Raw genomic sequence first — 57,671 nt, 5'->3', positions numbered from 1 at the left:
ATAGTAAACTGGCCGCTGGATGAGAACTTGGTCTCCCGGATGAGTGAAAGTCTGAACTGCTAATCTAATCGCTGTTACCACGCCCGGTGTGTGCAAGATCCACTCTTCTTTGAGCTCCCAATTAAATCGGCGTTTCGCCCAGCCCATGTAAGCAATTTCGGGTTCATTAGAACTGCTGTAGCCGTAAATGCCATGATTTGCTCTTTTTTCAACTGCATCAATTACCATTGGTGGACAAAGAAAGTCCATATCGGCAACCCAGCAAGGGTATTTGATGTTAGGTTCGTTAAATTTTTCTTTGTATGCTTCAAGGGACCACTTGGAAGAATTTGTATGATGGCGATCCACTATTTGGTCGAAATTATATTTTTTGCTCATTTTTTACACTCCTTAGCTCTATTATCTGCAAATAGGCCAAGTAAGTCTATTTTTTCTTTAAATCTCCAAAACTAATTAGTTCAATATCATGATCTATAATCCATCCTTTAAGTTCTTCTGAGCATAATGTTTCATTATCACGCACTCGCGGCAGTGTTAAAGTTGAATGGTCCAAAATATACTGATCAACAAAACCTGGATGAAAATGTAATTCTGTTATTAAACCATTATTCTCATTTTTTAAGATTCCAAATCGATCATTGAAGAAATCTTCCGGCTGAACACCTCGATCTAAAATGGACATATAATCTTCGTTGACTGGAGATTCTACTTGTTCATAAAGTTCTGGACTTGGCTGAACGTATTCTCCCTTTAAAGGAACTGCCGTGTGAATTTTATATTCTTTTGCACAATCAATTAAGGCTTGAGCTGAATTATCATCCATAGCAGAATGTGGCTCTATATGTGTCGGATAGAAGCCAAACATTTCACGAAACCTATTAATTTGAGCTTTAGTCTCTTTCAAAGCATCTTTATAAGAAAACAATTTTTTATGAGTTTTAAAATCTTTCGAACCAATAAAACTACCATCAGGCTTAACCAAACTTGGAATCTCTTTAGGATCAGAAACGGGATTCCCGGTTGTTAAATTAACATGTAGTCCTACGTATAAATCTGGAGCTTCTTTTAGTAAAGAAATGCCATGAGAAGCAGCTTCTTGATTAATCATAATAGAAGTTGACGAAACAATTCCCTCACGAAATGCTTTAATTACCCCATAATTAAAAGCTTCGGACATGCCAAAGTCATCAGCGTTAACAATTATTTTTTTTGTCATTTCAAACCTCCTTAAAAGACACCTAAAAATGCCCCAATAATTCCTAAAATAATGACACCAAATAATAGATAAATTACTTTAACTTTTTTTCTGAGTAATATAAAAATTGTAAGCGTTAAAACTAACGGTAATAAACCTGGCATGATACTGTTAAAAATATCCTGTAATTTTAAAGGAGTACCTGCCATATTCCATTTAAGAGCAGTTTTAATTGTCACAGAACTAGCTGTCATTGCCCCGACCATGATTAGCCCCACAATCGTCGCGCAATTCGTGATCAATTCAAACAATCCTGAATGAAATGCATTACTAATGAATTTTTCTCCTGAAGTGTAACCCACTTGCAGTAATTTGTATCGTGTAAAAATTGAAGGTATATGGTAAATAAGTAAGAATAAAATCGGTCCTAAAATATTACCTTTCATTGCTAGAGGAATTCCAATTCCTGCTGCAATTAATCTAATTGTTCCCCAAAAAATAGAATCACCAATTCCAGATAATGGCCCCATTAACGCAGCTTTAATCGCATTAATTGATTCTGGATCAAAAGATGGATTACGAGAATTCTCTTTTTCCATTGCTGCATTTAGGCCCATAATAAACGGAGCTGTTTCATAAGTGCAATTGAAAAAGCTAGAATGACGTTCAATAGCAGCTCGTTTACCCTCAGGATCATTTTTATAGTATTCATCAATCGCTGGCAGCATGCTGTACTCATAACCGTAACCCTGCATCTTTACCATATTAAAAGAGCTAAAAAGAAACCAGGAATGTTGAAACATTTTATTAATAATTTTTTTATCTTGCTGTTTTTCGGATACATCTTTCGTCATGATAAAAAGTCCTCCTCTTCAGTCCTTTTACTGCTTAACTTTTGAACATTGCCATTATTTACATCGCTATTTGATGATGAATTCTTATTGGCCATAAATTTTTGTTCAATATCATAGATCATTAGAGCAATAACTATTGCAATAATCGCAACACCTAAATTTGGTAATTTAAGATAAACGACCAACGCAAACCCTAAGAAAAAGTAACCAAATAATTTTCCTTTAAATAACATATTAAGCAGCATTGCAAATCCAACCGCTGGCAGCATTGCTCCGGCTGCAGTAAAACCATCCTGCACAAACTTTGGAATTATTTTCAGTAAATCACCAACTGCATTTACACCAAGAAAAATTGAGAAAAAGATAACAATAGTATTTAAAATTGGATAAACAAAAGACATTATAAAATTGTATCTAATAACCCCTTTTTCATCTCCTCTTTTAGCTAAAATATCTAATTTAGGAATAAAAAGTGCCATATACGCATAAGTTATTTGCATTAAGATTACCCCTAAAGCAGAAACCGGAACGGCAACAGCTAAAGCTTTTGCTCCTGATACATGAGTCAAAATTGCCACAGCTGTTCCCATTAAAGAACCAATTGTCGCATCGGCAGGTACTGCTCCTCCAACTGCAATAACACCTAAAAATACCGATTCAAATGTTGCTCCTAGAACTATACCTGTATGTAAATCACCTAAGAGTAAGCCAACCAATGGACCGACAATAATGGGACGTGAAAAATGGAAAACTCCTCCCATATTACCAACCCAAAGCACTACATAGTAAAGGATCGCAATTCCTAAAGCCTTTAAGAACATTGCTAGTCACCTCCATAAATCTTTTTAAAATTCTTGTCTTGTGCATCTGGAGTTAGTTGTGCCTTAAATTCAGGCTTTAACTTTGCGATAGCTTTAATATCAATTAAATCATCTTCATCCACTTGAACTGCTGCAGCTATTTTTTTCTGTGACTTATCATGCTGATTTACCGGCAGTAATCCATAATTACCTACATTAATCAAATCAATTTGGTCTTCTAATTTTTCAGCAATTTCTCTTGCATCTTTAAAATTTTGAACAACTACAAACATTTCCAATTTAGAAGCACGAGGATCTGACAAAATACTAAGTGAATCTTTTATATTTCGACAAATAAACTTAATATTATCTGGGACTGCCATTTTCATTGTCATTTGCTGGGTCTCATTATTCATAACAGCATCATTAGCAACTAAAATATGACTAATTTTTAGAACTTTTGACCAAACAACAGCAACTTGACCGTGTATCAATCGTTCATCAATACGCAACATTTTAATCATTATCTTCTCCTTTTAAGATAAAAATTCATCATCTGATAAAAAATCTTCATTATTTTGCTCCAAGTTAAAATCTATAATTTTTACTGGAGTAGAATCGATTATTTCTTGTAAATGTACTTGTGTAACTGGTTCTGTGTCTAGAATAACTGCTAATACCGTTGGCAAATTAACAGAACTGATTAATACAATATTGTTTTTATCCTTAACTTGAATCATCACCTCGCGGTTAACACTTCCGCCAATTAAATCCGTGAAAATAATCCCTACATCGTCAGCCCCCAGTTCTCTTATAAACTCTTTAACCTTCTGCTCAACATCAACCGGCTCTTCTTCTAAATAAGCATCAATAGCGATAATATCTGTTTTACCGGTTAAAACTTTAATTGAATTTTTCAATCCACTAGCAAATCTGCCGTGACTCGCTATAAGATATTTTTTCAAAATAAATGCTCCTTTTAGATAATTTAAGTTTTACTAGATTTTAAAAAAGTTATCGCTTACAATGCACATGTTAAGCGCTATCCATAAAAAAAGCACTAAAATTTAGTGCTTAATTAATCAATATAGTGTTTAAAAAGGAGCGACTATTGAAATCGATTGATAAAATATACAACATTTTCATTAATAACTTTCATGATCAAAAAGTTACAACAATTGAAGTAGCTAAAGCTGCTGGATTATCAAGAGGTGTAGTAAGTTCCTATCTTTCTTCTCTATACTCACAAGGAAAAGTTACAAAAACTCATTCGCGCCCTGTTTTTTGGCAGATCGTAAAGCCTAAAAGTAGTTTTGATGAATTGATTGGAGCAAAAGGAAGTTTAGCTGATGTAATTATTCATTGCAAAGAATCATTAAGTTATCCAGATAATGACTTGCCTCTTATAATTACTGGAAATAATGGCACTGGAAAAAAATTATTAGCTCAAAAAATGTACGAAGAAGCTCTAACGCGTAAAGTAATTACTAAAACTGATCCTTTTATCAAAATTAATGCTTCAGATTATGTATCCAACCAACGTAATTTTATTAAATTATTTCAAAAATCAAAAAAGTGCTCAAAATTTGACAATATTTTAAGCACTAAATCTCTCTTTCCCAATAACAAAGGTATTTTATTTATTCATGAAGCTCAAAAATTATCTCAAAACAACCAACAACTTCTTTTAAATTTAATAAAATCAGCAATAAGAGACATCAAGTGTCAAGTTCGGTTTATTATTTCAATTACCGGATTTGAAGATTGCCTGCTTCTAAATAAAAAAATAGGCTTACAGATTAAGCTGCCCGATTTTTTAGATCGTTATTTTTTTGAACGACTATCATTAGTTTTAAACTTTTTTTATTTAGAAGCACAAAAAATTAAACATCCAATTATCATAAACACGAAGATTGTCAAACAATTAACTATGTACGATCATCCAGATAATATTGCAGCCCTTGAAAACAAAATTAAACTTTTACTTGCTAAATCTTATGTCAACTTATTACCAAAAGAAGAGATTTATATCGGTCTACCTAACAAATTAAATATAAAAATATCTTCCTCCCAAAATGATTTAAATATTGAACTGTCAAATTTAATTAATAGTTTTATGCAATTAAAACCCTCTGTTTCAAGAATAATGGATGATTTAATTCATTCAATTAAATTAGATCAACAATTAAGTGAACAAAATTTCATTGTGATGAAATTACTACATTTAATTAATATCTCTGAAAGTCCTAAAACCCTTGATTTGATTAACGATCATTTAAAAATTAAAATCCAAACTGAATTAACTGAAAAATATGGTTTATCATTGCCCGAAAATAAAGATTTTTGGAATCGATGTTCACTTTGCACTGCTTTCATTGTTATTTACAACAAAAGCTCAATCTTTCGAGAAAACAATACTATTAAAAACACATTACAAAATAAATATCCAAGAAGTATTTATTTATTCGAAAAAATATTTGAAGATTTATTTAAAACAAGCAAACTAAATGATTGTCACTTCTTACTTTTCTTTATATTAATGACACCAATTGTAAATAAGATTGAAGGAATAAAATATAACTGTATTTTATTAGCCCATGGTCAAGGCATTGCCTCAAATATTCAAAAAGTCGTTAATTCATTATGCGGTAACTACATATTCGAATCCTTTGATATGCAATTAGATACTTCAATAAAACAAATTAGTTCTTCCGTAAAGCAATATCTAGAAAAGCAAAATAATTATGTGAAAGGAACAATCATCCTTTTCGATATGGGATCATTAAGTCAAATTTTTAACGAAATCAAAAAATATTCACACAAACGGTTAATCGTTATTAATAATTTAACTACCGCCATGGCATTAGATACAGGACTCCGTGTTCAAAGAAATGATTCATTTAAAGAGATTGCTTTAGAAAGTCAGCATTATGGTGAAACAACTGGTTCGCAATATTATGAAGGACTGGCAGATCATCCACATATTATTATTTCATGCATGTCAGGGATCGGTCTATCAACTGAAATAAAAGATGTTTTTAAAAGTACCCTATCTGATCAATTAGAAATTATTACAATCGATTATAAAGAATTAATAAATATATTAAAAAACAATAACCAGAGCTTCTTTGCAAATACAATTTTAATTTTAACAACCACAAATATTAACTCGGATTTATCTTTGAACATTATGAACATTTATGATGTCTTTGATCGAGACGCGTCAATTAAACTTAAAAAGATTTTAAAAGAATCGGGCGAAACTCAAAAAAACGTCAAGCTCTTAATTGAACAATTACTACACTTGTTTTCAGTGGAGGGGATTAAGACCCGGCTGCAATTTTTAAATCCTGATATTATTATTGAAGAAGCCCAAAACGCTGTTGCTCATTATGAGAGTTATTATAATTTAAGTTTAAATTCCAAATTAAAATTAAACCTCTATATGCACATATCTCTAATGGTTGAAAGAATGATCCTTAGAAAAGGCCGTTATGATGATCCTTCGTATACCATTGACAATGATTCGAAAACAAAAGAATTCTTTTCAATTTCGAAAGATATCTTTAAATCAATTCAAGATAAGTTTAATGTTAAAATTACTAATTTTGAAATTTCTCTTATCTATCAGCTTCTAAAAGACTGTTTGAATTAATTAGTAGTTCTCTATCCTTTAGTACAACCGGCCGAAAATTAAAAGTAAAACCACCATAACACAGGCAATTACACCTGAAAGTCTTCGAATGATCATGACCTTTTTTACCAAATCTGAAGGAACCGATACAAATTTTAAAGTATTATCCGGATGTTCATCTAAATACTTCTGAACAAATTCTTGCTGATCTTGATAGTTAGGCAAGTAGAATAGCACGACCCCAAAAACTAAAATCAGCAGAACTAAAAGAACCGTGTTTAACAGATAATAATATCCTGTGATCAAAAGTCCTACTGCGATGCCGATCAAAAAAATTGCCGCAATTAGAATAAACTCGAAAACTCGACTCTTTTTACCATATAAATGAGCCAAAGTATATGCTCTGATTGATAACTTGCGGCTGCGTAATTCCTCTGGTGTTAAATCTGGATACTTCTGTTTAACCAATTCTCGTTCTTGTTTTTTAATTTTAGAAATTTGAACCAAAAGATATACTTCAGCGAGTAAAACAATCGTCATTGAAATATACCAAATATTTAAAGCCATCGTGTTCCTGCCTGATTTTTAATTAGTTTTAGTTTATCACTTTAATTGTGATTGGGATTAACCTCAAATACTGCACATAAAATTATTAATAATACTTTTTGTGAGAATTCATTTGTTCTAATCTTTATCAACATTGCAGCTACTAATTGTATTTTGACGGGTTCAAATACGCAAATTCCTCGATTTTAAAAATTAGAATAAAAATAGAACTCGGTATGTTGCTCCGAATCCTACTTTAAACGTTTAGAGAATTATGAAATTTAAATTTTTTAGTATGATTTGTAACTTACGTATTCACCTTGGATCCACTGGCTTTTTCCAACCTTATAGAAGCCATTTTGCTTGCTACTTACTTTCCAACGGCTGCCGTGCATTAACTTTCTGCCTGGATAATAGCCATTTGTCGTACTGGCATTCTTCCATAAGTTAACGCCATAACCTTTTCTGTAGATAATTTTAACTTCTCCTCTTAGTGGAATTTCTGTGTTGATCGGACTAAATGAGATATACTTCCCATCAATCCATTGGTTACTTCCTACTTGGTAGTATGTATCTCCCTTCGTGTTCACTGCCTTCTGACTAATCTTCCACGAAGTTCCATGTCCTAGTCTCAGACCTGTACTTGTGCCTGCAGGGGCATTGAACACCATAATGCCATAGCCAGGTACATAGTTAATATGTCCTACTGACTTATATGACGTTATTTTCCAATCACTTGGATCTGGTGTTGTAGTGCTTTCGTTACTTCTCGGCAATACTGTAATATTTCTTATTAGAGTCGTTGTTGCTCCACTCGTACTTACTGCTTTATACGTTAATTGATAAATACCTGGAGTACTTGTATTAACTTTTCCTGTTACCGTTACTTGAGGACTACCATCTGTATTCTTACTAATCCCTTCGTAGTCAGGCAGTTTAGAGTAGTCTCCGCCATAGTTGTTGAAGATTGCCCATGAACCTACTACTTTATAATCGCCTTCATTAAAACTATCGCCGACGTTAATTGTTGCATCTGTACTTCCCTGAAAAGCAAACACTGGAGCTGAAGCATTACTTACTGTTACAGGTACGGTTATGCTAGCTGCTTTTTTGGAACCACTTGGATTTGTATATGTATATACTACTGGGTAAGTACCAGCCTTTGTTACATCTAACTTGCTCACATCTGCAGTTAATGCTGAGAATGGAATTCCTTTAATTGTACTCTTACCATCTGCTGTCTTCAGATCTGATCCACCACGGTAGAAGTCTTCTGAGAATCTGTTAACTGCGTTGTTGTAATCTCCTGTGCCATCAACATAACCTTTAGGCCATTGAGCGTATGAATTTTTGGTATCTGAGTTACTGATTCCAAAACCACCATACATGTAAAGTGGTGAATTTACACCAGCACCCGTGTCAGTCTGCTTAAAACTGTCATCATTTTGCTGCCAACTTTCTAAAAATGAACTAATCAGGATCTGTTGTAATTTGTTGCTTGAAACTTTTCCGGTAGAGTCAACTAAATCTGGATTACCGGCTACTAATGTCTTAGTTAATAAGTTCTTGAAGCTTTGTGGAACGTTAGCACTTGTTAATACTGCACCATCATCATAAGTTGTCGTGTATGGACGAAGACTGACATTAAAAGGATCATTACCGCCAGATACATTTGTTGTTGAGAATGACGGTTTTGTGTCTTCTTTAGTTGGAGCAGGAACCGCTTCTTTGTCATAAACAACGACATTAATCCGAGCCTTACCTGCATTCCTTTCATACTGAGGCAATGAAGCTTTAAGGAACTTACCATCAGAAATCCCATACATTTTTTTCATTGCTTCTGTAATACCTGTATAAGCAGTTCCTGATTTGTCTAAATCTTTAAGGTTAACCATCTTGTAATTAGGATTGCTTCCTTCACTATGGTCATCCTCAACTTTCTTAGTATTTCCATAAATTCGATTACGTTTGGCTGTGGAATCAACAACATCCTCCGGTGTTGTCTTAGTGCGATCAATATTTCCATCTTCGTCAAATCCAACATAATCAGGATTATCTTTTCCGTAATCGTTTGGTGAAACTGAGCTTACCGAAGCAGGTCCAATTGAATAATCCTGAGAAACATAACCATCTTCTGGTTTGTTGTTATTGTAATTCCCATGCGGATTATATAAATTAGAGTCAAAATATGCTACTTTACTAGCTCTTGTCTGACTGATAGTTTCACCAAATGTCATCTTGATTAAAGGTACTCCATTTGCATGCGTAACAGTGTATGGACCAGCTCCTAATGGAGCAGTTAAGGTCCCATCTTTGGTTATTTCAGAGTATGCATTAATAGAAGGAGTAATTTTATCTCCTACTTGGATTATTCCCGCAGAAGTTCCATTAGATAAATGAAAATTATCTTTATATTTTAAAACCGAAAAAATTCCACTAAATTTATACATGGATGCGAAATTAGGAACATTCAAGCCACCCGCATTCTCTTTTGAATACTCATTCTTTCCCCCAAGTTTTGCTTCTTTTCGTGGAAGATTAGATTGTCCGTCAAATGTACCATTTGTGTTAAATGTTTCAATAAAGTTTAAATGGTTATCAGCAACTTTAATTAGAGGTTTACTATCGAGATCACTAGTTTCACTGTATAGTGGATTATAGACACCCCAAAATTTTGAGTGTGTTAAAAAGCGGCTGACACCTTCTCCATCAATCAGTAAGCCACTAGGATTTCCAAATTCATTAGCTATGTTTACATATAGTTGGTTAACCCCAATTGCTCCTTGGCGAGCCCATGTAGTAACCTTTTTTGGTATTTTTATAGTATGAGTTTCTCCATCAGCAGTAAAATTTATTTTCGCTTCAGGTCCGTTAAACTCAGTACTTCCTGAACCATCTGTATTTCCTATTTGTAGATCATCGAATTTAAAAGGAATACTACTACTTGTATCAATTAAATTACTTATAGTTATAACTGAATTACCAGATGAGTTAACATTAGATTGGTTTGTTAAGGCTATATCTCCCGTCCATTTATTATCTTTAATTGGAACTGCCGTAACTTCAGTCTGGGTATCTGTTACAAGATTACCTTCTGACCATTTATATTTTAATCCTCCACGCCACTGTCCTTCAGCTTTTTTGGGGTCAGAACCATCTAATACGCCAGACTTGTCATCAAATTCTGCAACCATTGGCGCTTTCGCTCCCTCAGAAGACATTACCGTAGAATAGGGATTATTCCATGACTTAAAAACCCATGCATTTACTGGAGCTTCATAAGTGAAGCTCTTTTTTACTTGGGCTAAAGGATCTGATACCGATTGGAAACTTCCATTTTCACTAATCTTTTTAGCTAAACTATCAATTTTCTCGTCCGTGTCAGCCCCATTTGAAATTTCACTTATTTCTGGTAAAGCATAGGCATAATGCTGTGCATCCCAAGATTCTCTCAACATCGATTTACCATTAGCATCCACATCGTTTACTGGATTAAACAAATGTGTCACCTTACCAATATTAGATTTAGGCTGATTTTTTGGAGAATCTTCTTTACCTTCTACTGTATTCTCAAAAGAAGGTATTCCCTCCGAAGCTTCAAAATCTGGAATTTCAAAAGCAGAAGTTTTAGGATTATAAGTTGTAGATGGATATTTATTGGTATCCAAACTGTTATTAAACCAGCTTTGTGCTGTAACTTTTCCTTTGTATATACCACTATTTCCCTGGGTTCCTATAGCAAATTCATTATTTGCCTCTTTTCTATTATTATCAGCCACACCTATAAACCAATTATCACCGTTCGGCAATTTATTTGTTTCATTAGGTCCTGGATTAGAATTTTTTATAAATTTATGGTTATAGGACTCACCATCCCCAGTTGCATTAAAGTTAGAAGATGAGTGCCATGGTGCTCCTTTACCCTTTTGGTAATTACCTTGAATAGCTTTCATCGGCGCAACATTTTCCATTTTATAATTTGTATCTACTTTTGAATCCAGAATCATTTTAGCAATTTGTTTGGCAGTGGTGCCTCTTGGAACTACGATCGTGCCTTTGCCATTTTCATTAACCCAAAAAGTAGGACTATTACTACGGTTCCCGTTATTAACCCAGGTTTGTGCGTTTGCTACCATCGACCCATTAACCTTATAATTAGGATCTCTTTGTTTAATTCCACCATCAATATTGTTATTTAAAATTGAACCAGAAAGTTGTTCTGGCATCGTTTTATTATTTAGCTTAAAAATCGCTGTCGCTTTATTACCGGTAATCTTGCTTTGAGCAACAATCGTAATACTACTCGTTGCTTCACGGATAATATTTGCTTCGTTTTGCGCTACATTATCATAACCATTGATATAAATTTGAGCATATGCGTCGTCAGCATTGTCAAAGAAGGCTGTACCCAAAACATCAGAAATATTATGACCTAAAGCTTTACCGCTTGGATCATTAAGTAGTGCTCCCTTGATGACACTCTTTCCTTCATCATCTGATGAATCGTAATCCCCAGCAACTGCGGCTTGTTCCAACTTAGAACCAACCCCACTTTTAGTATTATTGAAATCTAAAATCTGAGCTATAAAACCTAAAGCAACACTATATTTGTTATAAGTATCTCTATAAGTAGCGTTAGTATTATTACCATTAGTGTCGTTAAAAAGAACTTTACGGGCATTTGAGTTAGAATCATTTGTTGCGATTGAAAGTTCAATTAATTGCTTAACTAGCTTTTGTCCTGTCGGATAATTACTAAGTGTATCTTTAGCTGGGTACCAATCCACCATCCCGTCGCTAGGTCCCGCATTTTGCAGAAGTTGATCATAATACCCTAGTCCAGGATTATCGACATCGTAATCCCAATTATTATCGGCCTGAACTGGTGCAGCTTTCTCTACTGCCGTCATTGCATTTGCAACAGGTGATAGCAGTAATATCGCTGTACCAACTAAACCAGTGAGTTTTAATTTCATAAATTCCTCCTCATCTAAAGCTCTTCGATTAAACTATAAAATGTTATCGTATTTTCCTTTCCTTTTTTTCTTATTATCGTTATTTTTTATAAGAAAAGTTACAAATCAAAGTTCGCTGCTCATAAAAAAATGCCTCACAATCGTTAGTATTTGTCTAACAATTATGAGGCTTTCGCATATTGGTAATTTAAGGAATATCACTAACTAACGTAAAAGTAATTTGCCCCGTATAATGACCAGCCTGCGGAATATCTTTTGGTATAGCTTTAAAGCCAAGTGTCCAAGGAATTACAATATTATCTTCAAAATTGATTGTCGGAGTACCAGAATAAATTGTTTGGGCTACCGTATGAAAATTAATCTCACTGCCAGTATTTGAATTTTTAAACCAAAGCGGGTCGCCGGCAATTGTTGTCGAGGAATCGGTATCCAATTGCATCGGCTTAGATTCCGCCGCTTCGATGTGCCAGGTTTTACCAAGTCGTCCGCTTCTAGTATCAGTCTCAGTTAAGGTTTGGGGACTACTTTCAAAAATTTGATTATTAAATGCTGGTTCGTGCACACCTAAATCAATACCTGTGGCTGCAATTAAGCCTTGCTCTCCTGATTGATCCCAGACATAAGTTCGCTTATCCGTTCTAGTTTGAGAATCGGTAATAATCGAATCGGCCAAAATATTAGGTCCTGCTGGATTATGAGAATCTCCTGAACCAACTTCGACCCAGCGAGAATGAGTTGAAAAATAAAAATTATTAAGACTCTCTAAATCAATAATCTGGGTTCTAATTACTGGATCCTTAAGGCCTACTTCCAAATATAGAGAATTAAGTTTAGAATTCGGACCAAGAGTCAGCTTCCATAATGAAGATGTCCCTTCAAGCATCCTCTGTTCACCGCTGTAAAAATCTACTTCATTTCTATCACGATAGATAATACTACTAGTATCAAAATTACTTAAATCAAGCGTGGTTAGTGATTTGCAATTAAGAAACATGCCAAACATGTTCGTAACATTACTAGTATCAAAGCTGCTAATATTAACCGACATTAACTTGTAATCCCAGGAAAACATATAAGTCATGTCTTTAACCTTTGAAGTATTAAAATGGCTAAGGTCCAAAGAAATTAAAGATTCGCAACCACTAAACATTGAATAAGCATTTTCGTTGTTTTCCAACGCCCACTGACCAAGATCTAAATTCACTAGGCTACGGCAAGAAACAAACATGTCCTGAGTTGTTTTTACTTGCGAGACATCCCAATTATTAATTTTTAAATCTTTCAAACCATAACAAAGGGTGAACATAGCTCTCAATGTTGTAACATGGCTAGTGTCAAAGTTGTTAAGATCCAAAGAAGTTAATGATTGACAATACCAAAACATAGACGATAGGTCTTGCACCGAACTAGTATTCCATTGACTGAAATCCAAACTTTTTAACGACAGACACGAATTAAACATCGCACTCATATCTGTAACATTTGTCGTGTCCATATGAGTAATGTCAATATTTTCCAATGAACTACAAAAATGAAACATCTGACTCATACTAGTCACTTGTGTGGTGTTTAAATTATTCATCCCCTCAATCGATGTAAGAGACTGTAAACCATAAAATAGTCTATAAAGCGATCCTCTACCCGTCACTCCTGGCTCAATTACCACTTTTTCAATTTCATCAGCACGGGAATACCATGGCCATTCAAAATCATGACCATAACTTCCAACAAAATCAAAATTATCTGTATCCCAATTCAGCTCATGTTGATGAATCGTTAATGTTTTGGACACACTATCTAAAGACCACCAAAGAGAATCTCCTAACCTCACAGTTTTAACATCTGAAACATTATTGTTGTTATCTACCGCAACAGTATGGAGATATTTATTATAATCAGTATTTCGATTTAAAGTTAAAGAGCCTGTGACCCCATCTGCGCCAGGATTTAAATTAATATTTGTGACTTTCCCTGTAGCTGGATCTTTTGTAACCGTCGGAGTTCCAGTTGGTTTTTCATCCATTGTATAAACATAGCCTTTTATCCCACTCACAACAGGTTGTTTAATATTATTTGATGATGAATTACCCGCATAATAATCTGTTGGATTATCGTTTGAAGTAATGCTAAAAACAAGATTGTCAGTTGAACTTTTTGGGGCAGAAACTTTTGGGGTGCTTGGTGCTGTAATATCTGCTTCTACCGATTTTGGTTTTATTGACTTTACATCTGTTAATTTTCTAATCGGGTTGGTATTTTTGTTTTTAGTTAGTGAATTAGTCTGAAAATAAGCAGCTTTGTCTTTATTATTTGGTCTAATTGAAAGAAATAAAATTAAGACACCAATAAAAACTACAAACACGAAACCTATTTTTCTTGAAATTTTGCTCATCGACTGCCTCCCGATTTACAAATTTACATTTATTATTAAATTGTGGATAAATATTACTTAAATATGCTATGTGGCAGTGATCCGATTGTTTGAACACGGCTTTGCTGTCTGATATAAATAAATGAAAAGTACATGCCCAAATATTAGGCTTAGTAAATTTTCTAGGAACCAAATATAAGGTTTGATTGTTATTGTAAACTCAAATGTTTTTTTAAAATTAAAATGCCTTATTTAATAATAGTCTGTATTACAGGATTAAGCAAACATTAAAAAAGGACTCGGTAAGTTGCTCCGAATCCTTCTTTATGCAATTTATTTTATTAATATTCTTTAAAACTGACATAGTCGCCCTGGATCCACTGATCCTTACCAACTTTATAGAAGCCATTTTGTTTGCCGGAGGTCTTCCAGCGGCTGCCATGCATGAGTTTGCGTCCTGGATAGTAACCGCCTGTAGTGCTTGCTGACTTCCAAAGGTTGACGCCATAACCCTTCTTATAGACAATCTGGACGTCACCTTTTAACAGAATCATTGTAGTGATCGGACTAAATGAGACATACTTGCCATTAATCCATTGGTTACTGCCAACCCGGTAAAAAACCTCACCTTTGGCGTTGACGGCTTTTTGACCAATCTTCCAAGCAGTTCCGTGATTTAATCTCACACCTGTTGAAGTTCCGCCCGGCGCATTGTAGACCATGATTCCATAGCCCGGTACATAATTAATGTAGCCGACTGCTTTGTTATTAGTAATTGTCCAATCAGCAGCAGTTTCTTTTGGTAAAACTGTGATATTACGCACCATCTCCGTAACAGCACCTGTCGTACTCGTTGCTTTATAAGTTAATTGATAAATTCCTGGCCTCAGAGTATCTACTATGCCCTTTACCGTCACCCGGGGGGTCCCGTCTGAGTTCTTGGCGATCCCTTCATAATTAGAGATCTTATTGTAATCTCCGCCGTATTTATTGAAAATGGCCCACGAACCGACAACTTTATAGTCGTTATCCTTAAAACTATCTCCCACATGAATTGCTAAATCTGTTGTCTTTTGAAAACTAAATACCGGTGTGCTAGCATCACCTACTGTCACAGGTACGGTAATTTTGGCTGCATCACTCGCATTATTTGGATTAGTGTACGTATAAACTACGGGATAAGTCCCCGCCTTAGTTACGTCGACCTTGCTGACATCAGCGCTCAAAGTTGAAAATGGGATACCTTTAATTGTGCTGCCATTAACAGTTTTCAAATCATTGCTCCCACGATAAAAATCATCCGGGTAATTATTAATAATGCTCTGATATTCACTGCTGTTATCAGCGTACCCTTTTGGCCACTGAGCATAGGAATTCTTGGTATCGGAATTGCTGATGCCAAAACCGCCATAAAGATAAAGCGGCGAACTAACTCCCAAGCCGGTATCAGTTTGGTTAAAACTGCCGTCATTTTGCTGCCAGCTGGCGAGGAACGAACTAACCAAAATCTGCTGCAGCTTTGCGGTGCTGCCGACTAAATCAGGATTACCAGCAACCAGCACTTTGCTCAATAAATTCTTGAAGTTCTGTGGTACATCGGCTGATTTTAAAACTGCGCCGTCGTCATAAGTGGTTGTATATGGTCTAAAACTAACGTTGAACGGATCGTTGCCCCCGCTAATATCGGTTGTCGAAAATGATGGCTTCGTATCTTGTTTACTAGGAGCAGAAACGGCTGCTTTGTCATAAATTACCACGTTGATGCGAACTTTACCGGCATTCTTTTTAACTCTTGGTAATGTTGCTTCAACCCACTTAGTTTGTTTAACATCATTAATTGATTTACCAGTAACTTTAGCTACTTCTCCTGCTAAACTTTCGGTCGCTACACCTTGTTTTGCAGCTGCATCATCAATGGTGACTAATTTATAGCCGGTCCCGTCAGTCCCGTGACCATTGCCATCGGTTCCTGAATCAGTGAATTCTTTTCGCGGCTGTTTATCCCCTTCATTGTTATCTGAATTTTGCGTTGGATCATTATACTTCACAGCTAATTGTAAAATTTTAGCAGCATTATCTTCAGTGGATTTACCAGCAGGATCATTTTTGGCATACGGATAGTAAGTTCCATTAATTGTAATCCCAGAACCTGGCAGACCTGGATCTGTAATCATATCAGTTGATACCGGCCCAATTGAGAAATCTTGCGAGACAAAGAAGCGGCTATTGTTTTTATGATTGGCATTTTCTTTTGAGAATTCCCCTTTAGGGTTATTGTAGAGATTGGAATTAAAATAGGCTCGCTTTGATGCTGCAGTTTGAATCAAGTGATCGTTCATTGTCATATCACTAACTTTATATTTCCCTGGACTTCCAGGATCAGCAGTAAGTTTTACTGAACCGGCTAAATAATATTTTGCTTCAAAATTTGGGGAGTCCACTTGTCCTAAAGTACTTGAATCATATCCACTATGATGGTCTGCTGCATTTTTGTTATAAATTAGAGGCGCTGGAGTGTCGGTGTAACTGCCATCGCTATTTTTCGTTGTCTTATTTTTATCCCACACTTGAACGAAAGACTGAGAATCATCTGCAAAACTAGCATACTTGAAATCAGGATTCATCGAAAATGATGGCGTATCTCCAAGAAAGTGATACTTTTGGTTTCTCGAAATCACATCTCCCATATTCAAATCGTGATCATACACAACTATTGGATTAGTAGAAATATCATTTCCTTTTTCTATCCCTATAATATTTCCACTTCCTACATTCAAGCCATCAGTTCCAATTAAACCGAATTTATTTAAAATTCCCTGATTATTAGCTGGCCCTCCAGGTGCTGTAAGAGTGAAGATCGGATCAGTAGACCCTGAACCTGATGGGTCAGGCACTCTGACTTTTAATGCAGGGTCTCCGGAAGAAACTCTCGTATTATAAACTCCCGCGTAAAAATATAATCCTTCAAGACCTGTCCCCGTTTTCTGTACAATTTTAGCTGTAGTATCGGAAGTTAACGGAATTGTTTTCGGATCATCCTTCTTAGGGAACTCTTCATTGGTATCACCATAATTCATTGCTTCCTGCGGTTGAATTGTTGAGTTTTCCCATTTTGATTCAATCGGATTACCGTCCCTTGTCTGCGCACCCCCACTGCTCATAACGGTAGAATAAGGATTGTTATAAGATTTATAAACCCATGATTCAACTGGCACTTCGTAGGTAAAACTTTTCTTGATCTCACCATTAACTGAAGTATCGGTAAAACTGCCATTATTAGAAATTTCTTTTGCAATTTCATCAGAACTAGAAGCCTGAATCTTTGGACTGTTCATGGCAAAGTGATTGGCATCATAGGATTCTTTAAAGTAACTAGAAGGAGAAAATAAATGTTTTACCTTACCAACATCAGTAAATTTCTTAGTTGGATCAGCATCATATGTAGGAAATGTGGGATAGAAATCAGGTGCTTTCTCTCCCTCAACACCAGCAAGCTTTGCTCCAGTCTTTGTCCGATCAGGATAAATCGAATTTGAATAATCAGTTGAATCATCCTTTTTACTTCCTGGTACGTCATAAGGATAACCCTCAGAAGTATCTACATTGGGAATTTCTTTGGAAGATTTTGTATTCCAGATTCCATTAAAAAGCACGTTAGTATCGATCATATGCAGATCAGCGTTTGAAGCAGCTCCGCCAAACCATCCATCTTTAGTTGGTACATTGTCTTGACCAGTAAGATAATTGGGCGAATGATGATTAGCAGATCCAAAAACTTTAACGTCATCGTAATTATGCGATTCTGGATCTCCAGTACCTTTACTTCCCACATCAGTATTAAAAACATTGTTGTATTCTCTAAATTGAGCATCATAAAAACCAAACGGTCCATTAGGTCCGTACGCTACAGCTGGAGCATAATTATAATATGACTGTACTGATGGCTTATCTGAATTAATGCTCGAATTTCCGATTCTTATGTCATTTCCATCGTTATCCGGAACGTGATGAAGTCTAACCGGTTCTGCCTCCCGCTGATAAAAGTGATTGTAAGAAACTTTCCCTAATGTAGATTTACCAATCTTCTTATTGCCATCTTTTGCATTAACACCTGTTGCTGCCTGCACAGCTTTCATTGGAGCCGAACCTTCTAAAGTGTTGTTCGTTTTAACCTGCTTCTTAGCAATAATATCAGCAATTTGTTTTGCTGTGGTCCCACGAGGCACGACAACGGTTCCATCGCCATTTTTCCCGTCAATCCAAAAAGTTGATTCCTTAGAAAAAGCGATATTATCGATCGTCGACTGCGGCGAAGTGGTCATATTGAGCCCAGCAATATCAGTACCGTTATCTGAATCTTTCGCATAGACACTGCCGTCAACGTAATTATTAAGCTTGGATTCTTTGATATCCTCAGGCATCGTCTTATTATTCAGTTTAAAAATAGCAGTTGCCTTTTTGCCGGTACTCTTGCTTTGCGCAACCAGTGTAATGCTCGAAGTTGCTTCACGAACAATATTAGCTTCGTTTTGCGCAACGTTATCATATCCATTTACATAAATCTGGGCATACGCATCATCAGCCTGACCAAAAAAAGCTGTCCCTAAAACATCAGAGATATTATGGCCTAAATTCTTATTGCTCGGGTCTTCTAAAATTTTACCTCTGATTACGTTAGTCCCGTCAAGATCTTGCGGATCATTATCTCCAGCCACTGCAGCCTGTTCCAGTTTCGCACCAACTCCACTTTTAGCATTATTAAAATCTAAAATTTGAGCAATAAAACCAAGCGCAACACTATACTTAGCGTAAGTGTCCCGATAATTAGCGTTACTGTTGTTGCCGGTTGTATCGTTAAAAAGCACTTTACGCGCATTCGAATCCTTATCATTAGTCGCGATGGAGAGTTCAATCAGCTGCTGAACTAGCTTTTGGCCCGTCGGATGGTCACTGATGGCATCTTTCGTGGGATACCAGTCGACAATTCCATCGCTTGGACCTGCATTTTGCAGTAATTTATCGTAATCGCCAAGTTCTGGATCATCAATATCGTAGTCCCAATTATTTTCAGCATGAACCGGCACCAGCGAAAACATCGCACTCATTATTGGCGACAGCAGCAACAAAGCTATACTAGCTAAACTAGTAAGTTTTGACTTCATTAATTCCTCCTATTTGTAAAGTAATCAACTATAACTATGTATCTTCATTATAACTAAATTCCCGGCTGGACCAAACTAAAAAAGCTCGATTTCTCAAGCTTTACAATATTAGTATGATTTAAAACTTGCGTGATCAACTAGTATAGTCAAAGATATAAGAACCATTGGATTTACTGGGCAGAAAGAGAAGCCTTGATACATAAAGGATTGTTCCCCTTGACGGATTTACTTGGAAGAAAGATTAGTATGATTTAAAACTGGCATAGTCGCCTTGGATCCACTGATCTTTGCCAACTTTATAGAAGCCGTTTTGTTTGCCGGATGTCTTCCAGCGCGTATCGGTCATGAGCTTTCTTTCTGGATAAAAACCACCGGACGTACCAGCGCTCTTCCAAAGATTAACGCCATAGCCTTTCTCATAAACGATCGTTACTTCCCCTTTGAGTGGGATAAAGCTATCAATTGGACTAAATGATACATATTTGCCGTTGATCCATTGATTACGACCCACGCGGTAGAAAATCTCGCCTTTTGCATTGATTGCTTTTTGGCTAATCTTCCACGAACTGCCATGTGCCAATCGCTGGCCCGTCTTATTCCCCGCCGGTGCGTCATAAACCATAATGCCATAGCCAGGAACGTAATTAATATATCCGATTGCCTTTAAAGGCGTCGCCTTCCAGTCACCAGTAGTCTCCCTTGGCAAAACTGTAATGTTTCTGACCATTGTCGTCGTAAGGCCACTCGTATTAGTCGCTTTATAAGTCAATTGATAAATGCCTGGCCTCAGAGTATTTACTGAACCAGTCACCGACACTTCCGGATTACCTTTTGCATCACGGGCAATTCCTGCATAGTTTTGAATGCTATTATAATTGCCTTGATACTGATGGAAAATACTCCAAGAACCGACAACCTTAAAACCACTGTTAGGGTCAAAGTTATCACCGACGTAAATCGTTGAATCATCACTATTTTGGAAGGTAAAAATTGGTGCTGATTGATCAGCAACCGTAATTGGAACCGTAATGCTTGATTTACTATCCTTATTGTCAGGATTGGTGTAAGTAAATACTACCGGATACGTGCCCGCTTTGCTTAAATCAAGTTTGCTGACATCAGCCGTGAGCGAATCAGCCGAAATTCCTTTTATTGAAGACTTCCCGTCGACGAGTTTTAAATCCTGCACCCCTCGATAGAAATTCCCTGGAAACCTCGTAATTGCCGTCTGATAGTCTCCCGTATTACTGTCAAAACCTGTCGGCCACCGATCGTATGAATGCTTGGAATCAGTATTACTAATCCCAAATCCACCATAGAGATATAATGAGGAACCGGCTCGATTATTTTGCTGCCAGCTGTCTAGAAAAGCACCCACTAACAACTGTTTAGTCTTTTCTGGTGAACCGGTAAAATCAGGATTTCCGGCTACTAATGTATTTAAAAGCAGATTCTTAAAGCTCTGCGGAACGTCTCCGGCTTTTAAGACTGCTCCATCATCATAAGTCGTTGTATAAGGACTTAATTGACTGTTAAAAGGATCATTTCCTTGACTGACATCAGTTACTGAAAATGACGGCTTAGTTGGTTTAACGGGTTCAGTCGGTTTATTATCATCCGGCGCTGAAACAGCAGCCTTATCATAAATGACGACGTTAATCCGTGCCCGGCCGGCATTTTGTTTAATACGAGGTAAAGTTGCTTCCACCCACTTTGTATGTTTAACGGTGTTGGGATTCTTTTTCGTAACTTTAGCAACTTCTGCTGCCAACTCATCTTCGGTAATACCCTGCTTCCTCGCGGCATCAGCGATCGTTACTAGCTTGTAGCCAGTACCGTCAGTTCCGTGACCATTGCCGTCAGTGCCCGAATCAGTGAACTCTGCTTTAACGCTTGGATCAGCTGCTTTGTTGTTCGGATTTTGCGTTGGATCATTATATAACACCGCGAGCTTAAGAATCTTTTCCGCATTCTCTTCTGGTGTTGCGCCTGGTGAGTCTTTTTTCGCTGGATAAGTAACACCATTAAGCGTTAAGTCATCGCCTCCCGGATCATTAATCATATCGCTAGACACGGGTCCAATTGAGAAATCTTGTGAGACGAAGAACCGACTATTGTTCTTATGCGCTGCATTCCCTTTTGAAAACTCCCCGCTTGGATTATTGTATAGATTGGAATTGTAGTACGCCCGCTTAGATGCTTTTGTCTGATTGATGTGATCACCTAAAAGGTAAAAAGCAACAGATCCAGGAGCTCCCGAATAAAAACGAACATAACCAGCTAAATAATACTTGGCTTCAAAATTAGGAGAGTCAACTTTACCAATAGAATCTCTGTCAAAACTCACATTTTTGTTGTAAATCAGCGGTTTAACATTTAAAGTTCGATTTCCATTGTCATCTTTAACAGTAGTGTTCTTATCCCATGTCTGAACAAAATACTGGGAATCATCCCAAATATGAATATTACTAAAATTATTACCGTCCTTATTAAGGATATTAGTAATTCCTGAACTATTAGGATATGTAACTCCATTAACTATCCTATTCATGTTATAACTAGTGCCTCCCGTACCACCAGTTATAAAATCAATTCCAAAACCTGAGCTCCCACTAACTGTAGGAACACCTTGTGTTTCATCGTTTTCAACATCTTCTCCGTCGGTCCCAACTGCACCATATTTAACCAATGTTCCTGCTGAACCAGATCCAAATCTGATCCACCTATTTGTACGACCCCCTTCGTCCGGGAAAGGTATTTTTAAAGTGGAATCTGGATCTCCTGCAGGTTTATTAGTCGGGTATACTCCCGCATAAAAATAAGTATCTCCATAACCATCAGCTGGCTCGACTCGATCAGTTTGTTTTGAATATGCCGTCCCTTTTTGAGCACCAATGTGAATTCCCTTGGTTGCCTCTGGATTGTTTGGATCGTCTAAATCTAACCACTCTTGCGGCTTAATCGTCGAATTCGAGTTATCTTCTTTTAACGGTTCCCCATCGGTGGTTTGAGCTCCCGCACTGCTCATGACCGTCGAATAAGGATTATCGTATGATTTGTAAATCCAAGATGACACCGGTGCTTCATAAGTAAAACTCTTTTGAATCTGCCCATCAGCGCTTTTGTCATTAAAACTGCCGTTACTTGAAATAGATTTAGCAATCGAATCTACATTACTATCTTGCAGCTCCGGACTGTTAGTCACAAAGTGATTAGCGTCATATGATTCTTTAAAATAACTTGATGGGGTAAATAAATGCTTCACTTTACCAATATTTGAAGACTTGGTGTGATCTGATGTTCCAGCAACATTTACATCTTGATTCATATTTTTTGCAGGAAGCAAATCATTCTGACGTTTTGTTTCTTCAAAAGGTGAACCCTCAGAAGTTTTGACGTCAGGCAGACTAGAAGCTGACTTAGTAGTCCAATTTCCATTGTTAAAAAGCTTATTAGTGTCTATTAGATGATCGTTGCCGCCAAACCACCCATCAGTTGTTGGCTTATTGTTCGGATCAGTTATAAAAACAGGACTAAGGGTGTTTCCAGGATAAAGTTCTATTGAATCGTTAGTTTTGATGCCTTCGTTGGTATTAAACACATTATTATACTCACGATACTGCTTCGTTTTTAGTCTTGTTTCCCAACCAGAAATAGTAGAATTATCATTAAAACTTTCAGGCCCATCAATTCCGGAATGAACACTGAGAGCATTATTATATCTTGAATCAACTGCCCCACCAGCTAGTCTGTTATTTGCCCATGGTACCCCAACTTCATCAGAACCAATTTTATTCTTCTGTGTCCCCTCATAGAAGTGACTATAAGACACGTCTTCCCATTTCTTATTAGTCCCAGCAATTGGGTTCTTTGCATCAGGTTCGCCGGGGGCAGTTGCCGCCTGGACTGCCTTCATCGGTGCAGATTCATCAAGCGTGTTGTTTCCTGCAATTTGTCTCTTTGAGATTAGTTCCGCAATTTGCTTAGCGGTGGTTCCACGTGGAACAACGATCGTCCCGCTGCCGTCGTTACCAGTCACCCAGAATTTCGGCGTCTTTGAGAAATCAAGCTGATTAATAAAATTTTGCGAAGCCGTCGTCAAATTAAGCCCAGCAACATCTTTACTAGTAGAATCAAGCGCATAAACACTGTCATCAACATAATTATTGAGCTTCGAATTAGAAACACCAACAGGCAAAGTTCGATTGTTCAGTTTAAAAATGGCTGTTGCTTTCTTGCCAGTACCTTTGCTGCCGGCAACAATCGTAATGCTGCTCGTTGCTTCACGAATAATATTAGCTTCACTCTGCGCAACATTATCGTAGCCATTGACGTAAATCTGTGCATATCCATCTTCAGGATTCCCGAAAAAAGCAGTCCCCAAAACATCAGAGACATTGACTCCTTCGCCAATTCCTGGCTTTTCCGTAACTCTTCCAGAAACAACGCTTTTGCCGCTGTCGTTTAAGGGATCTTGATCTTTTGAACTAGTCTTAGCACCTTGTTTTAAGTTAAGACCGATCCCGCTGCCAATTCCTTTTGAATTTAAAATTTGCGCAATAAATCCAAAAGCTAAGTTGTACTTATCATAAACATCACGATAACTCGCATTTGAATTACTTCCTGTCGTATCATTAAACAAGATCTTACGAGTGATTGAAGTAGAATCATTAGTTGCAATCGAAAGATCGATCAGCTGCTTAACTAAATCCTGCCCGCTCGGATCAGGTCCTAAAGCATCTTTTGTCGGATACCAATCAACTATTGCGTCCGCAGGACCTGCATTCTGCAGAAGCTGATCGTAATCATTTGAATTAGAAGGATCAGTTTCTCGATCCCAAACATTGCTTGCTTGAACTTGTTCAGTTTGGTAAAAAGCAGTAAATGTACTTGTTAGTGGTGAAGCCAATAATAGGACTGTACTGAAAATCCCAGTAATCTTAAGTTTAATCCCTTTATTCGTAAATTTCCTCTTTGTAATCTTCATATCAACATTATACCTTTTTGCTATCTATCCATGATTAAAGTTTATTGTATTTTTAAATTATTCCAAAAAAATAAAACCCAGTCTTCTGACTGAGCTTTACAAGATTAATGAAATTTAAACCTTAAATAGTATAACACTAAAAATTATCTAAATCTAGAAAAATTTAATTACATCTAATGCACAGAAGCAACAATTCCGAGCTTTAATAATTAATTTTTCTATTGGACTATTAAAAGGAATCATCGAAGTCAACTAGATAAAGAACAAATTCCAGCAAAGTACCAGGCGCTTCCCGAATTAATCAGAACCATTCTCGACCACTACTAAAATTTCGTACCTTTCTGCAGCTTTGACATAATGCAAAAAAAGAACCGATTGTTCTGAAAATAAAGATATCAGAACAACCGATCCTTTTCTATTATTGAATTAAATTCAATACCTCATCTGACTTAATCTCGAGCGCAAAAGCAACAATTCCAACCGAATATCCACGTTTCAAAGCTTTAATAATTAATTGTTCTTTGGGATCATTCGTTTGCTCCAACAATTCATCAGCTTGTTCCTCAGAAAGATAAATCCCACATTCGGCTGATTTATCACGATCTGAAGATTCTTTCTCAACAAGGCGCTGTGTCACAAAATTCAGGGCTTTACCCCGAAATTCTTCATCACTTTCCAGCTTACTCATTGGCTCACCCCAAATGTGGCGATAATCATTAAGACCTGTCATGCCAATCACGGTGTATTTATCAGCTTGATCACTGATTGCCGGCATCTCCTTAATCCTTGATTTAATTAAACTGTATAAATTGGTATATCTGTCAAAAGACTCATCAAATTCATTACTCATGCGAAACCTCGATTTATTGTAGTAGTATAACATATTGTCAGAAATTCTCTGTGACTAAGCCAAATTATGTATTAAAACATTGCGCACATGCCGGAATATCTGCGATACGCGTCCTTCACTTAAATTCAGATTTTTAGCGATTTCTCGATGATTGTATCCATTTAAACTAGCATTCACAACGTCCAATTCACGCGGCGTACATTTATCTGCTAACAATTCTCTCAACTCAAACTCTGTCAAATTATCTTCATCATCGATTAACTCAAAATCATCGATATCACCTTTAAAACCGCCCAGATTGTTGTGTCTAATTGTATCAATCGTCCGCCATTTAATATGAGTAAAAACCACTCTCAAGAATTCTTCGACTCCCTCGTCTGAATTTAACTCGCGCTGCCATTTTTGTTGAAATTCTATAAATAAGATAATTCCGTCCTCCACGTAATCGTTGAAATCAATATGAGTAAAAGGTACTCCGGCCTTAATAACTGCTTTAATAACTAAATCCTTGTTTAACATGTAAATTTCCCATCCTTTGTCTTCCACTTCATTAACCTCCGAAATATTAATATAGATGCTAAGTAACATATTGTTTTCTCCTTCTTAAATCAATTTATAAACTGATTTATTAATTGGGATTTGAATTTAAGAAAACTCAGTTTAATATTTTCTTACCCAATATTTCCGTCACATATATACATTACGCAAAAAAAACAAAAACCTTCAAAAATTAATTAAAATTTTTTGAAGGTTTTTCAAAAATTATTCTTACATTTAATATACCGAATGAGAAACTAAAAACTTTAGCCCTAAAGTAAAAAATATTTACCCATTTATATATTTAATTATTAGTAAGCTTTGTAGAAGCCATTACTTGTACCTGCGTTAACTCCATATCCCATAAAATAATTACAAGATACTTTCACAACTAAAACAAATAACGTAGTAAATCTATAATATTTATAATAATGTATTTATTCTTTTTTGTCAATAATATTTTAATTTGTCGTAAAAAATCAAAATTGTAAAAAATAGAACCCTGTTGATTCTGAGTTCTATTTTCTGATTTGCAACGAGCACAAAAAACGTTTGTTCCTAAGTTCCAAATAACCGACGTATAGGTTGTTGGTGCTTACGCTGAAATTGGCGTATTTTAAAATATCGTTTTGGACATTTTGTGGTTGCTGTTGACATCAAACAATCAAACAATAAGATGTTATACTACTAAACGGAAGTTTTAAGGGCGGTGGCTGTGTAAATCTTCGAAGGAGGTGTTGCGAATGATTTTGCAATTACACTCGAAAGGAAAACGATCCATTTTGTCTGTTTATGAGACATTATGTCTGATGATCATGTTTGGAGGCTTAATTGTTTCCATCTTGAAGTATAAAGACAGATAAAAAGCCGCCCTACCATTAACTTTGTCTAGTTATAGGGCGACATCACAGTTACTTTTATAATTAGTCACCGCCTTTAAAGCGGCCTACTAGGACTGGTGTTCAAGCACCGGTCCTTTTTTATTACTCTTATATTATATAACCTAAAGCAAGCTTTTGCCAATATTGCGCAAAAAAAAGAACCCAGAATCAACTGAGTTCTATTTCTTTAGCTCTTAGTAAGCTTTGTAGCTCGCATAGTCGCCTTGGATCCACTGATCCTTACCAACCTTGTAGAAGCCATTCTGTTTGCCAGATGTCTTCCACTTGCTGCCATGCTGCAACTTACGTCCTGGATAGAAGCCGTTTGTTGTACCTGCACTCTTCCACAAGTTAACTCCGTAGCCCTTCTTGTAGACGATCTGTACTTCGCCTCTCAATGGGGTAATCGTGTTAATTGGCGTGAATGACACGTACTTGCCGTTAATCCACTGGTTCTTGCCTACTGCATAGTAAACGTCTCCCTTTGTATTAACTGCTCTCTGGCTGATCTTCCATGCTGTACCATGGGCTAATCTCTGACCGGTTGCCTTGCCTGCTGGTGCATTGTATACCATAATGCCATAGCCTGGTACATAATTGATGTACCCTACCATCTTATTAGGGGTTAATGTCCATTCAGCTGCATTCTCTTTAGCCAGTACGGTAATGTTTCTAACCATCGTAGTCGTTGCACCGCTGATACTTGTTGCTTTATACGTTAACTGGTAAATACCAGGTGTATGAGTATCAACATGTCCCGTAATTGTTACCTGAGGTGTGCCGTCACTGCTCTTAGCAATTCCTTCAAAGTTAGGAAGCTTCGAGTAATCTCCGCCGTAATTGTTGAAGATTGTCCATGAACCTACGACCTTGTACTCATTCTCATTAAAGCTGTCCCCAACATTAATGGTACTGTCGGTACTGCCCTGGAAGGCAAATACAGGAGCACTTGAATCAGTTACCGTAACTGGTACGGTAATGCTTGCAGTGTCTTTAGCATTACTTGGATTAGTGTAGGTATAAACTACTGGATAAGTTCCAGGTTTTGTTACATCTACTTTACTGATATCTGCACTTAAGGCAGTCACTGGAATTCCATTGATCTTGCCACTGCCGTCAGTAAGTCTCAAATCTGCTCCTCCACGGTAGAAGTCCCCTGGGAAGCTGTTTACTGCATTGCTGTAGTCACCAGTTCCATCAACATAACCTTTCGGCCATTGTGAGTATGAGTTCTTCGTATCAGAATTACTGATTCCAAATCCGCCATACATGTAGAGTGGTGAACTTACACCACGTCCTGAGTCAGTCTGCTTGAAGCTGCCGTCATTCTGCTGCCAGCTGCCGAGGAATGAACTAACCAGAATCTGCTGTAATTTATTAGCTGCTACTTTGCCTGTACTGTCTACTAAGTCAGGGTTGCCAGCTACTAGTGTTCTACTTAATAAGTTCTTGAAGTTCTGTGGAACATTTGCGCTTGTTAATACTGCACCATCATCATATGTTGTGGTATATGGACGAAGACTGACATTAAATGGATCGTTTCCGCCAGATACATCTGTTGTTGAGAATGATGGTTTAGTGTCTTGTTTAGTTGGAGCTGGAACTGCTGCCTGATCATAAACTACTACGTTTACTCTGGCTTTGCCCCAGTTGCTGTAAAGACGAGGAAGAGATGGAATATAGTAGAATGCGCTAGCATCTCCGCCATTCTGCATTAACTGTTCAACTAACTTAACACGATCCCACTTGTTAGCACTGTTATCTTTATCATTAGGAGTAACTTTAGCTTTAGCATCATTACCACTGATGTTAACGTTGTAAGCTTTAGCTAATGTTGTGTAGCTGTCAGGATCACTGATGGCCATTCCGTTGTCATTTGCGTCAACGTCCATGGTCTTATTGATTCCTTCTTTGCCGTCAGCTGCATTTTCAGTTGACTGATTTACACCGTCTTCTGACTGTAACTTACCGTTTACAACTATAAAGTCTTTCTTCTTATCGTTATCAACAGTCTTAAAGAATTTCTTAGGTGCTTTAACAATTCCGATTGAGTAATCATCAGAAGTACCGATCTTCTCAGAAGCATCAGCTTTCTTATTTTTGTTGGAATCATCAGAAAGTTCGTTTGAGTTACCAAGCCATGTTTTACGATTATCTCCACCTGATTTATTAGCACTGATATCATCAGTATTTGAACCTTTATCAAACAGCTCTGAATCATAATGAGGATAACTCTGATCAATACGAGTGTATGCGATTTGATTGTTTACTGGACGAAGTTTATCTAGTGTTACCAAACTAGTAGAGGAATCAATACAGTCGTATTTCTTTTGATCAGTACTATCAGTATTAGTATCTATACGATCTTTAAGATCACCAGTTGCCGAGGAACTGTTCTCCAACCTAACATCACCTAAGTAGAGATGATAATTATCATAAGTAGTTTTTACATTTTGTGTTCTATCCCAACGTCCATCATAGTCCAAACCACTAATATGAACATATCTAGCAGTAGCAACCTGACTCCATGTTGTTTCAACAGTTCTAACAACCGAAACAGGAACTAAATATTGAACATTTAATGATCTTTTAATCTTAACTTGAGGAAGATCAGATGAATCATTCCAAGCCAATCCGTAATGCAAATCGGTATCAGAAGCAAATTGGCCTAATGCAGCTGTATCTGCTCTAACAGTATGAGAATCATCTGTAAATCCTGGTGTTTTTAAGAAAACAGGTGCTCCAAAACGAGCTGAACTTAAAAGATTGTTATAAATGCTTCCTCCAAAATTAGAATCTTGGGTAACAAGCTGCGGACTAGATGAAGCATCATCAGTATCTGTAGTAGTATAATTTGTAACTGTTACACCCTTACCAGCTCCATCACCATGTATGCTCATTACTCCAAGCAACCCACCACGATATTTTGGATCATCGTTTAATGGACTTATATAAGGTAGTTCTCCATTAGTAAAGTGCGTAATATTAGGAGCTGTCCCGGATATATTATAAATTCCATCAAGGTTGTTTAAACCACTTGTAGCACTGGCTGGAATTTGATATTTAGAAAGCTTCTTACTTAGAGATTCACTAATACCTGAAGCATTAATTAAAACATAACCTTGATTCTTTGCTAACTGGAGATGCCTTTCTGTACGACTTTGTGGATATTTCCAAACAACATATCTTTTATTTATAGGAGCACCAACTAAATAGCCTCTAGAATCAGAACTTGAAACATAGCTAGGTGAACTACCGCTCACATTAGGTATGAAAAGCTCGGTATAACTCATGTCATTGGTAAGTCCACTTGCTGGTATTACCCATCCCGTTGTTTTACCTCCAACTGAGTCAGTGATATGATTCCCCCATCCAACTCCTCCGCCAGTCTCAGGATGAAGGAAATTAAGTCCATTACTAGTATGAGGGACAGTAATATCCTTAAAATCATCATTGTTATTAGCATCATCAACTTGTTCAAGTTCAGTCGAGCTTAATTTATAATCATGATTTATCTTAAGATCAGCTGCATCAGCTGAACTTCCTGGATATTTTCCGTCTAAAGAACTACTATAATCGTTACCTTTAAGAGGATCATTTATACTAATTGGTTGAATAATCCAATCTTGAAAAACATTATTCTTTCCCACGTCTGCATCTACTGGAAAATTATGAGTAGGAGAGCCATGTTGTTTAACTTTAGAATTAGTATTATAAATACCAGGTTTTTCAGTAGGTGTTGTTACGTTAATAGAGGAACCGGTGCTTGGACTACTTTCAAAACGGTGTTTCTCCCAAGTAGCATCACTAATATGAAGAGAATTAGCAGTGTTATTGCCATTACCTGTACTAGGATCTGGATTTATATTAATCTGATGAGCAGTTTTATCCGTAATTTGATAATTATAATCAACATCGTCCTTAGTATTGGTTGCAGCAGTACCATGATAATTCACATACCAAGGGTTCGTATACGGCAACGTTGCCAATGAAGTACTATCAGTTTTATTGCTGTACTTACCGTTAAAACCATCAGTAGAATTATTCATATCACCAGGATGTGTTACAAGCGGTTCAGCTAATCCTGCAGGATTATCAAGTCCCCCTGTAGGGAATGTACTGCCGTCATCATACTTATCATTAGTAAATTCAGTATTCCCCTGGGCGAAAGGCAACGCCGTAGAGATGACCGTACTGTAAGGATTACGGTAAGACTTAAATACCATGTTGTTCAAAGGTGCTTCATATGTAAAGCTCTTCTTGATTGATTTACCAGTTGTATCCGTAAATGAACCATTAGCTGCAACTTTATCCTTGATCTGCTGTTCGGTTGTCCCAGTAAAAGGCGCAGTTCCAAAGATGCCGTGAGTACTGTCCCAAGCTTCACGAACCATAAATGGTGAAGCAGCATCTTTCTTGCCGTCTTTTGGTTCAAAAGCATGAACTACATCACCCAGCTGATTTTCCGCATTACCAGGAGCTAAAGTGTCTGATCCAGTCATTCCACCCCCAAACGTTGAAGCTGCGTCTGGACCACCAAATGGATAAGTAGTAATACCGTAAGGCCTGTCATTAGCAGAGTTACTTGGATCAATAAAATAATCTGACTGGTCTTTATTTGCGTCAGTATGAACACCAACACCCTTATTAACCGATGAATCTATATTTCCAACAGAATAAGCGGGCCAGAAGTTTACACCACCAGGAAGTCCATGCCCGAATTTTTTAGTATCCATATGACTGGCGCCAATTGGCGTATCAATCCCATCTGCACTGGTATCAGCCTGATTCGGAATCCTTTTAGCCACAGTATTGTCATAATCCTGTTTAATCCCATCATTTCCAGTAGAGTTGGTGTCAAGCGGGGTATGAAGGAGCTTGTTGCTAAAGTCAGTCTTTAAGCCAGCCTGAGATCCATCTTCTTTTTGTCTCGGATCAGCGACTGCCAGGTAGTTGTTATCCGGTGTTCCAGCAGGTAGAAACTGATCATTGCTGACAGGAGTAACATTTCCATTAGTTTGTTCAGTTCTATCTCTAAGATTTCCCGCACCAGCTGCCGGTTCATCGAATTTCACATTATAGGAGTTATCCTTAGTAGACAAGCTGCCGGAAGGGTGAGTACTAAATTCATCGCCATGAATAGCCTTCATCGGAGCAACGTTGCGGATAGAGAAGTTGCTTTGGTATTGAAGCTGATAAATCTTCTTGGCAATGACATCAGCGCTCGTCCCGCGCGGCACGACGATCGTCCCATCACCAGATTTGGGATCAACCCAAGCAGTCGACCCACCACCGGTGAGCTGAAACTTCTGATCATCGGTCAAGCCATTTCTAAGATTGGTGGTCTGATTAAAGGCCCCGTTGGTAGAGTCCCCTAACCGCGACAAGCCTTTAGAATTAGCTTCAGCTTTCTCAGACTCAGGAATATATTTAGTGCCCCAAGTACCGGAAAATGCGGGCGACTTATCGATTCTGTTCTCTAACAAAACCTTATCAGGCAGCTGATTAAAAGTCTTGTTGTTAAGTTTAAAAACGGCAGTCGCTTTTTTACCAGTAGCTTTGCTCTGGGCAACGATCGTAATGGAAGAAGTCGTTTCGCGAATAATATTTTCCGTATTTTGCGAAACGTTATCATAGCCATTAATATAAAGCTGCGCATAGGCATCATCAGGATTGCCAAAGAAGGCAGTACCTAAAACGTCAGAGATATTAACGCCGTCTTTAGACTGCGGAATTTGGCGGATGATATCTCTCGGAGTTTCGCCAGTATCAGCGAATTTATCCTCATTAGGATCAAAATTCCCAACTTGTATTCCATCAGGCGATTCAAAGCCTTGTTTAAGATAAGCACCTTTCCCAACCCGAGCATTTTTGAATGCTAGGATCTGGGAGATAAAGCCAAGAGCGAGGTTATATTTATCGTAAGTATCTTTATAACTTTGATTAGCATTATCGCCGGTAGTATCATTAAAAAGAATTTTCCGAGCGTCAGAAGTAGAGTCATTGGTAGCGATCGATAGATCGACTAATTGTTTAACTAATAGAGACGCATTAATATTTTTACTGCTGGCAAAACGCTGAGCGGGGTACCAGTCGACTGAACCGTCACTAGGTCCAGCGTTTTGAAGTAGCTGGTCATATTCACTTAAATTAGGGTTATCAACATCGTAATCCCAATTATTACCGTCAGCGTGAACATTAACTGCCTGAGCAGCAGCGGTAAAAGCACTAGAGATAGGAGACAGCAGCAGAAGAGCTGTACTCGCTACTCCAGCAAATTTGAATTTATGATTTGCTTTCATAATTCTCCCTTTCAATCTTTTTGGTCATTTATGATTATAACTCAAAATTATTTTTGAGAAACCAAAATATGTACCAATATCAATACTGTAACATATTTGCAACAGTAATGGTAATTTTTATTGTAAAGGGCATATAACCACGCAAAAAAAAGATCACCTATTTCTTAGTGATCTTCAATGTTTAATTTGGAATTTAGTTTTTATAGTTAGTTTGCTGGAACGACTTCTGTTTCTGTCGTTTCAACATATTTTGCAGATACGGGTGTCTTATAAAGAAGATTTCCGTCTTTGTCCTTAAATAAATCTAGAGCAGCAAGATCTTCCATTGCTTTTGCAACGGTCTCACGAGATAAATTATCGTTCACATAAGTGAAACTCATACTTGTGTTCTTGCCAGCTTCATTTTTAAACTTCAATTGTAATACTTTTGCCATTTGACTCCTCCTTAAAATTCCTTTGTTTCAACAGCTCTAACTTGTTCGAGACTAGCGTTTGGTGAAAGACTAGCGACAACTTGTCCTAACTTTTGTGCCTTTACATCGTCAACTCCTGCAACGACATTAGAAAAAGTTTTAGTTTTTCTATCTGCTCCTTTAACCAAAGTTACCTGTAAATTAGTTTTTAAAACCTTAGACATTTCAATACTCCTTCTGTTTTATTTTCGTAAGATGACTCGGCCGCTGCCTCTTACACTATATATATCGTATGAACTACCGAAAACTTTAGCCCTAAAATAAAAAAATTCAGCTTACGCTGAACACATTTAATATGAAGAAACACGTCCGTTATTTGAATGCTTCCGAGCTTTTAATTAATCCAATCATAAAAAATAAGATTTCTAGGTTTTTGATAAATTTTTTTTTAAAAGGTAAATAAAAAGAACCCTAACGGGATGTTAGAATCGGGTTAAAGACAATTTTTCACAACTGAAAGGATTTATTAATGAATTGGAAAAAAGCAAAGCTGCCATTAATTTTCATCGTGGGATTTATGGTATTGTTTGCCTTTAGTAGTATCATGCCTAGAGAAAACAGTCGTGCTGATAATTTAACGTCATCAAATAACTCAAGCAAAACTTCAGCCAATTCAGCTAAATCTTTGTCACAAAAGGGTAAATTAATGCCTCAGGGACGAAGCGGCGTTAGTCCTCAAACTCTTGGAACAGTTGTCAAAACTAACGATTTTCGCCTCAAAGTTGATAATCAGATCAATGTTTCTAATCAGCCATTTGAGGTTTTAGACTGGGACAGTGTCCCTGATATTTCTGATGGTTACGTGATTCAACGAACTAATGACTCAACTCTGCCAACCAATGATGCTTTATGGCAAATTCCGCCCACTAATTACGGTAAACACATAACGATTCTTAATGTCTACCCCGATAACTGTAATTACCTTCAGACTTGGATGAATCAAATTGATCCTGGTACGGGGCAGCCTGTTTCGATGGGGTTAATTAACGTTGTGCCAGTGTCTTTCGCTGATTTTAACAGTAATCCCAATCAGTACTTAAAAGACGCAGCAGGAAATTATCAGTATGACGGTGTCTATTTCGGTTCTGAAGATGGTAACGGGGGAATGGACCTAACAACGATTTGAACGCAACTTCGTATGCAGCAACAGTTGCTTACGGTCAAACTGGACGTTCAATTATCTTGGGGCACGATACAGTATATTATCCTCATACATATTTAGCTCAATTTGGTCCTAGTCTAGGATTAAAAATATTGCCAGGATATCCCAGCAGTGGGGGAAACGTTGGGTTAGGCTCAACTAAAGTTAAATTTTCAATGGATGGATTTTTAAATCAATACCCATATAAATTTACGTTAGATCAGACATTGGAAATCAAATTCTCGCATTCGTCCGGCCAATACTATTTATATCAAGGCGGGGCACAAAAGTGGATGGAATACGAACCGCCGTTTTCTTTTGCTGGAGAAGCGAAAGATATTAATTATCTTGATGAAAATAATAATCAAGTACCTGGTGATGATGGGCATCGAATTGCTGATAATAATTTCTATCTCGTTACCAAAAACAATTATGCGATGATCCAAACTGGTCATTCGATTTTCAACGGGATGAGTGCCTGTACACCTGATGAAGCAAAGATTATTGCTAATATGATTTACTATACCAGCACCCTAAATATGACCACTCATGGTGAGGACCATACAGTTAAAGACAGTGCCGCGCCGGAAAAGCCGACGACAACAGTAACAACCGATAATGATAAAGCAACTATTACGATTAAGGCCGCTGATCTGGGAACAGATTATTTTTACCGAGTAAAAGCCAAAACAGCAAGTGCCACTAAATACTCAGACGTGGTTAAATCGACGATCACCAGCGGTTTAAAAGGATATGTTTATCAAATTGACAATAATCCTAATGGTGTAGTAACTCCAATCAAAGATGTAAATGGCGAGGTCTCTAATCTTAATTTAATGCCGGATGGGACTGGGTCGGGAACGGTTAATGTAAACCGCGCCGACGGGATTAACAAGTATCTGCATGTGATCGCAGTAGACAAAAACAATAATTTTGATCCTGCTAAAATGCAGACGATTAATTTGAGTGATTATCTTTGGTGGAACGTTGATAGTAATAATGTTTTAACAATCTATCCTCACGAACTTAACTGGGATCGAGATCATGTCAATTGGGTTGATACTAGCGGTTATACTCAACAGGATTGGCCATGGTATCCAAAACATAGTGTACTCAATACAGAAATAGTTAAAGCAATAATTTCACCCGGAGTTACAGCAAGAGGATCGTTAATCAAACTGTTTTCACCATTACGCAAAATGACATCTATTGAAGGACTAGAAATGCTTGATACTAGTGAAGTAACTAATATGGCATCCATGTTTAATGGTTGTCAGTTGTTAACTAGTTTAGATGTATCTCATTTCGATACCAGTCAAGTAACTGATATGCAATATATGTTTCAAAGCTGTGATTCACTAACTTCTTTACATGTTGAACATTTTGATACCAGTAAGGTTACTAATATGGCTGGAATGTTTTATCGTGATTCATCATTAACTGGTTTAGATGTATCTAATTTTGATACCAGCCAAGTTACTAATATTGCTTCGATGTTTGCTACGTGCCAATTATTAACTAATATCGATGTAAGTCATTTTAATACCAGTAAAGTAACTAATATGGCAGGACTATTTAATGGCTGCATGAATTTATTATCAGTTAACGTAACAGGTTTTGACACTACTCACGTGACTAATATGGCTTACATGTTTGCTTATTGCAAGCAGTTTACTAATTTAGATATTTTAAACTTTGACACTAGTGAAGTAACCGATATGCAATATATGTTTTATTGGTGCGGAAAAATGACCGATTTAAAATTTGATCCGGATAAGTTTAAAACAAATAAAGTAACTAACATGGCTCAGATGTTCAGACTATGCTACGTATTAAAAAGTTTGGACGTTAGTAAGTTTGATACTAGTAAGGTGACAAATATGCAACTTATGTTTGCTGATTGTTCCGCTTTGAAAGAATTGGACGTTAGTCACTTTGACACTAGTAATTCTACAAATATTAATGGAATGTTTTCTGGTTGTGCAGGATTAACTAGTATAGATGTAAATCATTGGAACACTAATAAAGTCGATAATTTCAATAGTTTATTTCAGAGTTGTACCAAATTAACTAGTTTGGATTTAAGTAGTTTTAATATCAGGAGAACTCCCGGTTACCTTCGTACTTGGATTACTAAAAATACTCCCTCTCTTTGGAAATTAACGCTTGGACCGAATTCAGTAATTGAAGAAGCTCTACTTACCGATCCAGTTCGCGGAACTCAAATCAACGATTTGGATCAGCCAACACCAATTTACTATGCTACTAATCCACAATGGCAGGAATTAGGTACCGGAGGAACGCCTCACGATCCTAAGGGACCAACTCTTAAAGCGAGTCAAATTACGACTGATTCTGTAACCCGTCGCGACGTTAGAACTTATGTCTGGGATCAAACTGGATGGCAAACATTTTATACTTATGCATTAATTGATTTTGGATTCCAAAAACCAGCGTTTACCAATAAAGAAGTGAAAAGCACTAACCAGACTTTCACCGAAACTGATACAAGAAATGCTCGTCAAGGTAAAACTTGGAAGATTGAAGCCTCTGTTACTAAACCAATGCAATTGGATACGGACTCGACTAAATCCATTAGTGGAAACCCTCTTTGGTTTTACGATACAGACACTGGCAATAAGTACAATTTAACTTCAACTGCACAAACCGTTCACACGGGTGCTGCGGGTGCAGGTTATCAAGATAATATTTCAATACCTTGGAATTTAGCAATTAAAACTAACCCAATTGATATTCCAGCAACCGGTCACTATACTGGTCAAGTTACATTTACGCTCGTAAACGATTCTGGAATTTAATGAATTTGAGAAATTATGAGGCAAGTGGACTAAGTTGAGCTGGTGTTGCAGCACCGGCTCTTTTTGTACTTAAATTATATATCGTTCTTCAAGCACTTCTATAAAATTATCATTTTGGTATACTATTTCAGTAAGAAGTTTTGAGGGCGGTGGCTGTGAAATTTCGAAAGGTGGTGGTTTTTATGAACCTAAATCTTATGGAAAGGAAACAGCGTCTTGGATACGTTCCAGGTATTATCTTTGCTGTTCTCGTTTGGTCTACTCGTCGTAGCCATTCTAGATCAGAAAAACAGATAACGAAAAAAGCCGTCCTATACAAAAACTTTGACAAGTTTATAGGACGACTGTAAGTTTTATAAATTTAGTCACCGCCTTTGAAGCGGCTTACACTGGAGCTGGTGTTACCGCACCAGCTCTTTTTGTACTTAAATTATATAATGTAATCCATTGTTCTTCAAGTATTTCTATAGAATTATCATTTTGGTATACTAATTCAGTAAGAAGTTTTGAGGGCGGTGGCTGTGAAATTTCGAAAGGTGGTGGTTTTATGAACCTAAATCTTTGTTATTGGCGCAACGTCTTGGATACGTTCCAAGTTTTATCTTTGCTGTTCTCGTTTGGTCTACTCATCGTAGCCATTCTGGAACACAAAGAAAAATAAAAAAAACCGTCCTACCTAAACTTGGGTCAGTTTATAGGACGATTTTACTAATCTAATATAATGAGCCACCGCCTTTGAAGCGGCTTACACTGGAGCTGGTGTTTGAGCATCGGCTCTTTTTATACCTAAATTATATAATGTAATGGATTGTTCTTCAAGCGCTTCTATAAAATTATCATTTGGTATACTAATTCAGTAAGAAGTTTTGAGGGCGGTGGCTGTGAAATTTCGAAAGGTGGTGGTTTTATGAACCTAAATCTTATAGAAAGGAACAGCATTCTTGGATACGTTCCAAGTGTTAACTCTGCTGATCTCGTTTGGTCTACTTATCGTAGCCATTTTAGATCACAAAAGTAGATAACAAAAAGCCGTCCTATGTAAAACTTTGGAGAGTTTATAGGATGGCTTAATCCATTTTTATAATATCGCCACCGCCTTTGAAGCGGCTTACATTGGAGCTGATGTTAGCGCATCGGCTCTTTTTGTACTTAAATTATATAATGTAAAACAAACTTATTCAAGGAATGCAAATTCCAAGTGTTAACTTTTCTATTTTTGGTCTACTCGTCGTAGCCATCCTAGAACATAAAGAAAAATAAAAAAACCATTCTATACATAAACTTTGGCAATACTAGGATAGCATAATAATATTCTATGATCAAGAATTACACTTCTATAAAAAATAGGACTCGGTATGTTGCCCCGAATCCTACTTAAACGTGTAGAGAATTTATGAAATTTAATGTATTAATATGATTTATAACTTGCGTAGTCGCCTTGAATCCATTGATCCTTACCGACTTTATAGAAGCCGTTCTGCTTACCGCTTGTCTTCCATGATGTGCCGTGTTTTAATTTACGACCAGTATAGAAGCCGCCAGTTGTTCCAGCACTCTTCCAAAGGTTAACACCGTAACCTTTCTTATAGACAATTTTAACTTCACCTTTGAGAGGAGTTATTGTATTAATTGGACTGAATGTTACGTATTTTCCATTGATCCACTGATTAGTTCCGACCTTGTAGAAAGTGTCGCCATTAGCATTAACTGCTTTTTGACTGATCTTCCATGAAGTGCCGTGAGCTAATCTCTGACCTTTTGCACCAGTTGCTGGAGCAGTGTAAACCATAATACCATATCCTGGAGTATAGTTGATATATCCAACTGCCTTCATATCATTCATCGTCCAGTCTGTTGTTGATTCTTTCGGTAAAACTGTAACGTTACGAACCATTGTTGTTACTGCACCACTAGTGCTTACTGCTTTATAGGTCAACTGATAGATCCCAGGTGTATTTGTATCAACATTTCCGCTAACTGTGACTTGTGGTGTTCCGTCACTGTTTTTAGCAATGCCTTCAAAATTAGGTAACTTGCTGTAGTCGCCGCTGTAATTGTTGAAAATTGCCCATGAGCCTACAACTTTGTAGTCATTCTGGTTAAAGCTTTCACCAACCTTAATTGTTGAATCTTTAGAATTTTGAAAGGCAAAAACTGGTGCTGATGCATCACTAACAGTAACTGGTACTGTAATGCTTGCAGTGTCTTTAGCATTGTCAGGGTTAGTATATGTATAAACTACTGGATAAGTACCGGGTTTTGTAATATCTAATTTGCTGACGTCAGCTGTTAGAGCAGAGAAGGGGATTCCTTTGATAGTAGTCTTGCCATCTGCTGTTTTAAGGTCTGCACTTCCACGGTAAAAGTCGCCGGAAAAACTATTAATTGCGTTGTTATAATCGCCACTGTTATCAATGTAACCCATTGGCCATTGAGCGTATGAATTTTTAGTATCAGAATTACTAATTCCGAAACCGCCATACAAGTAGAGTGGGGAGCTTACGCCAGAACCAGAATCAGTTTGGTTAAAGCTGCCGTCATTTTGCTGCCAGCTGCCAAGGAATGAACTAACAAGAATCTGCTGTAATTTATTTGTTGAAACTTTACCAGTTGCGTCAACTAAATCTGGATTGCCAGCAGTAAGAGTTGTGCTTAACAAGTTTTTAAAACTATCAGGGACGTCTGATGTTTTTAAAACAGCACCGTCATCGTAAGTTGTTGTGTAAGGACGTAAGCTTACATTAAATGGATCATTTCCGCTGCTTAAATCTGTAGTTGAAAATGATGGTTTTGTATCTTGCTTAGTAGGAGCAGGAACTGCTTCTTTATCATAAACAACGACGTTAATGCGAGCTTGACCGGCGTTTGTTTTAACACGAGGTAATGATGCTTCAAGCCATTTAGTGTTTTTAACAGTTTGAACTGATTTACCAGTAACTTTAGCAACTTCGTTTGCTAAAGCATCAACTGTTGTTCCTTGCTTTTCAGCTGCTTCATCAAGTGAAACTAATTTGTAACCATTATCGGCTGTGAATTCGTTTTTAACTTTAGGATCTGCTAATTGATTTGCGGGATTTTGGGTAGGATCATTATTTTTAGCTGTAAATTCGATAATCTTTTCAGCATTAACTTCTGGATTAGTTCCTTTCGAAGCTGGATAAGTTACTCCATTAATTGTGAGGTCGGTTCCACCAGGATCACTAACCATATCTGTTGAAACAGGTCCTACAGAGAAGTCTTGTGATACGAAGAAACGGCTGTTGTTTGTGTAAGTTTTTGCTTCCCCAGTACTTAAATCGTTAGCAAAATATCCGTTAGGATTATTGTAAAGATTAGAGTTGAAATATGCTCTCGTTGATGCTGCAGTTTGAGCAAGGTGATTACCTATTAAAAACCTTTTAATTGTATAGTCACCAGAACCATCAGGAGCTAGTTCAAAATATCCAGAATAGTAATACTTGGCTTCAAAATTAGGTGAATCCACAGCTGACAAAGTTTTCTTTTCAAAACTATCTGAATTTATTCCACCTGCTTGATTAGGATCTTTTGTGATGTTTATATTATATATCAAAGGCTCAGGTTTATCTGTAGGAACAAATGTGTCACCCTGCGCTTCTTTAGTTGTCTTATTTTTATCCCATGTTTGAACAAAATATTGGGAATTATCCCAAACTTCCATTTTGTCATAAGGGTTATTGAAGTTTAAAGTTTCTCCGTTCAAACCATTTTCTAGGCCAATGTTTTTTCCATTCATAACCCATTTCTGATTTGATCCATTGATAACAAGTCCCCCTGGCCCATTTATTTTACCAGTACCTATACCTATACCAGAATTATCAATAGTTGATTGACCAATTTCTTTTCCAGTAGTAGAGCCAGAACCATAACTTTCAGTATCTGATCCTACTGCTCCATATTTTACCAAAGTTCCTGACGTACCCGCTGGAATCATGATTTTATTTCCAGTATTTACACTAGGAAGTCCTACTGATCCTGATGTTCCATTTATCATCGTATTAAAATCAATTGTCAAGATATTGGTAGAATCAGATGGCAAACCCTTCTTAAATGTTCCTGCCCAGAAGAATACGGGATTAGTTCCACTTGGAGTTGCATCAAACTCATATGTAGAAGGATTATAATTACCAACAAAAATAGGTGATATATTTTCAGAAAGTTTTATATTTTTTGGATCGTCTTTTGCTTCCTGATTATTAGGATTTGATAAATCAAGATATTCTTGAGGCTGAACGGTTGAATTTGCGGTAGAAACTGTTTCATCAAGCGTTTTACCATCAACAGTTTTTGCACCTGCACTACTTACAACTGTAGAGTACGGGTTATTGTAAGACTTATAAAGCCAAGCAGAAACAGGTGTTTCGTATGTAAAGCTTTTTTTGATTTGAGCATTTACATCAGTACCAGAGAAACTACCATTATTTGCGATTTTACTTGCAATATCATCGACATTATTATCTTTTAAAGAAGGACTATTTGTAACAAAATGGTTAGCATCATAAGCTTCTTTAAAATAATCAGACGGTTGGAATAAATGTGTAACTTTTCCGACATTAGTTGCTTTTTCACTATTATCATCTAAAACTCCAGCGACCTTACTTTTTAAATCGGTCATATTTTTTGCGTGGCCCAAAGAAACATCATCTGAATCAAAAGGTGTCGCTTCCGATTGTTTAACTCCTGGTAAAGAAGCTGCAGACTTATTAGTAAATTTTCCAGTCTTACTTGGGTCAAAAAGTTCATTTGTATCAATCATACGTGTATTCATTTTGGTAGTATTGTAGCTTTGACCAAACCAACCATTTCTTGAGTTAAATGGCCCATTGTATTCACGATTTTCATTTATCGTAGAAAAAACAGAAAAAGCTGGGTTATCAGGACCATTAATTCCAGTATTAATACTGTCAGCAAAGTTATATAATGAGTCACTACCTGAACCGTTTGCTTTAGCAACTCCTGTACTTTCGTAAAAATGATCATAAGAAACATCTTTCCAAGTGTTACTGCCTGTAGGTGCTCCTGCAATTTCGTTATCAGCACCGGCGTCAGCAGGCATTTTGGCCGCTTGAACAGCCTTCATTGGAGCTGATTCGCGAAGAGAGTTGTTCCCATCAAGCTTACGGTCAGCAATTAATTTAGCAACTTGCTTTGCAGTTGTGCCGCGAGGTACAACGATTGTTCCTGCACCATCATCTTTAGCATTAGCATTTTTTGTACCGCTAGCCCAAAAAGTTGACTGCTTTGAAAAATTAAGGTTATCAATTGTGGACTGAGAAGCAGTAGTCATATTAAGGCCAGCGATCTCGCCATTACCGTTTTTATTGTCAAGGGCATAAACACTATTATCAACGTAATTATTAAGCTTCATGCCGTCAGCACCCTTAGGGAGGGTCTTATTGTTAAGTTTGAAGATTGCTGTTGCCTTTTTGCCTGTTGACTTACTTTGAGCAACAATTGTAATACTGCTTGTTGATTCACGAATGATATTAGCTTCGTTTTGCGAAACGTTGTCGTAACCATTCAAATAAATCTGAGCGTAAGCATCATCCGGGTCGCCAAAGAAAGCTGAGCCTAAAACGTCAGAAACATTTTTTCCAATCTGTGCAGCGTGATCGGCTGGATTTTCTTTGATTTTGCCTGCAATAACAGAATTTCCATCACTATCAGTTGGATCTTGATCTCCGTCAACTGCGTCTTGTTCAAGTTTTGCACCAAGACCTGACTTAGAATTGTTAAAATTAAGAATTTGCGCAATAAATCCTAAGGCAACGGGATATTTATCATAAGTAGTTTTATATTCAGAGCGAATATCGTTAAGGTTACCTACAGTATCGTTAAAAAGAACTTTTCTAGCATTAGAGCTTGAATCGTTCGTTGCGATTGAAAGGTCGATTAGTTCTTTAACTAATTCTTGTCCTGTCGGGTTGTCTCCCAATGCATCCTTAGCAGGATACCAATCAACGATCCCATCACTAGGACCAGCATTTTGCAAAAGTGCATCATAAGAATTGATGCCAGGATTATCAACGTCGTAATCCCAATTATTTTCCGCGTGAACTGTACTAGTATTAATAGCTGCAGTAAAAGCACCTGTTATAGGTGATAATAACAGCAATGCAGTACTAGCTAAACCAGCTACTTTAAATTTCATTACTTTCTCCTTCTTTGTGAAACTTAGTTTCAATTATACCGCAATTATGAAACTTTTCACGCATTTTTTAAATCTTAAGTTTGCAAAATATGAAACAAAATTTAGTTATCTAACTAGTATACGATTTAATAATACGTCGTTTTATAATCAGTTTTTAGGTTCAGAAGTGTCTATAAAGTAAATCCAAAATTTAAAAGTAGAACGAGTTTTTGAAAAGAAAAAAAGTAGAACTCAATTTCTCAAATTCTACTTTCTCTTGTCTTAAAATCTATTTAAGTTTCTCGATTTCTTCAATGCTGAGATCGGTTAAATCGCTAATCTCTTGAATGGACATGCCTTTGTTCATTAACTTACGGGCAAACTCTTGCTTTCCTTCAACTTTTCCTTGTACTTTTCCCTCGGCCCTACCTTCGACTTTACCTTCGGCTCTTCCCATTGTCCACTGGGTCTCCAGACCTGATTCGTAATCGAGCTTCATTTTCTCAATATGATTTAACATCTCTTGCTCCTTTCTCGACGATAATTCCGTCTATAAGAAAATTACGCAAAAAAGAACTCAATCATTCAATTGTTTTATTTATATGCTTTGTATCTAGCGAAATCTCCTTGAACCCACTGATCTCGGCCAACTTTGTAAAAGCCGTTCTGAAGACCAAAAGTCTTCCACTTGCTTCCATGTTTCAATTTTCTATCCATGTAGTAACTATTAGTCGTGCCGGCACTCTTCCAAATGTTAACGCCATAACCTCTCACGTAGACAATTTCAATCTCGCCTTTTAGCGGAGCCATAGTGCTGATTGGACTAAATGACACATATCTCCCGTTGATCCACTGATTCTTGCCAACGCGATAGAAAACATCCCCTTTAGCATTAACTGCTTTTTGGCTGATTCTCCACGCCGTAGTGTGAGCTAATCGTTGACCGGTAGCACTGCCGGCTGGCGCATTGAAAACCATAATTCCGTAATTTGGAACATAGTTAATGTAGCCAACGGCCTTCATATCGGTAATCGTCCAATCGGTAGCAATACTTTTCGGCAAAACGGTAATTTTTCTAATCATTGTCGTAGTTTCGCCGCTAATACTCGTGGCCTCGTAGGTTAATTGATAAATACCAGGAGTATGAGTATCCACATGCCCCGTGATCGTTACTTTTGGAGATCCATCATTATTCTTAGCGATGCCTTCAAAATTAGGCAGCTTGCTGTAGTCACCGCCGTAGTTGTTAAAAATTGCCCATGATCCGACTACTTTGTACTCATTTTCGTTAAAGCTGTCATCAACATTAATTGTCGAATCAGCGCTTCCTTGGAATGCAAAAATTGGTTTTGAAACTTCCGACACAGTTACTGGAACCGTAATACTTGCGGTATCTTTCGCATTGTCAGGATTGGTGTAGGTATAAACGACCGGATAAGTACCAGGTTTTGTGATATCTACTTTACTAACGTCAGCGGTTAGAGCGTTAAAAGGAATCCCTTTAATCAAATTTTTACCATCGGCTGCCTTAAGATCTGTTCCGCCACGATAAAAGTCGCCTGAAAAACTGTTCACTGCATTCTTGTAATCGCCACTGTTATCACTGTAGCCTAAAGGCCACTGGGTATATGAATTCTTGCTGTCAGAATTGCTGATTCCAAAACCGCCATACATGTATAGGGGAGACCTAACTCCAAGACCAGAGTCAGTCTGTTTAAAACTGCCGTCATTTTGCTGCCAGCTGCTAAGGAACGAACTAACAAGAACCTGCTGTAATTTGTTATTTGAAACTTTACCGCTAGCATCAACAAAGTCAGGATTTCCAGCAACAAGAGTTTTGCTTACTAAATTCTTGAAATTCTGAGGAACGTTAGCTGTCGTTAAAACTGCACCATCATCATATGTAGTAGTGTAGGGACGAAGACTAACATTGAAAGGATCATTTCCATTGCTAAGGTCAGTAACTGAGAACGATGGTTTTGTATCTTGTTTCGTAGGAGCCGATACTGCTTCTTTGTCGTAAACTACGACGTTAACTCTAGCAGTACCTGCATTTTCTTTAAGTCTAGGTAATGAAGCTTCAAGCCATTTTGTGTTCTTGACAGTATCAAGAGATTTACCAGTAACTTTAGAAACTTCTGAAGCCAACGCATCAACTGATACGTTCTGATTCTTAGCTGCATCATCAAGCGTTACTAACTTGTAGCCGTTTTCGACAGTGAATTCGGCTGGAGCCACGTCATTATTATAATTATTTTTTTCATTCTTAGAAGGATCACTATTCTTAGCAACCATGTCGATAATCTTACTTGGATCACTATCTACTGAACTGTCACCAGTCCTAGATACCATATCACTTGAAACAGGTCCAACGGAGAAGTCCTGCGATACAAAGAATTGACTGTTATTTTGGTGATCACTGCCAGGTTTAGCAAATTCACTTTTATCGTAGTTATAAAGATTTGAGTTGAAGAAAGCTTTCTTCGTATCACTATCTTGAACTGCATGAACGTTAACGGCATGAGCTTTGATAGGATCTATAACTGCATTTGGGTCCACCTCAATAACACCTTCAATATAGTATTTGGACTCAAAGTTTGGTGAATCAGAGTCACTTGAATTTGAACCACCCTTCGCGTTGTAAATCAAGGGTTTTGGTTCATTAGTATTACTGTCTACATTCTTATCCCAAGTTTGAACGAAGAACATTGATTGGTTTTTCGAAACTTTCTTTTTAACATAAGGAAAAAGTAATTTATCTCGATCTTTATTTACATTACCGTCACCAAAATTTATACTAGCTGTTCCATTGTTAAATTCTGAATTAAGGACACTAGTAGTACCAAAAGGATCCGGGGAATTTTTATAAATTTTAGGGTCCCACATAATGGGTTCTGACCCGTCAGTTCCAACAGTTCCATATTTGGTAAGAGCTCCGGTATCACTATCTTCAATATTTGTCGTAGCGGAAGGAATAGGTATTGTTAATTTTTTTAAATTATTATATACACCAATATAATAATAAACATCGTTATCACCAGTTTTGTCTTTACCAGTATAAATAACTTGCGCATTACCCTTATCTAACTTCAAAGTAGTAGGAGCAGAAAGATTTGGCTTGTCATTATTTGGATCAGCTAAATCAACATATTCTTGAGGTTTTATGGTATCACCATATACATTAGTATTTGATTTACTATTAGAATAATTAGAACCTTGACTACTTACAACTGTTGAGTATGGGTTGTTGAATGACTTATACATCCAAGTATTAACAGGTGCTTCATAGGTAAAGCTCTTCTTTACACCAGCATTTGGATCAGTACTTGAAAAACTACCACTATTCGCAATGCTTTGAGCAATCTTGCTTGAATCTGAATCCTTAAATTCAGGATTGTCGTTTACAAAGTGATTAGCATCATATGATTCTTTAACGTAGCCAGCGGGTTGGAATAAATGTCCCACTTTACCAACGTTACTCTTACCATCTTTAGTTTTTACAACTGCCGCATTCTGAACATCAGAAATATTGTTTGGCTTGATATAATCCTGCGGTTTAAATGCTTCAGGATCATTTATAAAAGGACTAGATTCAGAAACATTTGAGTTTGGAATTTCTGAAGCTGATTTATTGCTAAATGAAGTTTCCAGCATTGAATTAGTATCCAACATGTGTTCAGCATCATTAGCTCCACCAAACCATTTATTTGATTCAAGAAAATTATTGCTATACTCAATATATCCAGTATTACCTTTATCTGGACCCTTCATACTGTGTTTAATTAACGAACTACCATTAAAAGGAGTGAAATTTCCATTCCCCGAGTCAACTGATTTATGTTCATACCCATGAGCACCATCAGTACTTTGAATTGCCTTCATCGGAGCAGTTTCTTTAAGAGAGTTATTAGAATCTAATTTCTTTTTGGCAATCAAATCTGCAATTTGTTTAGCAGTAGTACCACGAGGGACTACAATTGTGCCATCACCATTCCCATCAACCCAGAAAGTAGATTTCTTTGAAAGTTTAAGGTTATCGATCACTGACTTTGGAGCCGTCGCTAAATTAAGCCCCGCAATATCTCGTTTGCCATTATCTTTCTCTAGAGCATAAAGACTGTTGTCAACATAATTATTCAGTTTAGAATTAGTTGGCGCCTGAGGAAGAGTCTTATTATTTAACTTAAATACTGCAGTTGCTTTTTTGCCAGTAGTTTTACTGAAGGCGACCAACGTAATGCTAGAAGTTCCTTCTCGAATAATATTTGATTCATTCTGAGAAACATTATCATATCCATTTAAATAAATCTGCGCATAGGCATCGTCTGCATTACCAAAGAAACTTGCACCTAAGACATCAGAGATATTCTTCCCAATTTTTGAAGCTTCATCTTTAGGATCAAGTTGAACTTTATCAGTAATGACATTATTTCCATCAGTATCAGCGGGATCATCTTTATCATTAGCACTCTTTACAGCATGCTGTTCAAGTTTAACTCCAAGACCGGTCTTGGTATTGTTCAAATTAATAATTTGCGCAATAAAACCAAGGGCAGTGCTATATTTATCATATGTAGACTTATAATCAGAACGGATATCATTAAGATTACCGGTCGTATCGTTAAAGAGAACTTTGCGGGCATTTGAATTAGAGTCATTAGTCGAAATTGAAAGATCAATTAATTGTTTTACTACTTCTTGAGCAGACGGATCGTTACTAAGCGCTCCTTTAGTTGGATACCAATCAACAATCCCATCAGTTGGACCCGCATTTTGTAAAAGTTGATCATATGAACTAAGACTAGGATTATCGACATCATAATCCCAATTATTATCAGCATAAACAGTTTTAGTATTAGAAACTGCAGTTAACGCACCAGTTATAGGTGTCAATAACAACAGAACTGTACTAGTAAAGCCAGCCAGTTTAAATTTCATTAAATTCTCCCTTTTCGTATAATCTCTACATTTATTGTAACCTAACAATATAAAAAACAGGTAATAAATTTGAAACGATATGTAATAAAAGGGAATATTTAACGTTTTAATGATTTATTTTAGGGAGTTTGATTAACTACTGTCCATGTCAATGTTGAGTGGTAAGAATTAGTTTTGTTACCAGAACTTTGTATTAATGAAGATGGAAAATATAATGAAGCAGAATCACTCATAGCAAAATCGAGTTTCCACGATCCAACCGCCGTGCTTGTTCCATTTTTTCCATTTAAAATGATTGTTGGATTATTCCTTGGGTCACTTGGATTATTTCGATTATATGAATAAATTATTGGATCAGTCGCTAGAATTGGAGCTGAAGACTTCTGCCAAGTTGACATACCATTTTGACCATAATCATCAATACCTTCAGCACTAGTCTTTAGTTTTAAATAAGGTATGTCTGCTTGATTTATATACGTACCACTCACATTTTTAAATGTGTCTAAACTTGCTTCAATTCTCCAATTACTAGTATCATTTTCATTTGGATTTGTCACAACTAAAGCTCGAGCTTTAGTTGACACTCCGTTATAATCCGTTACTTTCAAATATTTTTCAATTGGAACACCAACATTTGACGAAGGTGTATTATTATCATAGGAATCATCTAAATTAAGTTTATTAACATCACTTCCAGCTTTTGGAATAGAACTTTTAAAATTATAAGTGTGCTTACTAAAATCTATATTATGGATACCAAAATCAAAGTCAGGAACAGCCCGCAATGTTACTGGCTTATTTTCTTGAACATAAATGTAATAATCTTTCGTATTTTCTTCTTCTAACTCGCCAGATGAAACAACTTGCTCCGTAAGTGGCATTCCATAAGTCATGTTAGTATCAAGCCGAGGTATTGGATCAGCAGTTATTACTGAAGAATCACCATTAGAGAATAGTAGATCATCTAATTGATGAGTCCCATCATTAGCATGAACTGCATAATAAAGATTTCCATATGAATTAAGGGGTGCCGCGTACTGATTTTTAGATCCAAAGTAAACTCTAAATTCTGTTTCAACTGCTTTATTGACTATATCAGCCGGAAATTTAAACTTTTTTCCATCAGCAGAAATTGCAGTAGTATCACTTCTGCCAACAATTGCAAAACCCGATACCGGGACAATCTCATAACCGTTACTATTAATTGAAGTTGTGGTTGCAGAAATAAGTTGCGTTCTGCCAGCTAATTCTGTTCCATCACTAGGAGACCAACTGCCACTTGAAGGTAACTTCTTACCTGATACATCAATATAATGGATATTTGCCTTCACCGAAATGGAAGGATTACTTTGAGTTATTCCTTTAACGTAAACTGTATTTCCTGGTCCTTTATATATTCCAACAGTATCTCCTGGTCCACCAATTCTATTATCATTGGCATCAAATATTCTAAGATCAGTATCCGTATCATATTTAAAAGTTGGATTAAGTCTTGTTTTTAATCTTTCGGTATAACTTGTATAAACCTGAATTGTTCCATCAGGATTAACATCCATAATTTCTGTATTAAAATTACTAAACGTAGGGTAATCGAACCTTCTAATCACAGCAATCGCATTGCCATATTTAGATGGCTTTTTATACATTTTAACATTTGTTGTATTTAAAATGATATTATCATTTCCACCATAATCATTGAAATAACTAAGAACTGTTGTACTAGACACTCCGTTATCGTAATCATACGTATAGAATTTAATATTATTCGGATCCGTAAGGTCTTTTACTTTTAAAGAATTTAAATTATCTGAACCACAGTAATTATCATAAGAAGAATTACTTGTAATCTGGTACTTCCTTTTATTACGTGTAAAATTCCACACCATGTCGTTCTTATAATTTGCGGGAGTAATCTCAGTCCAGCCTGAACTAGCAAAATCAACATTATCATTAGTTGGATCCAATTTCAGATCTGGGAATTCGGGGATTTGCGGATTTTTACCTTCGAGATAAACGGCTCCACCTGTAATTGATGCAGTGTTACTATTCATAAAACTATCGACAGTGGTAGTATTACCTGCAGTGGTTCCGTGAAACCAAATGCCAATATCGCTTGTTGGATCGGTAGAGAGAGAGTCTGCAGAAACTAAAGTATATTTACGACCGTAGACATTCATTTCACCGGTAGAAGTTGCACCTAACTTTTTAAAAGCCGTAGCAAGAGTATCGGTTCCCAAAATGCCCTCGCTGGACAAATTAACGTAACCAACAGTTCTTCCTGCGTCATTTTTAAATGCTACTAATTTATCTGCCGCACTAACTGTCTCTGCTTTAACTATTAACAAAGCAAAGAAACTAAATATTAGCAGTGGAAAGATAACTAACTTTTTCTTCAAGGTTTATCTCCATCGTTAAAATGAATTAATTCTATATTTAGTGTATAACTGAAAGTTATTGTTAAATCAGCACAAATTAAAAAAATATCCTCAAACGATTAAAAACCCAGCTCTAAAACAAAAAAGACCATGTCTCCATGATCTTTAATTTTTAGATTATTTAGATAGATTGATAGATAAATGCTAAACCATTTGGATGGTCGACGATTGTAAAATCATTAGCTTTCTCAGAGTTCCACACTATTCTCACAGTATCAGTCTGGCTGAATAAGTGATATCCCGCAAAGTCAGGTGCATGGACGAGGTAGACATGTCCGACTTTAACTGGTTCAAGGTGAATTGAACTTGGAGTCACTTTTCCGATGATATTACCATTTGTATCAAGACAGTTGAGTAAAACTATATCCGATACATTTAAGACTTCTGGTACTAAATCATCATCGACTTGATAATGGAAAGTGATGAACTGTGGATCAGTAGTAAAAGTATAATTACTGTTATTGGTTAACACGTCGCTTAGAACATAGTAGGGATTGAGTCTTAATGATACCAGCTGACTCTGTTCTACCGTCGTGCCAATCTGACCAGTAATAATTCGATCTTCAGCAATTTGACGACCCAATTGATCGACATGATGAGCAGTGATCGTACTTGTTGCAATAGTGTAAACATAAGTAACTGTTTGTTCTTGATTACTATACATTACAGGATCATCAACTTGCGCAACTTTATCATTAACCATCACGCGATTAAGATCAAATCCAGTAATTGAAGGGGCATTTGGAATCACAAAAGTATCACCATAATAATGAGTTCCTTGAACTACTTTATCAGTTACGTTTGGAATTGGATTATCATCAGTTGTAACAAACTTCATAGTAATACTAGCAGCTTCTGTTGCTTGGAAAACAGCCGAATATTCATGATCGTTATTGTCAAATGTAATTCGAGCCGCTGGAATTACAGTCCCATTTTCGGTTTCTTCTTTGATGATTGGATTATTTTCATAAACTCCATCATTAACTCGATTAATAACTGTCTGCGGTAAATTAGCATCGAAGTCATAAATCTCACCATAGCGGCCGCCGCGAACAACAGTTTGATGAGCAATTTCACGTCCGTCTTGATCTACATAGTTGAAAATAATTGCACCGTCAGCGATAACGCGCTTAAAGACATAATCAATTATTTGTTCATCCGGCGAAACCGTAAAGTGATCACCAACACTAACAGGATCACCATTAAGTAAGGTCTGATCTAATTCATAGCCAGTTGGAACCAAGGGGAGAGGAATTGCAATTTTGTCACCATTTTCAACATTGTTTTCCATCACCCGTTCACCGATGCCAATTGCTTGATTTTTCAGATTCCGATATCTTAAAGTAATCCGTCCTGGCAACAACTCACGGAAAATCGCAGTAAAATTCTGATCACGATCACTAAAGTAGATGAGTGAAGAATCAGTTGGATCATTATCAGCTAAGATACTTTGTAAAACGTAACGCCGACTATCAAGATCTTTAACTAACTGGTCTGGTAAATCATTAAGTAAAGGATAAAATTGACCAATTCGACCGCCTTGAACAACTTTTTGTTCAGCAATCTTTTCTCCCTGTTGATTTACATAACTTATTTTGATATTTCCCTCTGCAAGCTTCGCTTCGTAGTGGAAAATAACATTTATTTCTTGGCTGGTGATGTGTCCTTTTTCATTTTCTGCTTTCACAAAATCATAGTCACGAATTTTCTTCTGATAACTTGATACATCATAAGCCGAAGTCTGGCTCGTGAGCTGAATTGAAAGGGCAGGGGCAATTTCTTTTTGATCTTGATCTAAATATTTAATTACCACGTGAGTTGTGGTTTTAGCAGACTGAGAAACAGTTTCTTCAGGCGCTTCTTCTACTGCTGGTTCTGGCTCTTTAACTTCTGGTTCAATATTTACTACTGGAGCAGATTCAAAGGCAGGTTCACTAACTTCTTCTTTACTGACAACTGGTTCTTCAACCACGGGTTCTGATTGAACTGGATAAGTTTGGACAGGTTCAGGCTGGATCTGAGGTTGAACTTCTGGCTCTGGAGCTGATTCTTTTTCAGGTACTGGATTAGGATCAACAGCTACTGGTTCAGAATTATCAATTTCTGATGGGGTAGCTTGAGGAGCTGCTTCTTCGTGACCAGCTTTTTGATTTTCTGTTTGAGCAATAATTCTCTGAACTTCCGGCGAGAAAATTCCACTTGCTTCTGCTGGTGGAACTTCCTGTGATTGAGGTGCAGGAACTTCTTCTTGTCCCGCACTAATAAAATATGTGTAGAATTGGGGATTACGGTTAAAGAAATCCAAATAATCTGAGTACACTAACTGATTCGAGCGACCTTCTCTTAGTGACTGCAGTAAAGATTGTGCTGTCTCTTGATCGCCTGCATTCATGTTCTGCAATAAATTATCGACATTAACTTGGGATTGTTGAGGTTGTTGATCTGACTGAGCATTTAAAGGCACTACATTATCTGTTTTTTTCTGCGGTTCGGGAATCTGAACACCACTTTCTGCAAGTATTTGTCTTCCCTTATCAGTTACCTGAACCCCAGAATAATCGATCATTGCAACTTGATCGGATACAGTACGAAAATCAACACCGGTGATTAAATTTTGTTTTTGAGCCCACTGAGTAAGCTGAAACATCTCATCATTACGCTGTTGGATTTTATATCCGGTTAATTCGCCTGAAAGTATCTCGGACAGAAATTTTTTAACTTCTTCTAATCTATTATTCTGACCTGAACTCATTTTAACTCCTCGTCTTATTTATCTAATATAATCTAACAATATATTAAACAATTTTTTCCCAGATAAATTTCAATTCAGTTTAGATTTTCATTAATAGATAGAAACTAACCTTCTTTTGGGGCATTTTCGTCAAACCACTGCTTCGCCTGATTCATTAAAATTGATCGAAAATCAGGATTAAGTTTGCTTGCATCAATTAAGCGGTTAATTTCATTAGCTAAACGATATGATGTATCAACATCTAAACCAATATTTTTGGCAGCCATTACGGAATAACTTGCCATTTCCAAACGATCGAAACTGATTTCTTTTGCCATTTTCTAGCCTTCCTTGTATCATTATTTATATTATCATTAATTCAGGTGAATCTTATGTCAAAAATTATGAACAAAATTTCTTATCTTCTTCTTTTCGCGGTCATTGTCTTATCAGATCTCTTCTTTTATTTTAGCTTTAAAAACTTGATGGATCCAATTTTGACGATTATTTTAGTAATTCCCTTAACTTATTTTGCACTTTGGGTCGTTTATTACTTCTCAATGTATCTTTTAAGACTGATTAAACGAAAACCGGTTGATAAAAAAACTGAGCTTTTAAATTTAATTCTTATTATTACCTTGATCGAATTTGCCCTCATGTTTTCAGAGTTTGCTATCAACTGGAATTATCAGTTATTAACAATCGTTTCAGATTTAGTTACGGCTTTAAGTTATTTCTTCTTCGCTAGTAACATTGAACAAACCTCTCAAAAGACCGCTGCAATCTATGCTTTATCAATTACCGTGCTTCAAACTTTATTAATGATCGTTTAAAAAAATAGACAAAGACTTAAAATCTTTGCCTTTTTTTGATGAATTCTCCAATAAGGGATACCCGTGAATTACTTTCGGCTATTTCCTTAGGAGTGTAAATTTCGTTTCTAACTTCTTTCCAACTCCTGCCGATAGCAGAATTTCTGTCCTTTTTACTCATTATTTAATCCTTTATATAACAATTATCTCTATTTTTAAAAAACGTTTCTTAGTTAATATTTCAATCTTGATTCTATTAAAAATTCTATCACTAACATCAATTTTTTTATAATTTGCGTGAAAAAAGTTATCCACAAATAAACATTCTTACTTAAACAAAAAAGCCACCAATAAGGTGACTTCATAATCGGGATGGCAGGATTTGAACCTGTGACCCCCACGTCCCGAACGTGGTGCTCTACCAAACTGAGCCACATCCCGAAGATAAAACATCAATCATAAGTGATGATCGGTGTCACTAACTGCATGAAACTATCTTCAAAGTTTTCATTTTCCAAGGTTAACGCCCCGCGGTTAGTGGTGAAGCGGAACGTCGTTTCACCTTCACCATAAGCTCTTAGAGCGTCAAGCATAAAGTTTGCATTGAAATGGACCGAAAGATTGTCTCCTGTGAGTTCGCTAAAAGGCAGCTCTTCTTTATAAGAGTCTTCTTTGTCAGAAACCCCGCTTAAGACGATCTTTTTATTATCTTCGTCAATAGAAAAGGTTATCATATTTGATGAATTTCCGCTACTGATGATCGCTGCTCTTTCCACCGCCTGAAACCATTCATGCGTATCAGCTTTAACAACTGTGTTGAATTCTTTTGGAAAAACAGCATCAGTGTCAGGATATTTCTCATTGATCAGTCTTGAGTAGAAGCTGTAATCTGCAAAAGAGAAGAGTGCCAAACTATCATTAACTGACATCTTAACTTCAGTTTCATCTTCTAACAGATTCAGTAAAACATTTAGGTTAGAACCTGGAATAATTACTGAAAAACTGCTGTTAACTTCAGGCGCGTCAATAACTCTTTGACTTAAACGATGTGAATCAGTTGCAATAAAGTAGATTTTACCTCTTTCAAAACGCAGATTAACCCCGGTCATTACAACTTGAATCTCCAATTTTGAAATTGCAAAAAGAACATCACGCAATACATCACTGAAAACTTCGGCTGACATTGAGAAATCATTCTCGAAGCCGCCCTTTTGCACAATCGGATAATCATTTTCAAAACTAAGCTGAACTTTAAATTCAGTATCTTCGTCAAAGATATGCACAGTTTTTTGATCGATTAATTCAAAAGTAACATTTTCATTTGACATTCTTCTGATAATATCGGTAACGATTTTAGCATCAACAACCGATGTTCCCACAGATTCAATCTGAAGATCATCGTTATTTTCAGCTAAAATTTCAGTTTCAATTCTTAAAGATTGATTAGAACCTGTTAAGCGAATTCGATCGTCCAATACTTCAATATAGAGTCCTCTTAAGATGTATTGAGGGGACTTTGAAGCAATTCCTTTGTTCGCACGATTGATATGTTTAAGTAGTAAATTCCTTTTTATTTTGAATTTCATTGGTTCCTCTTTTTATAAATAAGGTTTATTGATTTTGTTAGAAGTAATAGTAGGGCCTGTGAATTCGGTGAAAAAATCACTTCGTTTTTGATTTATCAACATTCTGCTTGTGGATAAGTGGGGGATAACTTGTGGAAAACTTCGGACTTATCCACAGGTTAATCCTTAATTTTGTTCTTTAACTGATTTACTTCATCACGCAATCGCTGCGATCCTTCCATTTCTTCTTGGATTCGATTAATTGCATGCATGACCGTTGTATGATCTTTTCCCCCGAACTCTTGACCAATTCTTGGGAGAGAATCAGTGGTTAGTTCGCGGCAGAGATACATCGCAATTTGCCTAGGTACGACAATTGTCTTACTGCGTTTTTTGCCTTTCAGATCAGCTGGGGTAATTTCGTAAAAGTCAGCAACTTTTCGCTGGATTTTGCTGGCGGTGATGTCCGTTCGCTGATTAATCTTCAGTCCATCAAGAGCCTGCATCGCAAGTTCAGTCGTGATGTCCTGGCGTTTAATTGCGCTGTACGCCTGAACTCTGACTAAAGTTCCTTCAAGTTCACGCACGTTAGAGCTTACCTGCTTAGCGATGTAGGCAATGGTTTCATCAGAAATTTCTAAACCTTCAGCTTTTGCTTTACTTTGGAGGATCGCAATTCTCGTTTCAAGATCCGGCGGTGCAACGTCGACTGATAATCCCCATTTGAAGCGGGAAACTAAACGATCAGAGAGCTTCGCAATTTCATTTGGCAGGCGGTCAGACGTTAGAACGATCTGCTTTTGATCGTTGTAAAGAGTATTGAAGGTGTGGAAAAACTCTTCTTGGGTCCCTTCTTTTTCTGCAAGGAACTGAATATCATCGACCAACAGGACATCTACGTTGCGGTAGGCTTGCCTGAATTCTTCCTGGCGGTTGCTTCGAATGGAATTAATAAAGTCGTTCGTGAAGTTCTCGCTGGTAACGTATTTGACAACTTTCTCAGAATCATTATCTAAAACATAATGACCGATTGCTTCCATCAAATGAGTTTTCCCCAATCCACCGCCTCCATAGATTAATAGTGGATTGTAAGTTGCACCAGGATTTTCTGCGACAACTAAAGCTGCCGCATGAGCCATCTCATTTCCCTTACCAGTAACGAAAGAATCAAAAGTGTACTTGCCATTTAAATGACTATCAGGCCGTGGAATGCTTTTTTTAACTTCTTTAACTTCTTCTTCGATAATCGTTGGATCACTGGCATACTCATCAGTAGTCTTAACAATGATATGAATTGGTTTCTTCAGCATCTCACTTGCCATAGTCGTAACTTCATTTATCAAGTTATTCTCCCAATAACCTTTATGAAGCTGAGAAGGAACCTCTAAATAAAGCTGATTTCCTTTATATTCAACCGGGTGAGTGGTCCCAATCCAAGTATCGAAACTTGCTTTGGTCATCGAATCGTTAAATTCGTTACTCACAGCCGACCAAAAATCAGTGATTTCAGACAT

32 protein-coding genes and 1 tRNA gene (1 of these 33 running past the window's edge) are annotated in these 57,671 nt (G+C 36.9%); 8 read left to right on the top strand and 25 right to left on the bottom strand.

Features of this window, described 5'->3' with window-relative positions; all coding sequences use genetic code 11:
* The 6 genes in view from R8749_RS00145 to R8749_RS00120 are tightly spaced (at most 46 nt apart) and all read right to left on the bottom strand, a layout consistent with a single transcriptional unit that may run on beyond the window.
* A protein-coding gene (locus tag R8749_RS00145; protein WP_317696786.1) for a MalY/PatB family protein crosses the window boundary here: on the bottom strand, positions 1 to 378 show its 5' portion. It extends 816 nt beyond the left edge of the window; the window shows 378 of its 1,194 coding nt (coding positions 1–378); it begins with the start codon at positions 376 to 378; the stop codon falls past the left edge of the window.
* 46 nt (positions 379 to 424) lie between these two features.
* Positions 425 to 1,216, bottom strand: coding sequence for a ChbG/HpnK family deacetylase (locus R8749_RS00140; protein WP_317696784.1), 792 nt, complete (start codon positions 1,214 to 1,216; stop codon positions 425 to 427).
* 11 nt (positions 1,217 to 1,227) lie between these two features.
* Positions 1,228 to 2,049: a PTS system mannose/fructose/sorbose family transporter subunit IID gene (locus tag R8749_RS00135; RefSeq protein ID WP_317696781.1), complete on the bottom strand. Its 822-nt coding sequence runs from the start codon at positions 2,047 to 2,049 to the stop codon at positions 1,228 to 1,230.
* A complete protein-coding gene (locus R8749_RS00130) occupies positions 2,046 to 2,870 on the bottom strand; it encodes a PTS mannose/fructose/sorbose/N-acetylgalactosamine transporter subunit IIC (protein ID WP_317696779.1) in 825 nt (274 codons plus the stop codon). The genes R8749_RS00135 and R8749_RS00130 overlap by 4 nt, the downstream gene beginning before the upstream one ends.
* Positions 2,871 to 2,872: 2 nt before the next feature.
* On the bottom strand, positions 2,873 to 3,373 hold the full coding sequence (locus tag R8749_RS00125) for a PTS sugar transporter subunit IIB (RefSeq protein ID WP_317696776.1): 501 nt from the start codon (positions 3,371 to 3,373) through the stop codon (positions 2,873 to 2,875).
* Positions 3,374 to 3,385: 12 nt separating this feature from the next.
* Positions 3,386 to 3,814 (bottom strand): PTS sugar transporter subunit IIA, encoded by a 429-nt coding sequence (locus R8749_RS00120; protein ID WP_317696774.1) that lies wholly within the window; start codon positions 3,812 to 3,814, stop codon positions 3,386 to 3,388.
* A 146-nt stretch (positions 3,815 to 3,960) separates the two neighbouring features.
* Here R8749_RS00120 and R8749_RS00115 point away from each other — a divergent pair, with 146 nt between their 5' ends.
* Positions 3,961 to 6,504 carry a PRD domain-containing protein gene (locus R8749_RS00115; RefSeq protein WP_317696771.1) on the top strand — a complete coding sequence of 848 codons (2,544 nt, stop codon included), beginning with the start codon at positions 3,961 to 3,963 and terminating at the stop codon, positions 6,502 to 6,504.
* 18 nt (positions 6,505 to 6,522) lie between these two features.
* On the opposite strand, the gene R8749_RS00110 is transcribed toward R8749_RS00115, so the two are convergent.
* The 7 genes from R8749_RS00110 to R8749_RS00080 form a co-directional block, all read right to left on the bottom strand.
* Positions 6,523 to 7,050, bottom strand: a complete 528-nt coding sequence (locus R8749_RS00110) for a hypothetical protein (RefSeq protein WP_317696769.1) — start codon at positions 7,048 to 7,050, stop codon at positions 6,523 to 6,525.
* A 269-nt stretch (positions 7,051 to 7,319) separates the two neighbouring features.
* Positions 7,320 to 12,005: an immunoglobulin-like domain-containing protein gene (locus R8749_RS00105; RefSeq protein ID WP_317696765.1), complete on the bottom strand. Its 4,686-nt coding sequence runs from the start codon at positions 12,003 to 12,005 to the stop codon at positions 7,320 to 7,322.
* Positions 12,006 to 12,192: 187 nt separating this feature from the next.
* Positions 12,193 to 14,397, bottom strand: coding sequence for a BspA family leucine-rich repeat surface protein (locus tag R8749_RS00100; protein ID WP_317696763.1), 2,205 nt, complete (start codon positions 14,395 to 14,397; stop codon positions 12,193 to 12,195).
* A gap of 320 nt (positions 14,398 to 14,717) precedes the next feature.
* Complete coding sequence (locus tag R8749_RS00095; RefSeq protein ID WP_317696760.1) at positions 14,718 to 19,538, bottom strand: immunoglobulin-like domain-containing protein; 4,821 nt, start codon at positions 19,536 to 19,538, stop codon at positions 14,718 to 14,720.
* Between the two features lie 241 nt (positions 19,539 to 19,779).
* The gene (locus R8749_RS00090; RefSeq protein ID WP_317696757.1) at positions 19,780 to 24,525 is read right to left on the bottom strand and encodes an immunoglobulin-like domain-containing protein; all 4,746 of its coding nucleotides are present in this window, start codon (positions 24,523 to 24,525) and stop codon (positions 19,780 to 19,782) included.
* 418 nt (positions 24,526 to 24,943) lie between these two features.
* The gene (locus R8749_RS00085) at positions 24,944 to 25,375 is read right to left on the bottom strand and encodes a hypothetical protein (protein ID WP_317696755.1); all 432 of its coding nucleotides are present in this window, start codon (positions 25,373 to 25,375) and stop codon (positions 24,944 to 24,946) included.
* A gap of 54 nt (positions 25,376 to 25,429) precedes the next feature.
* A complete protein-coding gene (locus tag R8749_RS00080) occupies positions 25,430 to 25,921 on the bottom strand; it encodes a sigma-70 family RNA polymerase sigma factor (protein ID WP_317696753.1) in 492 nt (163 codons plus the stop codon).
* A gap of 734 nt (positions 25,922 to 26,655) precedes the next feature.
* Here R8749_RS00080 and R8749_RS10760 point away from each other — a divergent pair.
* Positions 26,656 to 26,775 carry a putative holin-like toxin gene (locus R8749_RS10760; protein ID WP_425613200.1) on the top strand — a complete coding sequence of 40 codons (120 nt, stop codon included), beginning with the start codon at positions 26,656 to 26,658 and terminating at the stop codon, positions 26,773 to 26,775.
* Between the two features lie 212 nt (positions 26,776 to 26,987).
* Here R8749_RS10760 and R8749_RS00075 read toward each other — a convergent pair whose 3' ends face one another.
* The 3 genes from R8749_RS00075 to R8749_RS00065 form a co-directional block, all read right to left on the bottom strand.
* On the bottom strand, positions 26,988 to 33,095 hold the full coding sequence (locus tag R8749_RS00075; protein WP_317696751.1) for an immunoglobulin-like domain-containing protein: 6,108 nt from the start codon (positions 33,093 to 33,095) through the stop codon (positions 26,988 to 26,990).
* 206 nt (positions 33,096 to 33,301) lie between these two features.
* On the bottom strand, positions 33,302 to 33,529 hold the full coding sequence (locus R8749_RS00070; protein WP_317696607.1) for a DUF2922 domain-containing protein: 228 nt from the start codon (positions 33,527 to 33,529) through the stop codon (positions 33,302 to 33,304).
* 11 nt (positions 33,530 to 33,540) lie between these two features.
* A complete protein-coding gene (locus R8749_RS00065; RefSeq protein ID WP_317696610.1) occupies positions 33,541 to 33,732 on the bottom strand; it encodes a DUF1659 domain-containing protein in 192 nt (63 codons plus the stop codon).
* A 305-nt stretch (positions 33,733 to 34,037) separates the two neighbouring features.
* On the opposite strand from R8749_RS00065, the gene R8749_RS00060 reads away from it, so the two are divergent.
* The 5 genes from R8749_RS00060 (at position 34,038) to R8749_RS10745 (ending at position 38,550) form a co-directional block, all read left to right on the top strand.
* The gene (locus R8749_RS00060; protein WP_317696749.1) at positions 34,038 to 34,694 is read left to right on the top strand and encodes a hypothetical protein; all 657 of its coding nucleotides are present in this window, start codon (positions 34,038 to 34,040) and stop codon (positions 34,692 to 34,694) included.
* Positions 34,691 to 37,528 carry a BspA family leucine-rich repeat surface protein gene (locus tag R8749_RS00055; protein ID WP_317696747.1) on the top strand — a complete coding sequence of 946 codons (2,838 nt, stop codon included), beginning with the start codon at positions 34,691 to 34,693 and terminating at the stop codon, positions 37,526 to 37,528. Before R8749_RS00060 ends, R8749_RS00055 begins: the two co-directional genes overlap by 4 nt.
* A 216-nt stretch (positions 37,529 to 37,744) precedes the next feature.
* A complete protein-coding gene (locus R8749_RS10755) occupies positions 37,745 to 37,825 on the top strand; it encodes a putative holin-like toxin (RefSeq protein ID WP_425613231.1) in 81 nt (26 codons plus the stop codon).
* 250 nt (positions 37,826 to 38,075) lie between these two features.
* The gene (locus tag R8749_RS10750) at positions 38,076 to 38,189 is read left to right on the top strand and encodes a putative holin-like toxin (RefSeq protein ID WP_425613195.1); all 114 of its coding nucleotides are present in this window, start codon (positions 38,076 to 38,078) and stop codon (positions 38,187 to 38,189) included.
* A 280-nt stretch (positions 38,190 to 38,469) separates the two neighbouring features.
* Entirely contained in the window at positions 38,470 to 38,550 is an 81-nt protein-coding gene (locus R8749_RS10745) for a putative holin-like toxin (protein ID WP_425613232.1), read from the top strand.
* A gap of 386 nt (positions 38,551 to 38,936) precedes the next feature.
* Here the strand turns inward: R8749_RS10745 and R8749_RS00050 are convergent, their stop codons facing one another.
* The 6 genes from R8749_RS00050 to R8749_RS00025 all read right to left on the bottom strand — a co-directional run bounded on the left by R8749_RS00050 (position 38,937) and on the right by R8749_RS00025 (position 54,118).
* Positions 38,937 to 43,697, bottom strand: a complete 4,761-nt coding sequence (locus tag R8749_RS00050; protein ID WP_317696744.1) for an immunoglobulin-like domain-containing protein — start codon at positions 43,695 to 43,697, stop codon at positions 38,937 to 38,939.
* Between the two features lie 268 nt (positions 43,698 to 43,965).
* A complete protein-coding gene (locus R8749_RS00045; protein ID WP_317696622.1) occupies positions 43,966 to 44,196 on the bottom strand; it encodes a hypothetical protein in 231 nt (76 codons plus the stop codon).
* Positions 44,197 to 44,270: 74 nt separating this feature from the next.
* Positions 44,271 to 48,614 carry an immunoglobulin-like domain-containing protein gene (locus R8749_RS00040; protein WP_317696742.1) on the bottom strand — a complete coding sequence of 1,448 codons (4,344 nt, stop codon included), beginning with the start codon at positions 48,612 to 48,614 and terminating at the stop codon, positions 44,271 to 44,273.
* A 119-nt stretch (positions 48,615 to 48,733) separates the two neighbouring features.
* Positions 48,734 to 51,010, bottom strand: coding sequence for a WxL domain-containing protein (locus tag R8749_RS00035; protein ID WP_317696740.1), 2,277 nt, complete (start codon positions 51,008 to 51,010; stop codon positions 48,734 to 48,736).
* Positions 51,011 to 51,170: 160 nt separating this feature from the next.
* Positions 51,171 to 53,801, bottom strand: a complete 2,631-nt coding sequence (locus R8749_RS00030; RefSeq protein ID WP_317696738.1) for a MucBP domain-containing protein — start codon at positions 53,799 to 53,801, stop codon at positions 51,171 to 51,173.
* Between the two features lie 104 nt (positions 53,802 to 53,905).
* On the bottom strand, positions 53,906 to 54,118 hold the full coding sequence (locus tag R8749_RS00025) for a hypothetical protein (RefSeq protein WP_317696736.1): 213 nt from the start codon (positions 54,116 to 54,118) through the stop codon (positions 53,906 to 53,908).
* A 54-nt stretch (positions 54,119 to 54,172) separates the two neighbouring features.
* Between R8749_RS00025 and R8749_RS00020 the strand changes: the two genes are divergently transcribed.
* Positions 54,173 to 54,613: a hypothetical protein gene (locus R8749_RS00020; protein ID WP_317696734.1), complete on the top strand. Its 441-nt coding sequence runs from the start codon at positions 54,173 to 54,175 to the stop codon at positions 54,611 to 54,613.
* A 346-nt stretch (positions 54,614 to 54,959) separates the two neighbouring features.
* On the opposite strand, the gene R8749_RS00015 is transcribed toward R8749_RS00020, so the two are convergent.
* The 3 genes from R8749_RS00015 to dnaA all read right to left on the bottom strand — a co-directional run bounded on the left by R8749_RS00015 (position 54,960) and on the right by dnaA (position 57,671).
* Positions 54,960 to 55,033: transfer RNA gene (locus R8749_RS00015), tRNA-Pro, on the bottom strand.
* Positions 55,034 to 55,044: 11 nt separating this feature from the next.
* A complete protein-coding gene (gene dnaN, locus R8749_RS00010) occupies positions 55,045 to 56,178 on the bottom strand; it encodes a DNA polymerase III subunit beta (RefSeq protein WP_317696732.1) in 1,134 nt (377 codons plus the stop codon).
* Between the two features lie 158 nt (positions 56,179 to 56,336).
* Positions 56,337 to 57,671, bottom strand: a complete 1,335-nt coding sequence (gene dnaA / locus R8749_RS00005; protein WP_317696730.1) for a chromosomal replication initiator protein DnaA — start codon at positions 57,669 to 57,671, stop codon at positions 56,337 to 56,339.

This window comes from Xylocopilactobacillus apis (genome assembly GCF_033095965.1).
GTDB lineage: Bacteria > Bacillota > Bacilli > Lactobacillales > Lactobacillaceae > Xylocopilactobacillus > Xylocopilactobacillus apis.
This window is presented reverse-complemented; position numbering and strand designations above follow the sequence as displayed.

What these genes read in the sequence shown, in the direction of transcription:
- R8749_RS00140 (WP_317696784.1), bottom strand. Translation starts at nt 1,216, where the DNA reads ATGACAAAAAAAATAATTGTTAACGCTGATGACTTTGGCATGTCCGAA.
- R8749_RS00135 (WP_317696781.1), bottom strand. Translation starts at nt 2,049, where the DNA reads ATGACGAAAGATGTATCCGAAAAACAGCAAGATAAAAAAATTATTAAT.
- R8749_RS00130 (WP_317696779.1), bottom strand. Translation starts at nt 2,870, where the DNA reads ATGTTCTTAAAGGCTTTAGGAATTGCGATCCTTTACTATGTAGTGCTT.
- R8749_RS00125 (WP_317696776.1), bottom strand. Translation starts at nt 3,373, where the DNA reads ATGATTAAAATGTTGCGTATTGATGAACGATTGATACACGGTCAAGTT.
- R8749_RS00110 (WP_317696769.1), bottom strand. Translation starts at nt 7,050, where the DNA reads ATGGCTTTAAATATTTGGTATATTTCAATGACGATTGTTTTACTCGCT.
- R8749_RS00105 (WP_317696765.1), bottom strand. Translation starts at nt 12,005, where the DNA reads ATGAAATTAAAACTCACTGGTTTAGTTGGTACAGCGATATTACTGCTA.
- R8749_RS00100 (WP_317696763.1), bottom strand. Translation starts at nt 14,397, where the DNA reads ATGAGCAAAATTTCAAGAAAAATAGGTTTCGTGTTTGTAGTTTTTATT.
- R8749_RS00095 (WP_317696760.1), bottom strand. Translation starts at nt 19,538, where the DNA reads ATGAAGTCAAAACTTACTAGTTTAGCTAGTATAGCTTTGTTGCTGCTG.
- R8749_RS00090 (WP_317696757.1), bottom strand. Translation starts at nt 24,525, where the DNA reads ATGAAGATTACAAAGAGGAAATTTACGAATAAAGGGATTAAACTTAAG.
- R8749_RS00085 (WP_317696755.1), bottom strand. Translation starts at nt 25,375, where the DNA reads ATGAGTAATGAATTTGATGAGTCTTTTGACAGATATACCAATTTATAC.
- R8749_RS10760 (WP_425613200.1), top strand. Translation starts at nt 26,656, where the DNA reads ATGATTTTGCAATTACACTCGAAAGGAAAACGATCCATTTTGTCTGTT.
- R8749_RS00075 (WP_317696751.1), bottom strand. Translation starts at nt 33,095, where the DNA reads ATGAAAGCAAATCATAAATTCAAATTTGCTGGAGTAGCGAGTACAGCT.
- R8749_RS00070 (WP_317696607.1), bottom strand. Translation starts at nt 33,529, where the DNA reads ATGGCAAAAGTATTACAATTGAAGTTTAAAAATGAAGCTGGCAAGAAC.
- R8749_RS00065 (WP_317696610.1), bottom strand. Translation starts at nt 33,732, where the DNA reads ATGTCTAAGGTTTTAAAAACTAATTTACAGGTAACTTTGGTTAAAGGA.
- R8749_RS00060 (WP_317696749.1), top strand. Translation starts at nt 34,038, where the DNA reads ATGAATTGGAAAAAAGCAAAGCTGCCATTAATTTTCATCGTGGGATTT.
- R8749_RS10750 (WP_425613195.1), top strand. Translation starts at nt 38,076, where the DNA reads ATGAACCTAAATCTTTGTTATTGGCGCAACGTCTTGGATACGTTCCAA.
- R8749_RS00050 (WP_317696744.1), bottom strand. Translation starts at nt 43,697, where the DNA reads ATGAAATTTAAAGTAGCTGGTTTAGCTAGTACTGCATTGCTGTTATTA.
- R8749_RS00045 (WP_317696622.1), bottom strand. Translation starts at nt 44,196, where the DNA reads ATGTTAAATCATATTGAGAAAATGAAGCTCGATTACGAATCAGGTCTG.
- R8749_RS00040 (WP_317696742.1), bottom strand. Translation starts at nt 48,614, where the DNA reads ATGAAATTTAAACTGGCTGGCTTTACTAGTACAGTTCTGTTGTTATTG.
- R8749_RS00030 (WP_317696738.1), bottom strand. Translation starts at nt 53,801, where the DNA reads ATGAGTTCAGGTCAGAATAATAGATTAGAAGAAGTTAAAAAATTTCTG.
- R8749_RS00025 (WP_317696736.1), bottom strand. Translation starts at nt 54,118, where the DNA reads ATGGCAAAAGAAATCAGTTTCGATCGTTTGGAAATGGCAAGTTATTCC.
- R8749_RS00020 (WP_317696734.1), top strand. Translation starts at nt 54,173, where the DNA reads ATGTCAAAAATTATGAACAAAATTTCTTATCTTCTTCTTTTCGCGGTC.
- dnaN (WP_317696732.1), bottom strand. Translation starts at nt 56,178, where the DNA reads ATGAAATTCAAAATAAAAAGGAATTTACTACTTAAACATATCAATCGT.
- dnaA (WP_317696730.1), bottom strand. Translation starts at nt 57,671, where the DNA reads ATGTCTGAAATCACTGATTTTTGGTCGGCTGTGAGTAACGAATTTAAC.